Origin of the sequence: Pararhodobacter sp. (genome assembly GCF_036802785.1) — a bacterium.
GTDB lineage: Bacteria > Pseudomonadota > Alphaproteobacteria > Rhodobacterales > Rhodobacteraceae > Pararhodobacter.
On record NZ_DAIRVN010000032.1, the window covers coordinates 1 to 47,544 of the forward strand.

Below are 47,544 nucleotides of genomic sequence, written 5' to 3' on the forward strand. Positions count from 1 at the left end.
CGCGCCAGATGTGAATACGAGCCCGCCGCTGCCGCATTTCATGCAGCCGGCGTCTTGGCGGGGCGACATGCCCCCGCCAAGACGCCTGCTGCATGAAATGCGGCAGCTCCGATGCGCGGTTACTGACGAGTAACACCCGGACCGTAACCAGCACCACACAACGAGTCAATGCGCTTTTGCACCCCCTCAACCGCCGCCGCCGAGGTAGCGATTGCATGCCCCGGCGCAGCGGATAAGATTGCCACCCCGGACCACGCGCCCTTGCGCCGCATCCTGCCCGCTTCGTCTCAACGACACAGAACATGCAACCGACATGACCGACTCCGCCTCTCCGATCAGCGACGACCCCGCCAGCGCATGGCATGCGGCGCCCGAAGAACGCTCGGATCGCCACGATATCCGCCGTCTGTCGCTGATCCGGGCCGCCGGGCGGGCCTTTGGGCGCAAAGGCTTTCACCGCACAACACTGGACGAAATCGCCAGCGAACTGTCGGTTACCAAGCCGATGCTCTACCGCTACGTCCGCAGCAAACAGGAAATCCTGTACGAATGTCACCGCATGGCCGTCAGCATGGCCGAAGACGCGCTTGACGATGCCGAGGCCCGTGGCGGCTCACCCCTGGAGCAGATCGCGGATTTCGCTGAAGGCTATGTCGCCCGGACCACCACGGCGCTGGGAACCTGCGTTGTGCTGACCGAATATTATTCGATGACTCCCGAAGACACCGACCGCATTCAGGAACGTCGCCGCAAACTCGATACACGGCTGCGCGAGGTGCTCAGGCAGGCGATGGCGCAAGACGAAATCGCGCCTTGCGACCCGAAGCTGGCGGTATTCTTCTTCATGGGCGCGATCAATGGCGTCAGCCGCTGGTTTTCAGAAGGGGGCGCGCGCGACGGCCATGACATCGCCCGCGTCTTTTCAGATCATGTTGTCGCCAGTCTTTCACCGCGCAAACCCTGGCAGCGCTGACAGGCCCGGCAGGACGCGCCCAGCATGTGGCGAATGCCCTCGCCGGAAGCCGGGCAGAAACCCCCTTACAGCACAAGCCAGAGCCCGGTCAGCACGACCAGAAGCACCACAATGAAAAGAACCACGCCCGGTGCAAACCGGGTGGGTTGCCGGGAAAGTCCGGCGCGGTCCTCGCGTGAATGGCTGGCGCTGTCGTGGAGAGTGCCGACGGGGGTGGCCGCATCAAGCTGGTTCACCGAGGCGATCCGGTTGCGCGCACGCCGGCGCGCGCGTTCTTGCTTGTGCTCTGCCATTTCCCGTTTCCCCAGGCCTCTTCAGAACGCTTCAACCGGGGCGCGTGGCAAATGTTCCGGGCGCAACCGAAGATTTCCTGACACTGGACGCAAGGTAAAGCACCTGCCCGTCCCGCGCCCTCAGAGGAACAGCGCGACGGTTGCCAGTGTGATCAGCACAATGCCCAGCCCCAGATAACGGGTATTCTGATACCAGCGCTTCTTTGCCATCTCGCGGCTTTCCTCCTGCCAGGTCTTGCGGCTGAAGGTCATGCCCTGCTCCAGTTCCGGCGCCTCGGACCTGAGGGTGATGCCCAGAAAAATACCCAGCGACAACAGCAGCATAAGCCCGGTGCCATAGAGGAACTGCAGCTCGATCACCCCCATCACCTCGAACAGTGCGAAACTGGCCAGCCCTACCGGAATGCCGATTGCCATGGTCGGAAAGGCCGCGTGGCGCGGCGGGCGGGCCCAGAACAGGCCGCCCAGAAACACCACCACCACCGGCATGGTGATATAGCCCAGAAACGCCTGAAAATACTGCACGATCCCGTCGAAATTCTGGATCATCGGCGCCCAGAGCGCGGCGATGACCATGAACACACCCACCAGCATCCGGCTGATCAGCAGCAGCCGCGCCTCTTCAAGGTTCTTGTAGCGGCGCTTGACAAAATCATTGACCGCGATCGAGGCGCTGCCGTTGAGCACCGAGTCCATGGTCGACATCAGCGCCGCGATCAGCGCCGCCAGCGCCAGACCGCGCAGGCCCACCGGCAGGAATTCGAACACCAGCGCGGGCCAGATATGGTCGCTTTCCTCCAGATCAGGGAACAGCTCGCGCCCCATCAGCCCGGGCAGAATCAGGATAAACAGGAACGGCACCTGCAACCCGCCCGCCATCAGCGCCCCCCAGCGCCCGTGATCGAGCGATTTGGCCGCCAGCACCTTCTGCACCACCACATGATTGGTGGTCCAGTAATAGAAACTCAGCCAGATCACCCCGGTAAACAGGCCGGGCCAGGGCATGAAATCATCGTCCGCGGGTTTGGCGACCGACATGCCGCCCTCGGGTGCCGCCTCCTTTACCGCCTGCCATGAGGCGCCGAGTTCGATAAACACCAGCGTGAAGATCACCGAGCCGACGATCAGCAGCAAAATACCCTGCAGCGTGTCGGTGATCATCACCGCCTTCAGACCGCCGAAAATGACATAGACACCGCCCAGAAAGGCGATCGAGGCAATGAAGATCCACAGCGGATAGTCCGGAAACAGCAGCTTCAGCGTCAGCGCCCCGGCGAAAAGCGCGCCCGCGCTGTCGATAAAAATGGCGGTAAACACCGAAAAGCCCGCGAACAGGCTGCGCGCCTTGCCGTCATAGCGATGCTCCAGAAACTGCGGCATCGTGTTGACCTTGGAGCGCAGGTAGAACGGCAGGATGAAGATGGCGAAGAACACCAGAACCAGCGTTCCCATCCATTCATAATTCCACACGGCGATCCCGTCGCTGTAGCCCGAACCCGCCAGCCCCACATAGGAGGTGCCCGACAGGTTGGCTGACATCAGCGACAACCCCACAATCGGCCAGAGCGCCGAACGCCCGCCCAGCAAAAACCCCTCGCTGTCCTTGTGCGACCGGCTGAGCCAGAGCCCGATCCCCATGACAACCAGAATATACAGACCCGCAATGGTCAGGTCGATTGCACCTATTTCAAACTCAGGCATGGGACACCTCGGCGGGCTTCAGGCAAAACGGGAACCTTCACGCGGCAGGAAGGTTCCTTTCACAACCGCATTTTCCACCGCCTACACACAAAAGACCCCAGCCAAAGCAAAACGTGCCAAACCAGATCGAAGCCGCCCTTGTCTTCACCCTTGCCCTGCTCCTCTCCTGGGGGGCCGGCCTTTTGCTGTATCGCGCGGCGATGAAGGCATTGCAGCGGGTTGATATCTTCTGGCGTGAGCTGGTGGCGCGCACCCGTGGCCCCGTGCAGATGGCCCTGATCATCATGGCGCTGGCGGTTGCCACCAATGTGTCCGCGCTTTCCTGGCGCGGCGCGGCGCTCATGCAGCATGCGCTGATGATCGGCCTGATCGCCTGTATCGCCTGGGTTATCAAGACGGCGCTGGATATCTGGATCACCCTGCACCTCAAACGCTATCGTCTGGATGTGGCCGACAATCTTCTGGCGCGCAAGCATGTCACCCAGTCGCGCATCCTGCAGCGGGTGGGTACGATCCTGATTGTCGCAATCGGCTTTGGTGCCGCGCTGATGACCATCGAGGAGGTGCGCCAGTACGGCGTCAGCCTTCTGGCCTCGGCGGGGGCGGCGGGCATCATCATCGGTATTGCGCTGCAATCGGTGCTGCGCAACCTGCTGGCCGGTATCCAGATCGCCCTGACCCAGCCGATCCGCATTGATGATGCGGTGATTGTCGAGGGCGAATGGGGCAATATCGAGGAAATCACCGCGACCTATGTTGTCGTGCGGATCTGGGACATGCGCAGGTTGGTGGTGCCGCTGACCTATTTCATTGATGAGCCGTTTCAGAACTGGACACGCACGGATTCCACGCTGATCGGTTCGGTCATGCTGTATGTGGATCATGAGGTCTCCATCAGGGATCTGCGGCAAGAGGCTGAGCGCGTGGTGCATGCCTCCGAACTGTGGAACCAGCAGGTCTTCGTGCTGCAGGTCACCGATTTCACCGAGCGTCAGGTCGAGGTCCGGGTGCTGGCAAGCGCCCCTTCGGCGGGCAAGGCGTTTGATCTGCGGTGCGAGATCCGCGAGGCGCTGCTGGCCTATCTGCAGAATGAGCAGCCCCATGCCCTGCCGAAAACCCGCATTGACCGGCTGACGCGGCAGGAGGCGGCAGAAGCATCAGCGGCTTCCCGCCCTGACCCTGACTGGCGTGAGGAACAAACCGGCCCTGAGGCCGTTCTGTCGGCACTGACTGACACACCCCGTGACACCCGCCGTGACTCTCTCCTTGACGAGACCACACGACGGGGCATCGCACAAATGGAGGATTCCATGCCAGCCAAGGACAAGACCCTGGATGACCTGTTCATCGATACCCTGCGCGACATCTATTATGCCGAGCGCAAGATCCTGAAAGCGCTGCCGAAAATGCAGCGCGCGGCGCAGTCGGAAAAGCTGGCCGCCGCCTTTGAACATCACCGCGACGAAACCGAGACCCATATCGAGCGGTTGCAGCAAGTGTTCGAGCTGGTGGGCAAGGCCGCGCGCGGCAAGACCTGCGATGCGATCGAAGGGATCATCGCCGAGGGCGAAGAGATCATGGAGGATTTCAAGGGCTCACCGGCACTGGATGCCGGGCTCATCTCGGCGGCGCAGGCAGTCGAGCATTATGAGATCACCCGCTATGGCACCCTGCGCCGCTGGGCCACCGAACTGGGCATGAAAGAGGCCGCTCAGCTTTTCGGCGAGACATTGAGCGAAGAGTCGGCGACCGACGGCAAGCTGACGAAACTGGCTGAATCCAGCGTCAATGCGGCAGCGCACTGACGGCAAACAGTGTGACAACTGTAGGAGACCGTGTGATGCCTGCAAAATCCAAAGCCCAGCAGAAGGCCGCCGGAGCGGCGCTTTCCGCCAAACGCGGCGAGACCGATGCCGACGAGCTGAAAGGTGCCTCGCATGAGATGCACGACAGCATGAGCGAGGCTGAACTGGAGGATCTCGCCGCAACCAAGCGCAAGAACCTGCCCGAAAAGAAGAAAGACGGGTAGGGGCGGACGCTCTCTCACTCTGCGGCCCCGGCGACGATGATGACCCGGTCTGAACGACCGGCATCTCAACCGGGGCCGCACCCTGGAGGGCGTGGTGAAAGCCGCCTTTCTGAAGCGGCGAGAGAAACCTGCCTTGCGCAGGCGCTTTTTCCGGAACCCTCACCGGGCGGCCTCGTTCTTTTAGCGGGAGTGCATCGGAAAAGGGGGGAGCGGCGTGATGCCGACGGCAAAACGACCTGCGGAGAGGGGCTTGCGGATGCAGACAAGTGTCAGTGCACCGCTCGCGGCCCTGCTGCTGATCGGTACGGCATTCATGGCCACCGCCGACACCCACTTTGAGCAGATCGAGCGCGGCGCCTATGTTGCGCGGGCCTCGGGCTGCATGTCATGCCATCAGGAAGATCTGTCCGGCGGCTATCAGGTCGAAACCCCGATGGGCACGATCGTGGCCAGCAATATCAGCCCCTCGCAATCCCATGGCATCGGCGGCTACAGCCGCGATGATCTTGCCCGTGTGCTGCGCCGTGGCGTCGCCCCGGACCGCAGGCTCTATCCGGCCATGCCCTATGCCTCGTTCCGGGGAATGACCGACGCCGATATCGACGACCTCTATGCATGGCTGATGGATCAGCAGCCCGTCAACGCGCCCCCGCCGCAGGAAACCGACCTGCCCTTCCCGTTCAACATCCGCCCCGGGGTGATGGCGTGGAACTGGCTGTATCTGGATGAGCGCGATCTGCCGCAGTTTGATGATGCCGAGCTTGAGCGCGGCGCGTATCTGGTCAACCATCTGGGCCATTGCGGCGAATGCCACACCCCGCGCAATGACTTTTTCGCCATGCAGGATGACCGCTATCTGGCGGGCGAAGAGATGGATGGCTGGCTGGCCCCGAACCTGACACCGGACCCTGTCACGGGGATCGGGGCGTGGTCCGAGCGCGATATCATCGACTATCTGCGGCTGGGCCATGCAGGCAATGTCGTGCAGGCCGCCGGGCCGATGGCGGATGTCGTGCAGCACTCCACCCGCCATCTGGACGAGGATGACCTTGCGGCGATGGCGGCCTATCTGAAGGCCATCCCGGCGATTACTTCCGGCATACAGGACATTCCCGTCATTCCCGCCGGAGATGACCGCGCCGAACCTGAGCACCGCTATGGCCAGATCCGCGCAGAAATGACCGCCGCGCTGGCGCGCACCGATCTGGCCGAGCCGGAGCAGCTTTACCTCAGCCATTGCGCGGCCTGCCATGGGGTTACCGGGCAGGGCCAGCCGCAGGCCTGGTATCCGCCGCTGGTTCAGAATGCCGCCCTGCGCCGCGCGGAGCCGGGCAATCTGTTGCAGGTGCTGCTGCATGGCGTGCCCGCAGGCAAACTTGCGCGCGCCCCTGCCATGCCCGGCTTTGCCGATGAACTGAGCGCCGATCAGATCGCCACGCTGGCCAATTACACCCGCGCCACCTTTGGCGGGCGGCAGGACAGTGCGCTGACCGCGGCAGATGTGGAACGCATCCTTGCGCCGGATGAAGAGATGCCCGCGCCGCTGCGCGCCCTTCAGGTGGCGGCATGGGTGGGCGTGGCTGTGGGTCTGATGGCGCTGACCCTGATACTCTGGTGGTTGGCGCGGCGGCGCAGGCCCAAACGGCAGGAGGGCTGACAGCATGGCCAGAACACCTTTCAACCCAAGCCGCCGGCAGTTGCTGGCGATGATCGGGCAGGTCGCAGGCGCGGCCGCGATGTATCAGGCGATGACCAGCATGGGGTTCGCGCAGGAATCCGGCTATACCGGCCCGGTGGCGCTGCAAGGCCCCCGTCAGGGGCGGCGCGTGCTGGTCCTGGGCGCGGGCATCGCCGGGATGGCCGCCGCCTATGAGATGCGCCGCGCCGGGTATGAGGTGAAGATCCTCGAATATCAGAGCCGGCACGGCGGGCGCTGCCTGACCCTGCGCGGCGGCGACCGCTTCACCGAGATGGGCGGGCATGAGATAGCCTGCGATTTTCAGGGCGACAGCTATTTCAACCCCGGCCCCTGGCGGCTGCCAGTGCATCACCGCGCGGTGATGGATTACTGCCGCAGGCTGGGCGTGCCGATTCAGACCTTCATCAACAAGAACAACCGGGCATACCTGCATTCCGCCACGGCCTTTGACGGCCAGCCGCAGCGCATCGGCCATGTCGAGAAAGACATGCGCGGCCATGTGTCCGAGCTGCTGGCGAAATCGCTGCATCAGGGCGCGCTCGATCAGGCCGTCACCCCTGAAGACCGCGAAAAGCTGCTGGAGGGGCTGAAGGACTGGGGGGTGCTCGACCGCCATTACCGCTACCGGGCCAGCGATGATCTGGGCGGGGTGCGCGGATGGGATATCCCCCCCGGCGGCGGGCTGATGCCCGGGCAGGAACCCTCGGAACCGCTGGAACTGTCGCCCCTGCTGCAATCCGGTCTGTGGGACCAGCTGTTCAACTTCAACAGCTACACATTCGAGCCGCCGATGTTCGAGCCGGTGGGTGGGATGGATGCGATCACCGATGCTTTCGCGCGCGAAGTGGCAGATGTGATCCAGCTCAATGCCCGCGTCACCCGCATTGCGCAAAGCGACGACGGTGTGCGCGTCACCTATGCCGATGGAGCCAACGGCGGCGTGATGCGTGAGGAAAGCGCCGACTGGTGCATCTGCACCATCCCGCTGTCGGTGCTTGTCCAGCTTGATGTCGATTGCTCGGATGCGATGCGCCGGGCAATCGGTGCGGTGCCCTATGCCTCGGCCTTCAAGGTCGCGCTGGAATTCCGCCGCCGCTTCTGGGAGCAGGATGACGAAATTCTGGGCGGCATCACCTACACCGACCTGCCGCTGGTGCAGATCGCCTATCCCAGCTACGGTTTCCTGACCGAGGGTCCGGCGGTTCTGCAGGCGGCCTATGACACGGCAACGGCGGGGCGCACCTTCACCTATTCATGGTCGGCCATGACCCCGCAGGAACGCATTGACGCCGCCCTCGCACTGGGCCGCCAGATCCACCCGCAATATGATGCCGAGTTTCTCTCCGGCACCTCATGGGTCTGGCACCGGGTGGACTGGTCGCTGGGCTGCTACGGGCAATGGACCGATGATCTGCGCGATGCCCATTATGAAACCCTGTGCGAGATCGACAACCGGCTGGTGCTGGCGGGCGAACATTGCTCGCATATCCCGGCATGGCTGGAGGGGTCGCTGCTGTCGGCGCTGGATGCGATCAGGCGGCTGGATCAGAAGGAGAATGCGTGAGATGCTCAGGCAATCCCTTTACACCGCCATCACCCTGATCCTGCTGGCCCCGGGCGCGCTGGCGCAGCAGGCCCCTGCCCCGGCCGAGGGTAGCGATGAGGGCGCGAGCGATGCCATTGCGACACTGCTCGCGCGCTTCTCTGATGATCCTGACCAGTTCACCCATACCGACGGCGAGGCGCTCTATCGTACCACCTGTCAGGCTTGCCATATGGAAGACGGGCGCGGCGACAGCGGTGTGGGGGCGCATCCCCCTCTGACGGACAACCCGAAGATGAACTCCCGCCATTTCCTGGCAGGCGTCATTCTGACCGGCTATCACGGCATGCCGGGTTTCAGCACGATGATGTCGGACGAGCAGGTCGCGGCGGTGACAAACTATGTCCGCAGTCATTTCGGCAATGACTACCCCGACCTGATCACCCCCGCCGAGGTCGCCGACCTGCGCCCGCCTGAAGACGAGGGGTGAGTGTAAAATCCCTCCTCATGTTCCGAAAGCCACGGAAGCGAAGGATGTTTTGCACAGGCAGAAATTTTATTTGCGTCTTTGGTGGAACCGTTTAAGCCCGAAATTGTTCCGGTTTACTGGGAAGAACGGCTGGTCTGATGCGTCTTGATTTCGCCTGCGGTGAAACCCGATTCACAGCTCAGGCTGAAAGGGCTCAAAGACGCATGAAGAACCTTCGCTCTCCCGATCAGACGGTGCTCGACAAGCATGTCCCCCTCTGCGCCGTCGGTGCTTCTCAGGGCGATGTTAGCGCGCTTCGCGCGCTCCTTCAGCAGCTTCCTGATGATCTGGGGGTTGCCTTTCTGGTGGTCCTGCAACGCGCGCCTGAGCCTTCTTTCTCACCCGACCATCCCGCCGCGCTCGCCGAGAGCCTCTCTGCCGCCACGACCATGCCGGTGCAGCAGATTGACGGCGCGCCCCGCTTGCGGCCCAACTGTGTCTATGTGGTGCCGCCGGACAGAGAACTGGCCATCACCGGCGACACCATCATCGCGCGCGCCCGCACCGCTCCACGCGGGAAACAGGCGCCCATCGACATATTCTTCCGTTCCGCGGCACAGGCGCGCGCCGAAGGCAAGGCGGTGGTGCTGACAGGTGCCGGTCTCGGCACTGCCAGCGGGCTGCGGGCGATCCGCGAGGCCGCGGGCAAGGCGCAGTCGGACGATCAGGCGCTGATAATCTTCATCGACGCGGACGCCGCGCCCGCCGATACAACTGATCCGCGCACGCAACTGCACCCCGTCAAGGAGGCACACCGCGCAAACCCGGAAGAACCTTCGACCGCGAAGGACGACCTGCACGCCCAGAACGAAGCGCTGAAAGCGGCGAATGCCAGGCTGACAAGCAAGCTGGAAAGCATGACAAACGCGCATAGCGATCTGCGCACCCTGATCACCGCCATCGATATCGGCACATTGTTTCTGGACACGGATCTGCGCATCCGCATGTTCACCCCGCCGATCTCAGAACTGTTCACCATCACGGAAATGGACACAGGCCGCGCCATCACCGATGTCACCAGCCGCCTGGTGTATGACGGGCTGGAAGAAGACGCCCGCAAGGTTCTGCGCGATCTGGTGCCCGTCGAGACCGAGGTGCGGTGCCGCAATGGCAAATGGTACCTCATTCGCCTGCGGCCCTACCGGACGCTCGAAGACCGGATCGAAGGCGTGGTGCTCAGTTCCGTTGACATATCCTCGCGCCGGCGGATCGAGAGCGATTTGCGCGAAAGTCAGCACAACTATCAGATCCTGTTCGATTCCATTGATGAAGGCTTCGCCATCATTGAAATGGTGTTCAAGGACGGGGTTGCGGTGGATTACCGCTTCATCCGGGTCAACAGCGCCTTCGAGCGCCAGACCGGGCTTTCCGATGCCGCAGGCCAGATGGTGCGCACACTGGTGCCGGATCTGGAACCGCACTGGTACAAACGCTACGGCCGCGTCGCCAGCACCGGGCAGCCCGAACGGTTCGAGGCGCCCTCCGAGGTGCTGGGCCGGTATTTCGATGTCTACGCCTTTCCGGTGGGGCGAAGCAGGGGGAACAGGGTGGGCCTGCTGTTCCGCGATGTCAGCGAGCGCAAGGATGCCGAAAAGCAGCGCCAGTTGCTTACCGACGAGCTTAGTCACCGCGTAAAGAACACCCTCGCCGTGGTTCAGGCACTGGCCCGCCAGCCCGGCTCGTCGCAGATGACGGTCGAGCAGTACCGCGACCGTTTCGTCGGCCGCATCCAGGCCCTTGGCCACGCCCATGATCAGCTGCTTGAAACGCACTGGAAATCAGCCGATCTTGAGACCCTCGCCAGAAAATCGCTTTCAGCCTATGGCGGGCACGGGCGGCGCAAGCTGAAGATCGGTGGGCCGGAAGTGCTGCTGACCCCCAAACAGGGGCTCGGGCTGGCGCTGGTCCTGCATGAACTGGCGACCAACGCATCCAAATACGGCTCCCTCTCGGTAATGGATGGCGCGCTCAGCCTCACATGGTGGCTGGAGCGCGACAAGGACGGGTGCGACCTTCACCTGCTCTGGAAGGAAACGGGCGGCCCCGGGGTGAAATCGACATGCAAGGAAGGCTTCGGAACCCGGCTGATAAAGCAGGCGTGTTCCTATGAGCTTGATGGCACAGTGGAACTTTTCCCCTACCCCGAAGGTTACACTGCACAGATCAGCTTCGCGATTGGATAAAGCATGAATGAGACGACCCCGGCTGATCCGCCCCTCGCCGGCCGCAAAATACTCATCGTCGAAGATGAGATGCTGCTCGCCCTTGATCTGCAGATGTTCCTTGAAGATCAGGGTTGCGAAATTCTTGGCCCGGCACCCAACGCAAAGCGCGCGCTGAAACTGCTGGCAGAACAGCGGCCGGATGCGGCGACGCTGGACATGAACCTGAACGGCCAGTCCTCGGCCCCGATCGCGGTCGCCCTGCGCGAACAGAACATTCCTTATGTCATCATCAGCGGCTACAGCGTTCCGCCCGAGACAGACGCCGCTTTGCGCGGCGCGCCGCATCTGGTCAAACCGATTTCCACCGCCATGCTGCTGGAAGAATTGTCAGCCCTGCTGGACGACTCACCTGCATAAAAAACCCGGCCCGCATACGAGCCCGGCAGACCGCCCGGCGCCGCCCCGTTGAATAAGGCCAGCCCGCGCACCCCACGCGGCTGGCCTTTCCCCCGACGCCTCAGAATTACAGGATGGGCTGCCCGCCGGTCACCGCAATTGTCGCGCCTGAAATGTAGCTCGACATCGGCTCTGCCAGCATCACATAGCTTGACGCCAGCTCAACCGGCTGCGCCGGGCGCTTCATCGGATAATTCTGCCCGAAGCTTTCCACCGCATCCTGCGGCAGCGTCGCCGGAATGAGCGGGGTCCAGACCGGCCCCGGCGCCACGCAATTCACGCGGATGCCCTTTTCGGCCAGCATCTGCGCCAGCCCGGCGGTGAAATTCTGGATCGCGCCCTTGGTGGTCGCATAGGCCAGAAGCGACGGGTTCGGCTTGTCGGCATTGACCGAGGTGGTGTTGATGATCGCGCTGCCGGGCGGCATATGCGGCACCGCGGCCTTGGTCAGATAGAACATCGCATCAATATTGACCGCGAATGTCTTGCGCCATTCGTCATCACTGATCTCGTCAAGGTCATCAAAGCTCATCTGATGGGCGGCGTTGTTGACCAGAATATCCAGCCCGCCCAGTTCAGCGACACAGCGCTCCACCATCTGGCGGCACCAGCCCGGGTCGGCGATATCACCCTCCAGCACCAGACACCGCCGCCCGGCCTCACGCACCAGCCGGGCAGTGTCGGCGGCATCCTCGCTCTCGCTCAGGTATGAGAGCGCAACATCGGCCCCCTCCCGCGCATAGGCAATCGCCACCGCCCGCCCGATACCGCTGTCACCGCCGGTGATCAGCGCAATCCTTCCCTCCAGCCGGTTCGCGCCTATCCAGCTTTCCTCGCCATGATCGGGGCGCGGGTTCATCAGGGCGGTGCTACCCGGCAGTTCCTGTTTCGGGCTGGAGAAGGGCGGGTGCGGATACCGCACCGGCGTCGGCATACGGGACATGGCGAAACTCCTTTTTTCCCCGCCTCAACGCGGCGTCGGCGCAAATGTTCCAGCCCCGGCATATTCGCGGCCCCTTCGCCAACTTCGCCGCGCAAGGGAACAAACAGGCCGCCAAGCCGTTAGTTTTGAGCAACAAGGAAAGGGGCGCCTGTGACAGACGGCGGCAATGAACCGAATGAAGGCATACGCAAGCCCGGATCACGGGCTGATTCATGGGCCGATTCACGGGCAAAGTCGCCGGGGGCCAAAGCTTCCCTGTCCGGGCAGAAACCATTGACAGATCAACCGCAAGCCCCCGACGGGCTGCTTTCACTGGCCGCAGACCGGCTGGTGATCGAGGGTATCTCGCACGCGGTTGACGGCGGGCGCTTCGCCGCCAAGCTGGTTTCCGGCCAGCCTGAGGTGATCGAGGCCGATATCTTCGCCGATGGCCATGACGTCATCGCCGCCGCCCTTGCCCACCGCAAGCGCGGCGAACAGGCGTTTTCCGAGGTGCCGGTGCGCTTTCTGGTCAACGACCGCTGGCGCGCCACCCTGACAGTGGATGAACCGGGTGATCATGAATTCCAGCTTCTCGCCTGGCGCGATCTCTATGCCACCTGGCGCAAGGAGAGTGCCGCAAAACTGGCCGCCGGGCAGGACATCGCGCTTGAGCTGGAAGAAGGACGCCACCTGCTGGTGGCCGCCACCGGCCCCGCAGGGCGCGCGGAGCGTGCCGACAAGGCCAGCATCAAGGCGCTTCTGAAAGACGACAAGGCCCGCGCCCGCAATGAGAGCAACGCGGCGCGGCTGGCGTATCTGACATCCGAGGCGGTCATCGAACTGATGCAGCGCGCCGGCCCGCGCACCGACCTGACGCGCTCACCCCTGCTGCCGCTGCATGTCGACCGCCCCGCCGCCGCCTTCAGCGCGTGGTATGAACTGATGCCGCGCTCCATGTCCGGTGATGCCGGGCGCCATGGCACCTTCGACGATGTGATTGCGCGCCTGCCCTATGTCCGCGATCTGGGCTTTGACGTGCTGTATTTCCCGCCCATTCACCCCATCGGCCGCACCAACCGCAAGGGCCCCAACAACAGCCTGACCGCTGGCCCCGATGACCCCGGCAGCCCCTACGCCATCGGCGCCGCAGAGGGGGGGCATGATGCGATCCATCCCGAACTGGGCAGCTTCGATGATTTCCATCGCCTGATCCGCGCCGCGCGCGACCACGGGCTGGAAATTGCGCTGGATTTCGCCATCCAGTGCTCGCCCGATCATCCATGGATCCGCGAACACCCGGAATGGTTTGACTGGCGCCCCGACGGCACCATCAAATTCGCCGAGAACCCGCCGAAGAAATACGAGGACATCGTGAATGTCCATTTCTACCGCGATGCCCTGCCCGGCCTCTGGTATGCCCTGCGCGATATCGTGCTGTTCTGGGTGGACCACGGTGTACGCATCTTCCGCGTCGATAACCCGCACACCAAGCCTTTCCCCTTCTGGGAATGGATGATCGCCGAGGTACGCGCCCGCGACCCCGGGGTGATCTTTCTGGCCGAGGCCTTCACCCGGCCCAAGGTGATGAAACGGCTGGCAAAGGTAGGATTCTCGCAATCCTATTCCTATTTCACCTGGCGCAATGAGAAGCAGGAAATCACCGATTACCTGACCGAGCTGACAACCACCGACAGCCGCCACGTTATGCGGCCCAACTTTTTCGTCAACACCCCCGATATCAACCCGCGTTTTCTGCAAACCAGCGGCAGGCCCGGCTTCCGCACCCGTCTGGTGCTGGCCGCCACGCTGGGGGGGAATTACGGCATCTATAACGGCTATGAGATCTGCGATGCGGCACCCGTGCCGGGCAAGGAAGAATACCTCAATTCCGAAAAATATCAGATCCGCGTCTGGGACATGGACCAGCCGGGCAATATTCAGGACGATATCCGCCTGATGAACCGCCTCAGGCGTGAACATCCCGCGTTGCAGGGCTTCACCAACCTGAATTTCTACCATGCAGACAGCGATCAGGTGCTGGCTTACGGCAAGCATGCGGGCGATGATTTCGTGCTCATCCATGTGAACCTTGATCCGCGCAACACGCAGGGTTTCAGCTTCGAGGTTCCACTGTGGGAGTTCGGACTGCCTGATGATGCCTCGGTCGAGGTGCGTGATCTGATCAACGGCAACCGTTTTACATGGCATGGCAAGGTGCAATGGCTGGAGCTTGATCCCCAGACCCGCCCCTATGCCATCTGGCAAATTCTGGCACCGGGGGTGCCGCGCTCATGAACATTTCCAATACAAAAAATGATAACGCCAGCTTCGCCGTGCGCGGCGGCATAAACCGTGATCAGGCGGACTGGTACAAGGATGCCGTCATCTACCAGTTGCACATCAAGGCGTTCATGGATTCGAACGGCGATGGCATCGGCGATTTTGCGGGCCTGATGAAGCGGCTGGATTATGTGCAGGAGCTGGGCGTCACCGCCATCTGGCTGCTGCCATTCTACCCCTCGCCGCTGCGCGATGACGGCTATGACATCGCTGATTACAAGTCGATCAACCCCTCCTACGGCTCGATGAAAGATTTCAAGGCTTTCGTCACCGAAGCCCACAAGCGCGGCATCCGGGTGATTACCGAACTGGTGATCAACCACACCTCCGATCAGCACCCATGGTTCCAGCGCGCGCGCCACGCCAAACCCGGGTCAGCGGCGCGGGACTGGTATGTGTGGTCGGACACCGACGAGAAATGGCCCGAAACGCGGATCATCTTTCTGGATACCGAAAAATCGAACTGGTCATGGGACCCTGTTGCAGGCGCCTATTACTGGCATCGCTTCTACAGCCATCAACCCGACCTTAACTTTGACAACCCGCGCGTGCTTCAGGAAATCCTCAAGGTCATGCGCATGTGGCTGGCCATGGGCGTGGACGGGCTGCGGCTGGATGCCATCCCCTATCTGGTGGAGCGTGACGGCACCAACAACGAAAACCTGCCGGAAACGCATGATGTCCTCAAGGCAATCCGCGCCGATCTGGACACGCATTTCCCCGACCGCATGCTTCTGGCGGAGGCCAACCAGTGGCCCGAGGATACGCGCCCCTATTTCGGCGACGGCGATGAATGCCACATGGGCTTTCACTTCCCGCTGATGCCGCGCATGTATATGGCGCTCGCGCAGTCTGACCGCCATCCGATCACCGACATCATCCGCCAGACGCCGGAGATACCGGAAAACTGCCAGTGGGGCATCTTCCTGCGCAACCATGACGAGCTGACGCTGGAAATGGTCACGTCAGAGGAGCGCGATTATCTGTGGCAGACCTATGCCGCCGACACCCGCGCGCGGATCAATCTGGGCATCCGCCGCCGCCTTGCGCCGCTGATGCAGAATGACCGCCGCAAGATCGAACTGCTGAACTCGCTCCTGCTGTCGATGCCGGGCACGCCGATCATCTATTACGGCGACGAGATCGGCATGGGCGACAACTATTATCTGGGTGACCGTGACGGGGTGCGCACGCCGATGCAATGGTCGGGCGACCGCAACGCCGGCTTCTCCACCGCCAAGCCACAACAGCTTTATCTGCCCACGATCATTGATGCGGTCTATGGCCATCAGGTGATCAACGTCGAGGCGCAGGCCGATGACCCCTCGTCGCTGCTGAACTGGATGCGCCGCATGATCACGGTGCGCAAGCAGCATCCGGCCTTCGGGCGCGGCACCATGACGCTGCTTTATCCGCGCAACCGCAAGATCCTTGCCTATCTGCGCGAGCATGAGGGGCGGGCCTATCTCTGCGTCGCAAACCTGTCGGACAGTGCGCAGGCGGTTGAGCTGGACCTGGCAACGCATCGCGGCCTCGTGCCGGTGGAGCTGACAGGCCGCTCGGCCTTTCCGCCGGTGGGCGATCTGCCTTATATGCTGACCTTGCCCGCCTATGGATTCTTCTGGTTCGCCCTCTCGGGCGAAGAGGAGATGCCCTCATGGCATGATCACCTGCCCGATATCCTGCCCGAATTCATCACCCTCACCAGCCGCAACGGCCGGGTCAGCACCGCGCTGACCGGGCGCGAAGGCACGCAGTTCCAGAACGAGGTGCTGCCGCAATGGCTGCCGCTGCAACGCTGGTTCGCCGCCAAGGATACCGCGCTGCGCGATGTGAAACTGACGCAACTGGGCGATCTGGGCGAGGGCGAGCATGCGCTGGTATCCGTCGAGGTGTCACCCGGCGAGGGTGAGCGGCAAAGCTACTTCCTGCCGATCTCGGCCCGGTGGGGCGATGAAAACCTGCGCCCCGGCGCGCCCAAGCTTTCCTGGACGCTGGCCAAGATCCGGCACACCGCCCGTGTCGGCGCGCTGATTGACGGTGCCTTTGACGAACGCCTGCCCCAGCTTTTGCTTGACGGGCTGACCAGCGACACAATGCAAGGCGCGCTGCAGTTCCACGGCACCGAGGCACTGCGCGCCATCGAAGACCCCGGCGCACCGCGCCAGCTTGGCGTGGACCAGTCGAACCTGTCGATCGCGTTCTCAGACAAGATCATCCTCAAGCTTTACCGCCGCCTGCGCGAGGGTGAGCAGCCGGATGTCGAGATCGCGCGCTTCCTGACCGAGGTCGCGGAATTTGAACATACCCCGCGCTATCTGGGCCATATCACCCATCTGGCCGACGGACCGACCACGCTGGCCGTGGCCTTTGCCTTCGTGCCCAACCGGGGCGATGCCTGGGCCGGGATCATTGACGCCCTGATGCTCGATCTGAATGAGCATGAAACCTGGACATCCGCCGGCGACGGGCTGCCAGAGCCGGTTGGCTTCGATTTCCCGCTGGCGATCGGCGCGCTGCTGGGGCAACGCACGGCTGAGCTGCACAGCGCGCTGGCTACCGAAACCACCGATCCCGCCTTCGGGACCGAGCCGCTGACCCGCGATCATCTGCGCCACTGGGCGCAGGACGCCGTGTCAGACGCCGAGGCCCTGCTGGACCGGCTGGAAACGGCGCAACTGCCCGAAGAGGCCGCCCCCCTTGCCAAGGCGGTGCTTGCCCAGCGTGACACGCTTCTGGCGCGGCTGCGCTCGGTGGGTGATCTGGAACCCTCGGGCCATCTGTCGCGCATCCATGGCGATTTCCATCTGGGTCAGGTTCTTCTGGCACAAAATGACCTCGCCATCATCGACTTTGAGGGTGAGCCCGCGCGCAGCCTGGAAGAACGCCGCGCAAAGTCCTCGCCGCTGCGCGACGTGGCGGGGATGCTGCGCTCGTTCGATTATGCGGCGCTGACCGTGATCGCGCGTCACCGCGCCAGCTTCGGCAGCACTGCCGAACAGGCGCTGGAACGGGTCAGGGAATGGCACCAGTCGGCGATTTCGGACTTCCTTGAAAACTACTGGAAGCATGCCGGGGATGCGCCCTATCTGCCCGCCGACGAGGCCGCAAGGCGCAGCCTTCTTGACCTCTTTCTGCTGCAGAAAGCGGTCTACGAGGCCGGATACGAATTTGGCAACCGACCAGCCTGGATCGGGATTCCGCTCAGAGGCATCCTTGCTCTGCTGGCAGGGGAGACTTCATGACCAACGCTGCCTCTTTCTCAGATACGCTGCCCGAGGGCCTTCAGGCTGCTGATATCGAAGCGATCCTGCGGGGCAATCACCATGACCCCTTCGCGGTTCTGGGCCCGCACAACGGTCAGGTGCGGGTTTTTGCCCCGAACGCGGCCGAGGTCTCGGTCCTCTCGAAACGCAGCAGCAAACCACTGACCCGCCTGCACGCTGAGGGGTTTTTCTGCGGCCCGGCGCCCAAGGGCGCTTACCGGCTGTCGATGAAAGCCGGTGATCACACCTGGGAGGTGGAAGACCCCTATCGCTTCCCCCCCGTGCTGGGTGAGATGGATGAATACCTGCTGGCCGAAGGCAGCCACCGCAGGCTTTATGACAAGCTGGGCGCGCATCCGCTGACCCATGACGGCGTCGCCGGTGTGGCCTTTGCCGTCTGGGCACCCAATGCCCGCCGCGTCAGCGTGGTAGGCCATTTCAACGCATGGGACGGGCGCCGCCATCCGATGCGCAAGCGTCTGGGCGCTGGCCTGTGGGAGCTGTTCATTCCCGGCCTCGCCCCCGGCGAGATCTATAAATACGAGATTGTCAGCGCCTATGGCGAGCGCCTGCCGCTCAAGGCCGATCCCTTCGGTTTTGCCCATGAACAACCGCCTGAAACCGCCTCTGTGATCCACGGCCTGCCGGAACATGACTGGCAGGACCAGAAATGGATGTCTGCCCGCGCCGCACTGCAGGACCGGCAGGCGCCCATCTCGGTCTATGAGGTGCATCTGGGTTCGTGGCGGCGCGGCGGCGAGGGTGAGATCCTTGATTATGACACCATGGCTGACCTTCTGGTGCCCTATCTTGAACGCATGGGCTTCACGCATGTCGAGTTTCTGCCGGTATCGGAACATCCCTTCACCGGCTCATGGGGCTATCAGCCGATCGGCCTGTTCGCACCGACCAGCCGCTTCGGCCCGCCTGAGGGCTTTGCCCGGCTGGTGGACCGGCTGCATCAGGCCGGCATCGGCGTCATTCTTGACTGGGTACCCGCGCATTTCCCTTCAGATGCGCATGGTCTGGCCCGGTTCGACGGCACCGCGCTTTATGAGCATGAAGACCCGCGACAGGGCTTTCATCAGGACTGGAACACCCTGATCTACAATTTCGGCCGCCGTGAGGTTGCGAACTTCCTGCAAGCCAGCGCGCTGTACTGGGTGGACCGCTTCCATGTCGATGCGCTGCGCGTCGATGCCGTCGCCTCGATGCTCTATCTGGATTACTCGCGCCAGCCCGGTGAATGGGTGCCCAACCGCTTTGGCGGCAACGAGAATCTTGAAGCCATCGCCTTTCTGCGCGAGGTGAATGAGCGCGTAGTCACCGATCACCCCGGCGCGATCACCATCGCCGAGGAATCCACGGCATTTCCAAAGGTCAGCCGCCCGGTGGGCGATGGCGGTCTGGGCTTTGGCTTCAAATGGAACATGGGCTGGATGCATGACACGCTGGGCTATTTCCGCCGTGACCCCATCCACCGCCGCCACCACCAGCACGACCTGACCTTCGGTCTGGTCTATGCCTTTTCCGAGGATTTTGTCCTGCCGCTCAGCCATGACGAGGTGGTGCATGGCAAGGGTTCGCTGATCCGGCAGATGTCCGGGGACCGCTGGCAGAAATTCGCCAACCTGCGCGCCTATTTCGGCTTCATGTGGACCCATCCGGGCAAGAAGCTTTTGTTCATGGGCTGTGAATTCGCGCAGGAAAAGGAATGGAACCATGACCAGTCGCTGGACTGGCACCTGCTGGACGATCCGCTGCATCAGGGCGTGCAGACGCTGGTGGGCGATCTGAACCGCCTTTACCGGGAGCACCCCGCGCTGCACCGGCTGGATTGTGACCCCGAGGGTTTTGAATGGATTGACGCCAGCGATACCGAGCAAAGCGTGCTGATCTTCATGCGCAAATCCGACGACGACGCGCCGCCGATGGTGGTGATCTGCAATCTGGTGCCCGTCGTGCGCGAGGAATACCGCGTGGGCGTTCCCCTGCCGGGCAGTTGGCGCGAGGTGATCAACACAGACTCCGCGCGCTACGGCGGCTCGGATGTCGGCAACCCCGAACGGGTTGAGGCCGAGGCCGCGCCCTGGCACGGGCGTGAATACTCCCTGCGACTGACACTGCCACCCCTGGCCATGATTGTGATGACCCCCGCATGAAAAAACATGATGTCATCGTGCGCGAAGGCAGCCCGGCCACACTGGGCGCCACCTGGGACGGATCAGGCACGAATTTCGCGATCTTCTCGGCCAATGCCACCAAGGTGGAGCTGTGCCTTTTCGACAGTCGCGGCAGGCGCGAGACCGCGCGCATCCCGCTGCCCGAATACACCGATGAAATCTGGCACGGCTATCTGCCACAGGTCCGCCCCGGCCAGCTTTACGGCTACCGGGTGCATGGCCCCTATGACCCCGCCAATGGCCACCGCTTCAACCCCAACAAGCTGCTGCTGGACCCCTACGCGCTTGAACTGCACGGCAATAACCGCTGGCATGACGCCACCTTCGGCTACAAGATCGGCCATCCCCGCGAAGACCTGTCCTTTGACCGGCGCGACAGCGCTTTCGTGATGCCCAAATGCGTGGTCGTTGACCCGGCGGTGACATGGGGGCCTGACCTGCGCCCCAATATCCCATGGGCCGAAACCATCATCTATGAGGCGCATGTGAAGGGCATGACCGCGCTTGCGCCTGATCTGCCCGAACACCTGCGCGGCACTTTCGGCGGGCTGGCAGACCCGCGTGTCATCGAGCACCTTCAGAAGCTGGGCGTGACCGCGATCGAACTGCTGCCGACGCAGGCCTTCTTCGATGACCGCTACCTGATCGAAAAGGGGCTGACCAACTATTGGGGCTACAACACCATCGGATTTTTCTCACCCGCCATGCGCTATGTCTCGTCGGGCTCGAACCTGCATGAATTCAAGCTGATGGTCCGCCGTCTGCACGAAGCCGGGATCGAGGTGATCCTTGATGTGGTCTATAACCACACCGCCGAGGGCAACCAGCTTGGCCCCACCATGTCTTTCCGTGGCATCGACAATGCCAGCTACTACATCCTTGCCGATGATCCGCGCTATTACTTCGATACCACCGGCTGCGGCAATGCGCTGGACCTGACACATCCGCGCGTGTTGCAGATGGTCATGGACAGCCTGCGCTACTGGGTCGAGGCCTGCCATGTCGATGGTTTCCGCTTTGACCTTGCCTCCACCCTGGGCCGTGAGCGTGAGCAGTTCAACCCCGCCGCAACCTTCCTTGACGCCATGCGCCAGGACCCGGTCCTGTCCCATGTCAAACTGATCGCCGAGCCATGGGATACCGGCGCCAACGGCTATCAGCTGGGCAATTTTCCGCCCGGCTGGGCCGAATGGAATGATCATTACCGCGATACCGTGCGCTCATACTGGAAGGGCGATCAGTCGATGCTGCCCGCGCTGGCCGCCAGCCTCACCGGCTCGTCCGAGCAGTTCGACAAGCGCGGGCGCAGGCCATGGTCCAGCGTGAATTTCGTCACCGCGCATGACGGTTTCACCCTGATGGATACCGTCAGCTACAACGACAAGCACAACGAGGCCAATCACGAAGACAACCGCGACGGTCATTCCGACAACCGCAGCTGGAACTGCGGCGTCGAGGGGGAAACCGACGATACGGAGGTGCTGGACCTGCGCGACAAGCTGCGCCGGGCCATGATGACCACCCTTCTGCTGTCGCAGGGCACCCCGATGATCCTGATGGGGGATGAGGTCGGGCGCTCGCAGAAGGGCAACAACAACACCTATTGCCAGGACAACGCGCTGAACTGGCTTGACCTGTCTGACCCCGCGCCCCGCGATGCCGCGTTCTCTGACTTCCTGCGCGACCTGATCGCGTTGCGCCGCACCCGCCCGCTGCTGTCGCTGCCCTCGTTCCTGCACAACAGGAAACTGCAGGTCGATGTCGCATGGCTGCGCCCCGATGGCGCGGAGATGGAAGATTGCGACTGGCATGATGCCGATGCCCGCACATTGGGGATGCGGCTGCAGAACAACACACAGGGCCTGCTGGTGCTTTTCAACAGCCATTTTGAAGGCGTGGATTTTCAGCTTCCGGCACCCGCTTTCAGTGAGAACTGGGTGTGCCTGCTCGACAGCGATGCGGGCACCCTGCATCTGAGCAAGGCACCACGGGTCGCGCCGGGGATGATCAACCTTTCCTCACGCAGCATCATGGTTCTGGAGGATATCGCCGAATGAAGCGGATGTTCCGCAAAAGCTGGGGCGCCGAGCCGGGCGAGGGCGGCACCCGTTTCCGCCTCTGGGCGCCGGGGCAGAAGCGCCTGACGCTGCGCTGCGACGGCAATGATCACCCGATGACACCCACCGACGGGGGCTGGTTTGAGCTGACGCTGCCGGGCGTCGGCGCGGGCGCCGCCTATGCCTTCATGCTGGACACCGGCCAGGTGGTGCCTGACCCCGCCGCGCGCGCGCAGACCGGCGATGTTCACGGCCCCTCGCGCGTCATGGACCCGGGCGCGTTCGACTGGTCGCCATGGGCGGGCCGGCCATGGGAAGAGGCCGTGATCCATGAGGTTCACATCGGCACCTTTACCCCTGAAGGCACCTTCCGCGCCGCCATCGAAAAGCTACCGCATCTCGCCCAAACCGGCGTCACCGCGCTGGAAATCATGCCGGTCGCGCAGTTCGCGGGCAACCGGGGCTGGGGCTATGACGGTGTGCTGCCCTACGCGCCGCACCCGGCCTATGGCACCCCCGATGATCTGAAAGCGCTGATTGACGCCGCCCACCGGCATGGCCTGATGGTGCTGCTGGATGTGGTCTATAACCATTTCGGTCCCGAAGGGAATTATCTGGCCGCCTATGCGCCCGAGTTCTTCGATCCTGACCGCCAGACCCCATGGGGCGATGCCATCGCCTATGACCGTGACCCGGTGCGCCGCTTCTTCATTGAGAACGCGCTTTACTGGATCGACGAATTTCACCTCGACGGGCTGCGCCTTGATGCCATCGACCATGTCCGCGACACTACCGAGCCTGATATCCTGACCGAGATCGCACTGCGCATCCGCGAGCGCTTCCCCCATGCGCATCTGACCACCGAAGACAACCGCAACATCACCCACCTGCACGCGCGCGACGAAAGCGGGCAGCCGCGCCTCTATTCGGGCGAGTGGAATGATGATTTCCACAACGTCGCCCATGTCATCGCCACCCGTGAAAGCGAAGGGTATTACGCCGATTTCACCGATGACCCCATTGCCCGCTTCGCCCGCGCACTGGCCGAAGGGTTCATCTGGCAAGGAGAGCATTCGCCCTCAGCAAACGCCCCGCGTGGCGCACCCTCGGCGCATCTGCCACCGACCGCCTTTGTCGATTTCCTGCAAAACCATGATCAGACCGGCAACCGCGCCTTTGGTGAACGGCTTCTGACCCTGTCCACACCCGGCATGGTGCGGGCGCTGATGACCATTCATCTTCTGTCACCGCATATCCCGCTTCTGTTCATGGGTGAGGAATGGGGTGAAACCCGCCCCTTCGCCTTCTTCACCGATTTCGAGGGCGATCTGGCCCGCGCCGTGCGCGAGGGGCGGCGGCGGGAGTTTGCGGGTTTCGCGGCCTTCAAGGACGCCGGATTGCGCGACACCATCCCTGACCCCAACGCCCCCGAAACATTCGAGGCGTCGCGCATCGACTGGGCGCGCCCGGCCACCGACGAGGGGGGCGCATGGCTGGCCTTCACCAGCGGGTTGCTGGCGCTGCGCCACGCAAAGATCGTGCCCCATCTCAAGGGCGCGGGCGGGGACAGCGGAAAGGTGCTTCTGGCGCAGGACGGGCTGATCGCGGTTGACTGGCGGCTGAACGGCGCAACGCTCGGGCTGCGCGCCAACCTGTCAGACAACACCGCCGCGCTGCCCGGTGCATCGGGCGACTGTATCCTTGGCACACCCGGCCCGCTTGCGCCGCATCAGGTCACCTTCTGGCTGGAGGTCACGGCATGAACCTGTCCGACCGCGCCCGCGCCTACGGCATCCAGCCCGACTATGAGGTGGTCGGCGGCACCATCCGCACCCCCCCGCCCGAGACGCTGGAAAAGCTGCTGCGCGCTTTCGGCGCCGACCAGCTTGCCCCCCCGGCCAGCGAACCGCGCCTTGAGGCACCGGAGGGCGCGCAATGCTTCCTGCCCGGTGAGCACCGCCATTGGGGCATCGCGCTTCAGCTCTATCAGCTTCGCAGCGCGCGCAACTGGGGCATCGGCGATTTCGCCGATCTGGAACATCTGGCACGGGTGGCCGCGCCCGCCGGGGCTGATTTTCTGGGCCTCAACCCCCTGCATGCGTTGTTTCTGGCCGACCCTGCCCGCTGCAGCCCCTTCTCCCCCTCCAACCGGCGCTTTCTGAACCCGCTCTATCTGGCGATCGACCATGTGCCGGGCTTCACGCCCGATATGGCCGATGAGGCAACGCTGGATGGCCTGCGCCAAACCCCGCTGGTTGACTACCCGGGCGTTGCCGCCGCCAAGCTGAGCACCCTGCGCGCCATCTGGGCACAAGGCGCGCAGCTTCCCGATGATTTCGTGCAGGAGGGCGGCAAGGCCCTGCACCGTCATGCGCTTTTTGAGGCACTCTCCGCCGAGATGGTGGCGCGCGGGCATGGCGCTGGCTGGCTGGCATGGCCTGAGGAATGGCGCGATGCCGAAGGGCCTGCGGTGCAGGATTTCGCCCAGACCCACGAAGACCAGATCCGCTTTCACCTCTGGCTGCAATATCTTTGCGCGCAGCAGCTTCAGGCCCTGCGCAGGCTCTGTGACGATCTGGGCATGCAGATCGGCCTCTACCTCGATTTCGCGGTGGGTGAGGCGGCGGATGGGTCAGGAAGCTGGGGAAGCCGCAATGTGCTGCCCGATGTGCGCATCGGCGCCCCGCCCGATTATTTCAACGAACAGGGGCAGGACTGGGGCCTTGCGCCCCTGTCGCCGCTGGCCATGGCCAGCGAACACGCCGCACCCTTCCGCAGCCTGATCGGGGCGGCCACCCGTCAGGCCGGGGCGCTCAGGATTGATCACGCGATGGGGCTGTGGCAGCTTTTCCTGATGCCCGAAGGGGCAAGCGCGGCTGAAGGCACCTATGCCCGCTATCCGCTGGGCGACATGCTGACCGCGCTGGCAGAGGCCTCACGCAGAAACCGCACGGTCATCATCGGCGAGGATCTGGGCAATGTCCCGCCCGGCTTTCAGGCGGTGATGGCCGCCTGCAACATCCTGTCCTACCGCATCTTTTTCTTTGAGCGCACGGAAGCGGGCTTCATCCCCCCCGCTGACTACCCCCGCAATGCGCTTGCCTGCCTGTCCACCCATGACCTGCCGACCTTTCGCGGCTGGTGGCGCGGCGATGACATCGCCTTGCGCCGCCGCTTCGGTTTCATCAGCGACACGGCCGCGCTGGAGCAGGAAACATCCCGGCGGAGCGAGCGGGCAGACCTGCTGGCCGATCTGCGCGCGGCGGGCCTGCTGAGCGCGGCTGACGCAAAGCAGGCCACGCCGGGCGATGCCCCCCCTGCCCTGATCACGGCGGTGCATGCCCATCTGTCGCGCGCCCCCTCGCGCCTGTTCGCCGTGCGGCTGGAAGATCTCGCGGCAGAGCTGAACCCCGTCAACGTCCCCTCCACGGTCGATGATTACCCCAACTGGCGGCACAAGCTGGGCCTTTCCCTGGATGCGCTGACCGCAACACCGCTCTTTCATGACATCATCACCGCCGTCTCTGCTGCGCGGCCGGGGGCGCGCGCATGACCCTGCTCCGCGCCACCTACCGGCTCCAGTTCAACGCCGGTTTCCGCTTTGCCGATGCCGCCGCGCTTGCGCCCTATCTTGCCGCGCTGGGGGTCAGCCATGTCTATGCCTCACCCGTCTTTGCCGCGCGCACGGGCAGCACGCATGGCTATGACATCACCGATTACAACCGCCTGAACCCCGCGCTTGGCACTGACGATGACTTCCGCGCCATGGTTCAGGCCCTGCGCGTGCAGGGTCTGGGCCTGATCCTTGATTTCGTGCCCAACCACATGGGCATCGGTGGCGCAGACAATGCCTATTGGGAAAGCGTGCTGGAATGGGGGCCTGACAGCCCCTATGCGCATTGGTTCGATATCGACTGGCAAGCGCCCGGCCTTGACGGCAAGCTGTTGTTCCCTTTCCTTGGCAAGGCCTACGCCGAGGTGCTTTCTGAGGGTGGTCTGGCCCTGCGACTGGATGAACGCGGGCGGCTGGCGGTCTGGGCGCATGACACGCACCGCCTGCCCGTCTGCCCCCGCGATTATGCGATGGTGCTTCGCGAAGCATCCTCGCCCCTTGCCGACGACTTCGCAACGATGTCCGACGCCGCGCCGGATGATCCCCGCTGGCCAGCGCTCTACGCGAGCCTTGCCAGCGAGGGCGCCACGCTGGCCGCCTTTGATGACCCCGCGTGCCTGCACAGCCTGATCGCCCGCCAGCACTGGCGCGCCGCCCGGTTCAACCTTGACGCCGACGCCATCAACTACCGCCGTTTCTTTACCATCAGCGATCTGGCGGGTGTGCGCGTCGAATGCCCGCGCGTCTTTGACGAAACCCATGCGCTGGTCCTGTCGCTGCTGCGCGACGGGCTGGTGGACGGGCTGCGCATTGACCATATCGACGGGCTGCGCGACCCGAAAGCCTATTGCCTGCGCCTGCGCGAAGCGGTGGGCAGGCCCTTTCCCCTCTATGTCGAAAAGATCCTTGGCCCGGATGAGAGGCTGCCCGCTGACTGGCAGACCGACGGCACCACCGGCTATGAATTCGCCAATGAGGTGGTGACCCTTCTTGCCGATCCCGCAGGCACCGATGCGCTCAGCGCGCTCTGGCGCGAGGTAACCGGGCGCGATGACCCGCCGCAGCGCGTGGTGCATGAGGGCAAGCTGGCGGTCCTCTCCGGCCCCATGCGGGCTGAGCTGGAGGCGCTGCTGGGGCGTGTTGTGGCGCTGGCGGCCAGCGTGCCCGAATGGGCCGATCTGGGGCGCGGGGCGATCCGCGAAGGGCTGGCGCAGACCCTCGCCGCGCTGGATATCTATCGCCCCTATGCCGACGCTGACGGCATCGCGCCCGAGGGGCGCGCGCGCATCGCGGCAGCGCTAGACCGGGCGCGCGCCAAGGCGCCAGAGCTTGACCCGGCGATCTGGAAAATGCTGTCGGACATCCTCACGCTCGATCTGCCCGCGCGCCTGCCCGCACTGTCTGAGGCAACCCTTGAAGCCGTCATGCGCTTTCAGCAGCTTTCCGGCCCGGTGATGGCCAAGGGGCTGGAGGACCGCGCGCTTTATCGCTTCAACCGGCTGATCGCGCTCAATGAGGTGGGCTCGCACCCCGGGCACTTCACATCCACCATTGCCGGTTTCCATGCCGCCCAGAAAGCCCGCCTGCAACAGGCGCCGCAGAACATGCTCGGCACCGCCTCGCATGATACCAAACGGGGCGAGGATGCGCGCATGCGGATCGTCACCATCGCCAGCCATACCGGCCTGTGGCAGCAAAAGCTTGCCGAATGGCGCGCGCAGCTTGCGGCGCCCGATGCGCCCGTTGACCCCGCTGAGGAGTATTTCTTCTATCAGCTTCTCACCGGCGTCTGGCCTGAGGGCACGCCGGATATGGCAGGGCTGATAGAGCGCGTGACTGAGGCCATGCTCAAATCGGTGCGCGAGGCCGGAGTGAACACGCGCTGGGTCTTTGGCGATGAAGGCTATGAAAATGCCATCCGCGCGCTGGTGCAAAGGGCGCTTGGGTCGCAGGCGTTCGTCTCCTCCTTCACCGATTTCCTGCGCCGCATCCAGCCGCAGGCCGAAGCCGGCAGCCTGATCCAGACCGCCCTCAAACTGACGGTGCCGGGCGTGCCTGACATCTATCAGGGCGCCGAGATGTGGGACCACAGCCTTGTTGACCCCGACAACCGCCGCCCGGTTGATTTCGCCCGCCGCGCCGCGTTGCTGCCTGATCTTGCCCAAGGCCCCATCCATGCCAAAGACCGCCCGGCAGAACAGGTCAAACTGGCGCTGGTGGCCCGCCTGTTGTGGTTGCGCGCCGACCAGCCGGGGTTGTTCGCCCAAGGCAGCTATGAGCCGCTGAAGGCCGAAGGCCCGGCGGCAGCGGGCTTTCTGGGCTTCATCCGCCGCGCCGGCGACCAGCGCCTGATGGTCGCCGCTGCGCTGCACCCGGCCTCGCATGACGCGCGCGCATGGTCTGACACCCGCATCCTGCTGCCGGGCATCCTGCTGCCCGGGAACGCGGGCGGCACCTGGCACAACCTGATCGACGCCATGCCGGTGGATGCGCGCAGCCCCTCCGCCCTCTTCCGCCATTTGCCGCTGGCGATCCTGCGCGCCGGGTGATGCGCGCCCTGCCACCCCCGCCGAATCGCGCGGGGTTGGCCCTTCCGGGAACAATCCGCACGCGGACAGGTTCCTTGACAGATGAACCGCAGGAGAATGACATGACGCAGGACAAACACGGCACGCCGCCCGCCGCAGGGCTGGGCGATGATCTTGACCGTGGCCGGGGGCGCGACAAGAACCCCTACCCCGACCCCTCCGCCGCACCGCTGGGCACCGATGACGAAGCCGCAGGCACACCCATCAGCCCCGAACAGTTGCGCATGGCGCGTGAACACGAGCTTCGCAAGGACGCCACAACAGACAGTGCCGCCCCGGCGGTGCTGCATGGCCACGAAACCCGCGAATTTGACTCAGACGCCACCTTGCAGCCTCCGCGCGGGCCGGTGAACAGCGGCCCTGTCCCCTCGCGGCCCTGGATGACCTACGCGGTGGGCGCCATCATCGCGCTTGTCGTGCTCTGGTTCCTGCTGGGGCGCTGACACCCGCGCCGCGCGCCACGGCGGCGAAGGCGACACCCTTTGCAACCAACGCCCTGCACAGGGGTTGAAAGATGAGTGCCCCGGCAAACCCGCGAAAGCCACCAGCCGCCGGGGCATGCAACCCAAAGGAATGCCGATGTCTCTTGACGCCCCTGCCCCTGAGACCCGCGCTGACGCCCCCGCCGCAACCGGCCCGGAACCCCGCCCCGCAGCCGAGGTCGCCGGTTACGGGACACCCGTGTTTTCCCCCGCCCCCGATGCGCCGCGCCTTCTGGTCATCCTCGGCCACCCGCGCCCCGGCAGCCTGTGTTCTGCCCTTGCCGGCGCCTATGTCGAGGGCGCGCGCGAGGCGGGCTGCGTGGTCGAGGTGGTTGATCTGGCCACGATGACCTTTGACGCCGATGTCACCGCCAGTTCCCCCGCCCACCAGCCGCTTGAGCCTGATCTGGAGCGCGCGCGCGACCTTGTGGACTGGGCGCAGCATCTGGTTTTCGTCTTTCCCAACTGGTGGGGCACAATGCCCGCCCGCCTCAAGGGTTTTCTGGACCGGGTGCTGTATCCCGGTTTCGCCTTCCGCGAGGAGGGCGGGCATTACTATGGAATGCTGGCCCCACGCACGGCCGAGCTGCTGATCACCATGGATGTGCCGCCCGCGGTCTATCGCTGGATTCAGGGCGCGCCCGGGGCAAAGTCGCTGTCGCGCGCCACGCTGGGCCTGTGCGGTATCACGACAGTCGCGGTAAACACCTTTGCCGCGCCCAGCCATTCCGATCAGCCCACGCGTGAGGGCTGGATAAGAGAGGCGCATGCGCTGGGGGCGAGCCGCGCCGACGGCCCGCGCGGGCCGGTGCAGGGCCAGTTGCACGCGGTAGGGCGCTGGCTGAAGGCTGTGCGCCCGCAATTCTACCCGATGAGCGCGCTGGCCTATACGCTTGGCGCCCTTCTGATGCCTGCCCCGCTCAACCTCTGGGCATTCTTCCTTGGCCTTGTGGCGATGGTCGCGCTGAAGGTGGCAACCGTTCTGACCAACGATCTCCATGATTATGAAAGCGACGCCCGCAACCGCTTCTGGAGCCCGTTCAACGGCGGCGGGCGCAGCCTGCACGAAGGCGGCTTTTCGCGCGCCGAGATGTGGCGCGGCACAGGCGTGGCGCTGGGGGTGAGCGCGGCGGCAACGGCGGCACTGCTGCTGGTCACCCCTGCCCCGCTTGTGGTGCTGGCGGTGCTGATGGTGCTGGCCGTGCTGGCACTCGGGTACACGATCCCGCCGCTGAAACTGTCGCACCGGGGGCTGGGTGAGCTGGATGTGGCGCTGACCCATGGGCCGGGTGTGCTGCTGCTGGGCTATGTCGCACAGGGCGGCGCATTGTCCGCCGGGCAACCCTGGCTTCTGGCGGGGGTAATCGCGCTGGCCGTGCTGCCCGCCATCATCCTGTCCGGGGTGCCGGACTACAGCGCCGACATTGAGGGCGACAAGTCCACGCTGGTGGTCAAGCTGGGTATTGTGCCCAGTGTTCGGCTGGCGATGGTGTTTCTGGCGCTGTCGGCCATCGGGGCGCTGGTGCTGGCCTTCAGCCCGGTGCCGGTGGGTCTGGCGCTGCCGCTCATCGCCCTGCCCCACGCCGCCCTTCTGCTCTGGCTGATGCGCCGCTATCTGGATGAGGGCGCGCCCGAGCGGCGGATTGATCTGCTGATGGGGCTGGGCCTGCTTTACATCGCGTGGTTCGTCATCGTCCCCTTCATCGCGATGATCTGAGCGGCGCGCGCCTCAGTCATGCCAGCTTGCGCCGCCCAGATTGTCCGGGCTCGCGCGCAACCATTCCCTGATCCCTTCCAACGTCGGGGTGTCAGGCAGCGCTCCGCTGCCGCCGCCAGCCAGCCGCACCGCACCCTCGCCGAGGTCAGCCGTCAGGGTGGCCAGAAACCCCTCAAGCCAGCCGCGCGCCGTCGCGGTGGTGACATGCGCCAGCAGCGCGGCATGGCGCGTGCGGCGTTCATCAAGCGACATGGTCAGCGCGCGGTGAAGCTGTTGCGCCATGGCATCCACGTCATAAGGATTGACGATCAGCGCCTCCCGCATCTCCTCCGCCGCGCCCGCGAATTGCGACAGGATCAGCACGCCCGGATCATCCGGGTCCTGCGCCGCGACATATTCCTTGGCCACAAGGTTCATCCCGTCGCGCAGCGGCGTCACAAAGCCGACCTTGCTCAGCCGCAGCAGCGGCGCCAGGGTGTTGCGGGGAACCGGGCGGTGGATGTAATGCAGCGGCGTCCAGTCGAAACTGGCAAACCGCCCGTTGACCGAGCCTGCCAGCCGCTCCAGCTCATCGCGGATATCGGCATAGGCCCCCACCCCTTCGCGCGTCGGCGGGGCGATCTGCAGAAACGTGACTGCCCCGGCCAGCTCAGGGTGCTGCGACAGCAGCGCCTCAAACGCCTTGAAGCGCCCGGGCAGGCCCTTGGAATAATCCAGCCGGTCCACCCCGATGATCTGCTGCCGTCCGCCCAGACGGCGGCGCATCCGGGTGATGGCCGGGTCGGTATCCTCCCTTCGGGCCAGTTCGGCAAAACCGCGCGCGTCAATACCAATCGGAAACCGTCTGATCTGCACATTCCGTGCGCCCAGCCTGAACCGCCCCCCCGGCAGCTCCTGCGCGGAGGTCCGGGTGCGCAGATAGGTCTTCAGGTTGCTGACATCGGTATGGGTCTGAAACCCTGCCAGATCATAATCCACCAGCGCATCGACAAGCTGCGGATGATCCGGCGAGGCGGTCAGCAGGTCCGGCGGCGGGAACGGAATGTGCAGGAAAAACCCGATCCGCTGGCGGCACCCCAGCTTGCGCAGGCAGGCCGCCAGCGGGATCAGGTGGTAATCATGCACCCAGATCACGTCATCGGGCTTCAGAAAGGGCATCAGCTGCCGCGCGAAGGCCTCGTTAACCCGCAGATAGGCCTCAAAGCTGGCGGCGCTGTAATCCACCAGATCAAGGCGGTAATGCAACAGCGGCCAGAGGACGGAATTGGCATAGCCCAGATAATAGGCCGAAAAATCTTCCGGTGAAACCGGCGCGCCGAGCGTGGTGACATTGCCGGTCTGGCGCGCTTCGACCGGGCCGCCGGTCTCTCCCTCGCGCGCGCCGTTCCAGCCAAACCAGATTCCCCCGCGTTTGCGCAACGCATCCGCCAGCCCCACGGCCAGCCCCCCCGTCTGCTGGGAAGAGCGCAGATCGGCAACCCGGTTCGACACAATGACCAGCCGCCGCTGGCCCGCCTCGGCGGTGCGTACGGAAAACGGGTCAGGCTGCGGCAGCGCTTCAACGGACGGCCCGGCATGAAGCCCGGATACGGCAGAAACAGGAGGGGTCTGGACAAGCATGATGTTCCCTTGACCTGGCATTCAGTTTCGATCGGAAACCCCCTCAGCCCGGGGTTTGTTCCCCGCCTCACGCCGCCCGGGCGATCACATTTTCGCCCCGGCCAACCAGCGCGCCGCTTCCCGCTTTGCCCGGAACAGCCGTTTCAGTCGTCGCAGGCAGAGGGATGCTGAATCATCAGCGCAAAGAGTCCCGTTTTTACATGCGCAAAATATTGCCGTTCTGCGCACTACCCGGATATTGCGAAAAATCAGGGCCTGCTGCGCCCCCTCGCCGCCCGCCATCAGCAGCCGTATCGCACGCAGAAGCAGTAAACCTGAGGCGCAGGGCAACGCGGCCCCGGTCGCACCCGCTTACAAACGACCGTTTATTAGCAACATCCAATTTTGCAAACCGGCAGGAACCGCTTGCACCACCCTGCCCCATCAGCCATTATTCACGGAAAAAACCGGCCAAACGCCAATAACCGTGAACACGAAGCAAAGATGTGAGCGCAAATGAGCAGAACCACCCCCGAAGACCTCAACGCGGTCATCCGCCAGCATTCCGAATGGCTGGCCGCGCAACTCCATGCGCAGCGCGAAAACCTTTTCCCGCCTGATGCCTCCAAAACCATGCGCAAATTCACCTCCGGTGAGGCCGCAGCCCTGCTGGGCGTCAATGACTCCTACCTGCGCAAGCTGCATCTGGATGGCAAAGGCCCCTCGCCTGATACCACCCCGGGCAACCGCCGCCTCTATTCCGCCGAGGATATCCACGCGCTGCGCGTTCTGCTGGAAAAGACCGCCCGCAAACCCGGTGATTACCTGCCGGGGCGCCGCGCGGGCGATCACCTGCAAATCATCGGCGTGATGAATTTCAAGGGCGGCTCCGGCAAGACCACCACCTCGGCCCACCTGGCGCAGCGCCTCGCGCTCATGGGCTACCGCGTTCTGGCGATCGACCTTGACCCGCAGGCATCGCTCACCGCGCTGCACGGCGTCCAGCCGGAATTTGATCTGCCCGATGGCGGCACCCTTTATGACGCCATCCGCTATGACAACCCGGTGCCCATCGCCAACGTGATCCGCAAAACCTATATCCCCAACCTTGATCTGGTCCCCGGCAACCTTGAGCTGATGGAATTTGAGCATGACACCCCGCGCGCCCTGTCGCAGGGCAATGCCGGGCTGTTCTTCTTCCGCGTCAAAGAGGCCCTTGCGCAGGTCGATGAAAACTATGACGTGGTGGTCATCGACTGCCCGCCGCAGCTTGGCTTCCTCACCATGTCGGCGCTTTCCGCCGCCACCGGCGTGCTGGTCACCATCCACCCCGAAATGCTTGATGTCATGTCAATGAGCCAGTTTCTGCGCATGACCGCCGATCTGATGGATGTCATCGCTGACAGCGGCGCCGACATGTCGCATGACTGGATGCGCTATCTGCTGACCCGCGTTGAACCCACCGACGCCCCGCAAAACCGCATCACCGCCTTTCTGCGCACCATGTATGGCGACAAGGTGCTCAACGCGCCGATGCTCAAATCCACCGCCATTTCCGATGCGGGGCTGACCAAGCAAACCCTCTATGAGGTTGAGCGCAGCGCCTTTACCCGCACCACCTATGACCGCGCGCTTGAAAGCCTGAACGCGGTGAATGACGAAATTTCGCAACTTATCCAGCAGACATGGGGGCGCTGATGACCGACAACAAGAAAAAGCGGCTTTCGATGCTCGACAGCATTGCCGCCGCAGGGGCAGGTGCAGGGGCAGGGACGCCCGCCACCAGCATGATGTCTTCCAACCGCGCTTTGCGTTCCGCCCGCGATGCCGTCGATGCCCATCATGTCTGGGAGATTGACCCCACTGACGTAGAGGATGACCGCCTGTCAGACCGGCTGGACCCCAGCGATGTCGCCGATCTGCGCGCCTCCATCGAGGCCAATGGCCAGACCGTCCCCATCCTTGTGCGCCGCCATCCTGATCAGCCGAACCGCTACCTGCTGGTCTATGGCCGCCGCCGGCTTGAGGCGATCCGCAGCTCTGACAAGCTGTCCAAGGTCCGCGCGCTGATCGCCCATCTGGATGACAGCGCCGCGCTCCGCGCTCAGGTCTCCGAGAATACCGCGCGGCGTGACCTCAGCTATATCGAGCGCGCGCTTTTCGCGCAGGAGCTGCTGGAAACCGGCTTTGGCACCCAGGCCCAGGTGGCCGAGGTGCTGAACGCCACCCGCTCCGCCGTCTCGATGGCGCTTTCCGTCGCCCGCGCTGTGGGCAGCGATCTGGCGCAGGCCATCGGCCCCGCCCATGGCATCGGCCGCCCCCGGTGGGAGGCGCTGGTCAAAGATCTGACCGAGGGCACGCCTGACCGCCCCCGCCTCATCGCCACCGCCCAACAGGCCCGCGACAAGGCGCCTGAGGGCACCGATCCCTCCACGGCGGCGTTCGAGGCCGTCGCCCGCGCCCTCAAACGCCCCAACAGCACCCCCCGCACCCCTGCCACGCCCCTGCAACTGGGCGGCCAGCCCGCAGGCACCCTGCGCAAATCGGCGAAAGGCCTCCAGCTTGACCTGACGCTGGACCCGGCCTTTGCCGACTGGCTGGAAGTCAATGCGCAGGATGTGCTGGATGAGATCCACCAGCGCTGGCAGGAACACGGCTGAGGCATGTTCACAGCTGTGAACCTCAGAGCGAGACACGCTCCAGTATCTCCTCGCGCGTGACGGAACCCGCCGCGCGCGAAAGCACCACTTCCCCCCGGTTCAGCACGCAGAACTGATCCGCCAGATCATGCGCAAAGTCGAAATACTGCTCCACCAGCACCACCGCAATCTCGCCCTCTTCGCGCAACAGCTCAATCACCTTGCCGATCTGCTTGATGATGTTCGGCTGAATCCCCTCGGTCGGCTCATCCAGCAGCAACACCCGTGGCCGCATGATCAGCGCCCGCGCAATCGCCAGTTGCTGCTGCTGCCCGCCTGACAGATCGCCGCCGCGCCGCTCACCCATCTGCTTCAGCACCGGGAACAGCTCATAAATCCGCTCCGGCACCCTGCGCTCACCCCTCGGCAAACACGCAAACCCGGTCTGCAAATTCTCGGTCACGCTGAGCAGCGGAAAAATCTCCCGCCCCTGCGGCACATAGGCAATCCCCGCCCGCGCCGCCTGCACCGCCGACAGATGCCCCAGCGCCTGCCCGTCCAGCGTGATCGACCCGCCCGAATACGGGTGCCGCCCGGCAATCGCCCGCAACAGACTGGTCTTGCCCACCCCGTTCGTCCCCATCACCGCCGTCACCGCGCCCGGACGCGCCACCAGCGAGACCCCGTGCAATATCTGCGACGCCCCGTAATGCAGCGTCAGATCCTTCACCTCTAACATGCTCTAACGCCCCAGATAGACATCAATCACCTGTTGATTCTTCGTCACATGGTCCAGACTGCCCTCCGCCAGAACCGCGCCCTCATGCAGCACCGTCACCCGGCAATCCAGCCGCCGGATGAACTCCATATCATGCTCAATTACCATCACCGCCCGTGTCTGCGCCGCCCGTTTCAGCAGGTCGGTGGTGTGCTCCCGCTCCGCCGGCGTCATCCCCGCCGCAGGCTCATCCACCAGCAGCAACCGCGGGTCCTGCGCCAGCAGCATGCCAATCTCCAGCCATTGCTTCTGCCCATGGCTCAGATCGCCCGCCCGGTCCTCCAGCCGCAACAGCAAACCAATCTCCTCGGCCAGCGCCTCAATCCGCGCGCGGTCCGCCGCACCCGCCTTCCACATCAGCACCGACAAAGGCCCGCGCCGGTTCTTCAACGCCATCGCCAGATTGTCGCGCACGCTTTGCTCGTCGAACACCGTCGGTTTCTGAAACTTCCGCCCAATCCCGGCGCGCGCAATCTGGCTCTCGCTCATCTTCAGCAAGTCCATCTGCCGCTCACCAAACACCACCCGCCCGCTGTCAGGCCGCGTCTTGCCGGTGACGATATCCATGAACGTGGTCTTCCCGGCACCATTCGGGCCGATAACGGCGCGCAATTCCGGCTCCCCCACCGCAATCGACAGGTTGTTGATGGCGCGAAAGCCGTCAAACGTGACCGAGACACCGGACATCTCCAAAAGTGTCTGCATCAGCGTTTCCTCACCAGATAGTCAAACAACCCGCCAATGCCTTTCGGCGCGAACAGCGTCACCATGACAAACCCCAGCCCCAGCAACACCTGCCACCATTCCGTCCACAATATGCGGTAAAACCCCAGGTCGATGTTCGGTGCGCCGCCCCCGGTCAGCCAGCTTGACAGCAGCGACACGCCCGCCGCGCCGATCACCGCGCCATAAAGCCGCCCACGCCCGCCTATCGCCACCCAGACGGCAAGGTAGATACTGGCGATGGGTGCCAGCTCGGCGGGGTTGATGATGCCCGCCTGCGGGTAATACAGCGCCCCTGCGATACCAGAGACGATTGCGGTGAGGGTAAACACGAACAGCTTGTAGCCCTCCACGTTGTAGCCCAGAAACCGCACCCGCGCCTCGTTGTCCCTGATCGCCCGGATGACAGAGCCGAATTTGCCTGAAACCACCCATGCGAACATGAGATACCCCGCCCCCAAAGCGAATGCCGAGGCCCAGAGGAACCACACCGACAACACCGCCTGCGGCACATGCAAAAGGCCCGGAATATTCTGCAACCCTGACAGCCCGTTGTTGCCGCGCAGGCCGGTATCGTTCTGAAACAGGTAGAGCGCCAGCGCGAGCGTCATCGCCTGCGTCAGGATCGACAGGTAAACCCCTGTCACCCGGCTGCGGAACGCCAGCCAGCCGAACACCAGCGCCAGAAGGCCCGGCACCAGCACCACCATGGCAAGCTGGAATGGCAATGACCCTGCGAATGTCCAGATCAGGGGCAGCTCTGACGTGCCGACAACGCCGAATATCTGCGCCGCCACGGCCTCCGACAGTTCGGCCTCGGTCGGTGGAATCGTCCCTCGTGCCAGTGAATCGCTGATCACAATCTCGGTGCGCGCATACATCAGCCACATGCCGATGGCATACCCGCCCAGCCCGAAAAACGCGAAATGGCCAAGGCTGAGGATGCCGCAATAGCCCCAGACCACGTCCATAGCGACCGCAATCAGGCACAAACACAGCGTCATCCCCAGGATCTTGACCATCGAGGTAGACACGAGGCCAACGCCCACGCCTTCCGATAGAACGCTGATCACCAGCGTAAACACCCCCAGCGCCAGCATGAACCACGTCACCGACGGGTTTTCACGCAGCAAACGGCGGCGGGCGTGCATTAAAACAGTGTCTGACATGGCTTAATCCCCCGCTGCACGGCCTTTGAGAGCGATGATGCCCTTGGGCCGGAACTGGATGAACAGAATGATGAACAGAACCATATAGGTTTGGGCTGCGAGCGTGTTCGAGGGGTTGAACCACTCGATCCCCTTTTGCAGGAAACCGATCAGCCCTGCCCCGGCCAGCGTCCCCCAGACATTGCCGACACCGCCCACAACCACGGTCATGAAGCTCTGCACGATATAGGCCGAGCCCATCTCGGACGTGACCTGCGCATAAAGGCCAATCGCCACGCCAGCGACCCCGGCAATGCCCGAACCAAGGCCAAAGGTCAGCATGTTGATCTTGTCCGGGTTGATCCCCACACTCGCCGCCATCCCGGGGTTCTGCGTCACCGCCCGCACCTCCAGCCCCAGCCTTGTGCGCAGCAGGATGAACAGCAGCATCGCCAGAAACATCAGCGCCAGCACGAAAATGGCCACCCTTATGGTGCTGATGGACACGATATCATTGATGCTGATTGCGCCTGCCAGCCAGTCCGGCGCGGTGAGGGGCCGGGCCTGCGTGCCAAAGATGTTCTTGGCCAGTTGTTGCAGCGCAATCGAGATGCCGAAGGTGGCCAGAAGCGTCTCTAACGGGCGGGTATAGAGATGTCTGATCACCAGCCGCTCCATCGCCACCCCCGCGCCGAACGTCACTGCAAAGGCCAAAGGCAGCGCCACGATCAGGCTGGCGGTGTAATCCGGGATGAAGGTCTGCACCACATAGCCGGTATAGGCCCCCATCATGATGAACTCACCATGCGCCATGTTGATCACCCGCATCACGCCAAAGGTGATCGCCAGGCCGATGGCGGCCAGAAAGAAGATCGACGCAAGCGAAAGCGCATCCAGCGTGATGCCCAGAAACTGGAACGCCCTGATCCGCGTGCCGGTGCTGTCCAGCGCTGCGCGCGCGGCGTCGGTAACGGCCTGATCAGGCTCTGTATAGGCGTCAAAGAACACATGCGCCTCCACCACCGCAAGGATCTCCGCCTCGGTAACCAGCGGCGGCACCAGCCCGGCGGCCTCCAGCGCCGTATAGGCCTCCTCCCGCGCCACGGTCTCATTGAGCCGGTGCAGCGGCACACCGCCCACCGCACCGTCACTGACATGGCCCCGCAGCGCATCGCGGATCGCATTGCGCCCCTGACGCACCGGCACCAGCCCTGCCCCGGCCAGCTCGTCATAGGCTGCGTTGACCGACATATGGGTGCCGGGAATGCGCACACGGGCGATGTTAGAGCCTTCCGGCAGCGCCGTGCCCACCCCGGGCGTGGTCTGCAATATCTGGTTCAGCGCGCGCCGCGCCTCCGTGCTGATATCGCCCGCCAACCCCTCGATCGCATCCACCCGCGCCGCCGTATCCGTGGCAAACCGCGCGTTCAGCAGGTCCAGCACCCGCTCCTTGCGCAGCCGTATCCGCGCGTCAGGCTCCTCCTCAATCGACTCCGCCAACAGCGGTATCTGCTCCGCATCCGGGCTGCGGCCAATCGCCTCCAGCGCCGCCAGCCTGCGCGCGGGGTCATCCGCCGTCAGCTCAAACCGCACCAGCGCCGCCCCGATATCGCGCCGGACCCCGGCATTCGGGCGTATCTGGTTCACCTCGCGCGTGCTCACCTGCGGCCCCTCAGCGCCGGTGTCGATATCCACCAGCACCAGCGCCCGCCCCTCGGCCCGCGCAAAGTAAAACAGTCCCGAACCCGGCTCTTCATACACTTCCCGCTCCTGCCAGAGGCGCAGAAACTCGGCCGTGCCGGGTGGCTCCGCCTCCCGCAGCGCGGACAGCACCTGCTCCACCGTCCCGCGTGAGGGGTTGGCAACGGCTGCCTGATGGGCCTGCAACACGTCCTGCAAAGGGGTCTGCGCGGCCAGAGGCGTGACCAGCACAAAGGCCAGACACACCGCGCGAAAGATCATCCGCATGGGCTTTCCCGTTCAATGGGGTGCGCAGCCAAAGCCGCGCACCCGTCACCACTCAGTAGTTCGAGGTCAGCTGCACACAGGTGTCCGTCGCCGTGTCGAACATGCCGCATTCCAGCTCCTGCCAGTCACTGACCAGCGTGGCGCTTTCCGGCAGGAACGGGGTCCAGGCCGCGCCCGGCACTTCCTCGGTCTGGCTGATGATGTCGAACTGGCCATCGGCACGGATCTCGCCGATCAGCACAGGCTTCGTCAGATGGTGGTTGGGCAGCATCACCGCCGTCCCCCCGGTCAGGTTCGGAAACTCCTGCCCCCACATCGCCTCACGCACGGCATCCACATCGGTGGTCCCGGCCTCGGTCACCGCATTCACCCACATGTTGAAGCCGATGTAATGCGCCTCCATCGGGTCATTGGTCACGCGGGCCTCATCGCCAATGAACGCATGCCATGCCTCGATGAAGGCCTCATTCTCGGGCGTATCGGCCGACATGAAGTAATTCCACGCCGCCAGATGCCCCACCAGCCGCGAGGTATCCAACCCCGAAAGCTCCTCTTCGCCCACAGAGAACGCCACCACCGGAATGTCATCCGCGCTTACACCCTGCGCCGCCAGCTCGGTATAAAACCCGATATTCGCGTCACCATTGATGGTGGAGATAATCCCCACCTGCTGCCCGCCAGCCCCCAGCGCCACCACATCCGACACAATCGTTGACCAGTCGGAATGCCCGAACGGCGTGTAGTTGACGAAGATATTCTCCGCCGGAATCCCCTGCTCGGCCAGATAAGCGGCCAGAATGTTGTTCGTGGTGCGCGGGTAAACATAGTCGGTACCCAGAAGCGCAAAGCTCTCCACGCCCAGTTCCTCGATGAAATAATCCACCGCCGGAATCGCCTGCTGGTTCGGCGCCGCACCCGTATAGAACACGTTGCGCGAGCTTTCCTGCCCCTCATACTGCACCGGGTAGAACATCAGCCCGTTGAGTTCCTCCAGCACCGGCAGCACCGATTTCCGGCTGACCGAGGTCCAGGCGCCAAAGATCACATCCACCTCGTTGACCGTCAGCAACTCCCGCGCCCGTTCGGCAAACAGCGGCCAGTCCGAGGCCGGGTCAACCACCACCGCCTCAATCTCGCAACCCAGCAGCCCGCCCGCGGCGTTCTGCTCGGAAATCAGCATCAGCATGACATCGCGCAGCGTGGTCTCTGAGATCGCCATGCTGCCGGAAAGTGAGTGCAGCACACCCACCTTGATGGGGCAGTCGGCGGCGGCGGGGGCGGCAGCGGCAATCAGCGCCGAGGCGGCCACCGTCGCAAACAAAGTTTTCCTGTTCATTAAGCACTCTCCCTGTGAGCGTGCCGCGATGCGTCCCGGTGCTTGCATTGTGTTGCAAATGACACCATCTGACGTTTCGCAGCATCCGTTGTTGTCGCTGCCCGGCTGTCGGTTCCGGCCAGATCAGGCGGCCGGGCAGTGTTTACGCAAGGGCATCCCTGCCCCCGGATGCTGCGGAAATTCCCGGCGTTTTGACAAGCGCGGCCTGCGCAAGCATTCTGCGGCGCAGAATTTCGGCCGCCGCGCCGCCCAAATGTTAGGCATTTCGCCCGCTTCACCGGCAGATCCGAATCGTTGAAGCTGGAAATAATTAAGAACATTACGTGAACATTAGCGCTGCGCGCGCCGAGAGGGGATGGAGGTTTCGCATGCGAAACCTGTTTACCACGCCGTCAACCGCAATGCCGCGATAGGAAAGAAGAGGTTTCGCATGCGAAACCTCTCAGCAAGCACCCTGCCACCGGCACAAAAAAAGAGGGAGGTTTCGCATGCGAAACCTCCCCCTCTGTCACCGCCCCGCCCGGCAGGTTTCGCATGCGAAACCTAAGCCCTTCTCACTCCGGCCCCAGCAGCCGCTGAATTTCCAGCATCACCGTATTCACCAGCTCCGCATCCACCTGCGCACCCTTGAACCGGATCAGATAGTTCTTGCCGTCATGCTCGCGGATGATGCTCATGCCATTGGCCAGCGGCACCGTATCCTCGCGGACCGCGCGCTTCACCGGCGCCGACCGGGGCCGCCCGCCGCGCGCCGGGTCGCTGCCCTCGGCCTCGGCGGCCAGAATGAGCGGCTCCAGCAGCGCCCATTCCTGCTCGGCGCTCACCCCCTGCCCGCTGGCCAGCGCGCCGCGCATCTCGGCCCCGTATCCGGCCCGCAGCGCCTGCGCCAGCCGCAGCCCGGCGCGCTCAGACAGGGCGGGCGCAAAGCTCAGCAGGTCACCCAGTTCCTCATGGATCAGCGCGAAGCTGCGCACCTTGGAGCGTTTCGCGCGCGAACCGGCGTGGAACAGCGCCTCCACCGCCGTCTCAACATTGGCAAACGCCCCCTCGCCCGCCGCCAGCACCGCCACCCGGCCCCGCTCATATTGTGACAGCTCAGCCCTGATCTCGTTCTCCTCGACCATCGCCACATAGGCCGCCTGCGCATTCTCAGGCCTGCGGACAAAGGCGCGTACCCGGCCATAAGCCGCCTCGCCCGTCTCGGCATGCAGCCCGCGCAACGCCGACAACCGCCGCCAGCCCGAGATGAGGCCATAGCGCCGCCCGTCGCGCGGCTCCGCCAGCTCAAACACCTCAATCGGCAGCCGCAGCCCATGCGCCCGGATCGAGGCGCGCAGCTCATCCATCTGCGCGCCGTCAATGCGCATCCGGTCGCGGGCCAGTTCCTCGGCATGAACATCGTCGATGCCGATCTCGGTAATCAGCAGCCCCTCGGCCTCGGCCCGGCGCAGGCGCGCGGCATCCGTTGCATCGCGCGCGGCCTGTGCGCGCAAGGGCGCGGGCAGGGGTGCTGACAGCGCAGCGGCTTCGCCCGCAACATGCGCAATCGGCGGCCGCACCCCCGATCCGTCGCGGGAGGTTTCGCGTGCGAAACCTTCCTCGATCTTCTTCAGCTCATCGGCTGACGGAACCTCAAGCCTCCTGCGTGCCATCCTCTGCCTCCTTCGCCATCTGTTGGTCGCGCCACCATGCGCCGATCAGAAGTTCCTTGAACTCGGCATAGGTCCGGTCAAAGGTCTCCCGCCCCCGGACATAGGTCTCGCGGTTGAAGTCGCGGTAATCAGCCTCATAGATCCCGCTGACCCGTTCGCCTGCCTGGCCGACAAGGGCGGTATAGTCCTGCCGGTAGGCATTCATGAAATCGCCGAAATAGGCCTGAATGACATTGGCAAGGTCGGTCTGCTGGCTGGCGTCAAAGCGGGTGATGACGGCGCGCACCACGTCCCATTCAAAGCTGATATCCCCCAGCCCCGCCGCCCGCCGCGCGGTATTCTCACCCTCCTCTATACTGGCGAAGGTGGAATAGAGCATGTCAAAGAACCGGCCCGTGCTGTCAAACTCCAGGAACGAGGCGCCCAGCGGGACCAGCAGGATATCGGCAGCGGCCAGCGCGTTGATGGTCAGGTAGCCCAGGGCAGGGGGGGTATCGAGGAAGATGATATCGTATTGCTCCAGTATCCCCTCGCGCTCAAGAAAGGCGTTGAGGGCATCCCAGAGCGGCCAGCGCCGCAGCCCGATCCGCCAGACGGGGATCTGAAACTCGGCCCAGTAAAGGTTAAGCTGGGCGCCGATCAGGTCGATATTGGGCCAGTGGGTTTTCTGGATGACATCGGCGGCGGTGATCTTCAGCGCCTCTTCCAGCGTCTCGTCCATCGGCAGGGGAGGGTGGCCGGCGGCGGCGCGGACGGTGTTTTCCTCCTGCAGGTGGAGGGCGTAATCCTTGGCCATCAGGGGGAAGACGGTGGACCATTCATCCGCCACCTGCCCCCCCATGATCGAGGTCATGGAGCCCTGGCTGTCAAGGTCGATCACCAGCACCTTGTAGCCGTCCAGCGCCGCCGACATGGCCAGATGCGCGGCGGTGGAGGTCTTGCCGACGCCGCCCTTGAAGTTGGCCACGGCGGTGATCTTGGCGGGCAGTCCGGCGGGGCGCCAGGGGCGGTATTCCTTGCTGCTCGCCCCTTCCTCGGCAAAGAAGTTTCGCAGCGAAAGCACCTCTTCCAGGGTGAACCACTTGGCGCCGCCCTCACCCTCGCCCTGGGGCAAGTCAGCGTTGTTGCGCAGCACCCGGCGGAGGTGCGATGCTGCGACGGGAATCAGGTAGCGGCAGATTTCCCAGGTGGAGAACTTGCGCAGCCGTTTGCGGCCATCGGGGGCATAGCCCTTGCGGGCCAGATCATCGCGGCCCCGGGCGCAGAAAGCCGCGGCCTTGGCGAAGCGGGCGGTATCGACGGGCTGGCCGAGTTTCGCTGCGCTACGGGCCGGGTCGAGGTTGAAATAGGGGGGAAGGGGCGTATCGCTGCCGCGTGTCATGCTCGGTGTCCCTTGTCCATGTCACAGGTTTTCTTTGTTATACGCCGGAATATGGCACATCTGCGCCGATGAGTGAATCGGAAACGCCAGACGCGCATGAGTAGCCCCGGGGGGAGGTTTCGCATGCGAAACCTCGGTTGATGCGGAAGGGTGCAGGCAAAAAGAAGAAGAATATATGAAGAAGCAGCACGCAAATGTTGTATGAATCTTTAAGAATAATTTAGACTCTTTACGCTCATAAAACCATTATATATCAATTAATTACACTAGTTCAGGAACCCGCTTACAGGCTCAGAGGAACCCGTTTGCAGGGCCTTAGGGACCCGTTTGCGGGATGCCGGGAACCCGCCTGCGGGGCGAGGGGGACCAGCCTGCGGGAGCGGTTATCTGGCCCGGGAAGCCCCTTAAATACCCCTCAGTCCCCCGCGATTCGTCTCCGATTCGGGCGATTCGGGGTTTTGGGGAATCGCGGAACCCGCCGGGAGCCTGCCGCCAGCGGGGTGTTGCGTGGCTGGGGGACCTGCGTACGGTGGGACAATACAACAGGAACCTGTTTACGGGATGAGTGTTCAACGCCGCCCATCCTGTATATGGGCACCTAAAGAATTCTTGAGCATGGGTGCCTGTTCTGGCACAATCACCCTGTGCCGGAAAGACCTCAACGGGCAGCGGCGCCGAGGCAGAGCAGGGCAAAAAGGCAGGCAACATGGCCAGAAAAGCGATACAGGAAGATATCCCGCAACGGGCGCTGACCGGCGCGCTGCGGCGTGGATCGGTCAAGAAGAATGTCGCCGCGATTCATGTGTCGGGCAAACTGACGCTGTTGCAGCGCAAGCTGTCGAATGTGCTGCTGCTCAATGCCTATGACCATCTGATCACCCGGCAGAAACATGCGATTGATGCGCGCACCCTGTGCCTGATGATCGGCTACAATTCAAACGACATGGACACGCTGAAGGATTCGCTGCGCTCGCTGGCGGAGACGGTGGCGGAATGGGACATGCTCAATGAGAAGGGGCAGCAGGAATGGGGGGTTTCGGCGCTGCTGTCTTATGCCAAGCTGTCAGGCGGGGTATGCGAATATGCCTATTCGCCCGCGCTGGCCGAAAAGCTGCATGACCCCAAGATTTTCGCGCTGATCAACCTGAACATCCAGCGCCGGTTTACCAGCGGGCATGCGCTGGCGCTGTATGAGAACTGCTTCCGCTTTGTGCGCACCGGATCAACCGGCTGGTGGCCGCTGGACCTGTTCCGCCGCCTGATGGGGGTGGAGGACAGTGCGTATTACGAGAATTTCAAGCAACTCAATGCCAAGATCATCAAGCCCGCGGTGGCGGAGGTGAACAAGTCATCGAACATCGTGCTGACGCCGGAGTTCCGCAAGCAGGGCAGGGTGGTGACGGACCTGCGCTTTCTGATCCGCGAGAACCCGCAACTGGCGATGTTCGATATCGACGATGGCGCAGGGCTGCGCAGCTCGCTCACCTATAACCGGCTGCTGGCAATGGGGGTCAGCGACCGGCTGGCGCGGCAATGGATTTCGGAGCATGGCGAGGCGCATGTGCGCGGCAAGCTGGAATATGTGGCGGGGCAGGGGGGTGTGAAAAGCCCGGTGCGCTATCTGGCTGCCGCCTTGCGCGATGATTATGCGGGGCCTGACGGGGCAGGGGGGGCGGAGGAAGCGCCCAGCCCTGAGGCCGTCGCCGCCGCCGAGCGCCGCGCGCAGGAGGCGGAACGCGCGCGCATTGATGAGGCCGCGCGCGAGGCGGAGCTGGCGCGCGCCCGGCGGGAGCGGGCCGCCAAGCTGGCGCGGGTGCGCGAACTGGCGGAGGGGCGCAACCCCACGCAGCGCAGCAGCGACAAGCGGTTGTTTCTGTCACGTCTTGAGGGGGAACTGGAGCGCGCCGACTTTGCCAGACATGGCTGGGCCAGCGCGCTCAATGCCCGCGCGATCTGCGCCTTCTGGGAAGAGCTGCAGCCGGGGCTGTTTGAGGGCCTTGAGGAGGCCGGTTAAGGTTTTGAGGGCGGATCAGTCGCGGTGTTCGGGCAGATCCTTGAGCGCCTCTTTCGACCATGAGGTCACGGCGTGAACGGTGCCGCTTTCATCGCGCATCGCGTCCAGCTCGGACAGCGGAATGCGGACGGGTTTGGCGCCGATGCCCAGAAAGCCGCCGACATCAATGATCACCTGGGCCGAGGGGCCGGCGCCGTGAAGATGGTCGATATGGCCGATCTTCTGGTCGCCGGGGCCGTAAACGGTAGCACCGGCAAGAATGTCCTGGGTCAGTTCGGCATCGGTCAGGCGCGGATGGGCAGAATGGTCCATGGTGATATCCTCTCCATTGTTGCGTTGTGCAAAATGAACGCCGGGGGCGGAGGGATGTTCCGTCACGATATCGGGTAGGGAAATAGGGCAGGGCGGCGGGAACCTTGTGCGCGTTGGGCGGTTGAGGGGGCCAGAAGGGTGGTCTGCCCGCGCCTCATGCTCAGAGGAAGAGCCATAGCCCAAGGAACAGGGCCAGCAGGACCACCAGAAAGATGACGACGCCCGGCGCGACGCGCGAGGGCACAGAGGGCGGCGATGCGCCACCTTCTTCCCCCGCCAGGGTTTCTGCCGGGCCGGGGGGCGTGGGAGTGTTCGCTGCTGCGCGCCGATTGAGAGCGCGCCGGCGCGCAAGTCTGTGCTCAGGGGTGGTCATCTGCTCGCTTCCGATTCTTTCACAATCGCTTCAACTTCGATGGAACGCAAATGTTCCATGCGAAACCGGCGATTTTTTGCTGGTCACCGGGGGCGCGGGGAACGGGCGCGCAGCCCCTGCATTGATCTGCATGCACAAGCCATCCCCGGGGCGCGGGTTCCGCCGGTACCCCTTCCTCTGAAGCCGAAGCGAGAGATCATGTCCGACGATATCCTGTCATATTTGCCCGCGATGAGGGCCTTTGCGCGCTCATTGGCCCGCAATGCGACGGATGCGGACGATCTGGTGCAGGAAACCCTGCTGCGCGCGCTGGAGAATATCCACCGCTACACGCCCGGCACCAATCTGCGGGCCTGGCTGTTCACCATCATGCGCAACCGCTTTTATACCAACGTGGCCCGGCGGGCGCGGGAGCGGACGGGTGTGAGCGATTGTGTATCGGATACGCTGATCGAGGAGCCGAAGCAGGAATGGACGCTGCGCATCCGCGAACTGGCGGAGGCGATGGCCGAACTGCCGGTGCATTACCGCGAAACCATCATGCTGGTGGTGGTGCTGGAGGAAAGCTATCAGACTGCGGCAGAGATCCTGGAATGCGACATCGGCACGGTGAAAAGCCGGGTGTCGCGGGCGCGGCAGATGCTGAAACAGCGGCTGGGCGACGAGATCTGAGCCGCGCGGTTCACGGCAGCTTCTCCGGGGGCGGCAGTTTTCCGGCGGCTTTGAGGGCGTTCTGCAGGTCAAGGGCGGTGGCGGTCAGCGCGGCGGGCACCGGCTCTTGCGCGAGCCGGGGGAGGAGGGCGTTCAGTTGCTGATCCAGCGTGTCGGCTGGTTTCGGTCCGGTTTTCGGGTCTTCCATCACTGCTCCGCCCTGCCTGAATGCGCTTTACGTGAACGTCGCCTTGTCAGAGATGCCGGACATTCTATGCTAAGTTCCGTCCGAACCGGACCATTTTCTGCTCTGATCACGCAGGGATGAGCGAAGGCTTGCCGGACAGGTGGGCGGGCGTCAGTGCGCGGATTGCGCCCGGCAGACACGCGACCGCGCCCCGGGAGGGGGGC

At 63.9% G+C, this 47,544-nt stretch carries 34 protein-coding genes and 1 pseudogene; 22 read left to right on the forward strand and 13 right to left on the reverse strand.

Annotated features, from left to right (window positions below; genetic code table 11):
• Window positions 1-313: 313 nt before the first annotated feature.
• On the forward strand, window positions 314-973 hold the full coding sequence (locus V7Q53_RS12170) for a TetR/AcrR family transcriptional regulator (RefSeq protein ID WP_333828826.1): 660 nt from the start codon (window positions 314-316) through the stop codon (window positions 971-973).
• A 65-nt stretch (window positions 974-1,038) separates the two neighbouring features.
• Here the strand turns inward: V7Q53_RS12170 and V7Q53_RS12175 are convergent, their stop codons facing one another.
• Window positions 1,039-1,266: a hypothetical protein gene (locus V7Q53_RS12175; RefSeq protein ID WP_333828827.1), complete on the reverse strand. Its 228-nt coding sequence runs from the start codon at window positions 1,264-1,266 to the stop codon at window positions 1,039-1,041.
• A gap of 120 nt (window positions 1,267-1,386) precedes the next feature.
• A complete protein-coding gene (locus V7Q53_RS12180) occupies window positions 1,387-2,967 on the reverse strand; it encodes a sodium:solute symporter family transporter (RefSeq protein WP_333828828.1) in 1,581 nt (526 codons plus the stop codon).
• A 548-nt stretch (window positions 2,968-3,515) separates the two neighbouring features.
• On the opposite strand from V7Q53_RS12180, the pseudogene V7Q53_RS12185 reads away from it, so the two are divergent.
• The 8 genes and pseudogenes from V7Q53_RS12185 to V7Q53_RS12220 all read left to right on the forward strand — a co-directional run.
• A pseudogene (locus tag V7Q53_RS12185) lies at window positions 3,516-3,746 on the forward strand (mechanosensitive ion channel domain-containing protein); the annotation flags it as partial.
• A gap of 519 nt (window positions 3,747-4,265) precedes the next feature.
• Window positions 4,266-4,772, forward strand: coding sequence for a YciE/YciF ferroxidase family protein (locus V7Q53_RS12190; RefSeq protein WP_333828861.1), 507 nt, complete (start codon window positions 4,266-4,268; stop codon window positions 4,770-4,772).
• A 35-nt stretch (window positions 4,773-4,807) separates the two neighbouring features.
• Window positions 4,808-4,996 (forward strand): DUF3008 family protein, encoded by a 189-nt coding sequence (locus V7Q53_RS12195; protein WP_333828829.1) that lies wholly within the window; start codon window positions 4,808-4,810, stop codon window positions 4,994-4,996.
• A gap of 256 nt (window positions 4,997-5,252) precedes the next feature.
• A complete protein-coding gene (locus V7Q53_RS12200; RefSeq protein WP_333828830.1) occupies window positions 5,253-6,653 on the forward strand; it encodes a cytochrome c in 1,401 nt (466 codons plus the stop codon).
• Window positions 6,654-6,657: 4 nt separating this feature from the next.
• The gene (locus tag V7Q53_RS12205) at window positions 6,658-8,259 is read left to right on the forward strand and encodes a flavin monoamine oxidase family protein (protein ID WP_333828831.1); all 1,602 of its coding nucleotides are present in this window, start codon (window positions 6,658-6,660) and stop codon (window positions 8,257-8,259) included.
• Window position 8,260: 1 nt separating this feature from the next.
• Entirely contained in the window at window positions 8,261-8,728 is a 468-nt protein-coding gene (locus tag V7Q53_RS12210; RefSeq protein ID WP_333828832.1) for a c-type cytochrome, read from the forward strand.
• A gap of 203 nt (window positions 8,729-8,931) precedes the next feature.
• Window positions 8,932-10,950, forward strand: a complete 2,019-nt coding sequence (locus V7Q53_RS12215; RefSeq protein WP_333828833.1) for a chemotaxis protein CheB — start codon at window positions 8,932-8,934, stop codon at window positions 10,948-10,950.
• Window positions 10,951-10,953: 3 nt separating this feature from the next.
• Window positions 10,954-11,349: a response regulator gene (locus V7Q53_RS12220; RefSeq protein ID WP_333828834.1), complete on the forward strand. Its 396-nt coding sequence runs from the start codon at window positions 10,954-10,956 to the stop codon at window positions 11,347-11,349.
• Window positions 11,350-11,455: 106 nt separating this feature from the next.
• Here the strand turns inward: V7Q53_RS12220 and V7Q53_RS12225 are convergent, their stop codons facing one another.
• The gene (locus V7Q53_RS12225; RefSeq protein WP_333828835.1) at window positions 11,456-12,331 is read right to left on the reverse strand and encodes an SDR family oxidoreductase; all 876 of its coding nucleotides are present in this window, start codon (window positions 12,329-12,331) and stop codon (window positions 11,456-11,458) included.
• Window positions 12,332-12,604: 273 nt separating this feature from the next.
• Here V7Q53_RS12225 and V7Q53_RS12230 point away from each other — a divergent pair, with 273 nt between their 5' ends.
• From V7Q53_RS12230 to V7Q53_RS12270, 9 genes are all read left to right on the forward strand, one after another.
• Window positions 12,605-14,608: an alpha-1,4-glucan--maltose-1-phosphate maltosyltransferase gene (locus V7Q53_RS12230; RefSeq protein ID WP_333828836.1), complete on the forward strand. Its 2,004-nt coding sequence runs from the start codon at window positions 12,605-12,607 to the stop codon at window positions 14,606-14,608.
• Window positions 14,605-17,898 carry a maltose alpha-D-glucosyltransferase gene (gene treS, locus V7Q53_RS12235; protein ID WP_333828837.1) on the forward strand — a complete coding sequence of 1,098 codons (3,294 nt, stop codon included), beginning with the start codon at window positions 14,605-14,607 and terminating at the stop codon, window positions 17,896-17,898. Before V7Q53_RS12230 ends, treS begins: the two co-directional genes overlap by 4 nt.
• Window positions 17,895-20,081: a 1,4-alpha-glucan branching protein GlgB gene (gene glgB / locus V7Q53_RS12240; RefSeq protein WP_333828838.1), complete on the forward strand. Its 2,187-nt coding sequence runs from the start codon at window positions 17,895-17,897 to the stop codon at window positions 20,079-20,081. The genes treS and glgB overlap by 4 nt, the downstream gene beginning before the upstream one ends.
• Window positions 20,078-22,159, forward strand: coding sequence for a glycogen debranching protein GlgX (gene glgX / locus V7Q53_RS12245; protein ID WP_333828839.1), 2,082 nt, complete (start codon window positions 20,078-20,080; stop codon window positions 22,157-22,159). Before glgB ends, glgX begins: the two co-directional genes overlap by 4 nt.
• The gene (treZ, locus tag V7Q53_RS12250) at window positions 22,156-23,922 is read left to right on the forward strand and encodes a malto-oligosyltrehalose trehalohydrolase (protein WP_333828840.1); all 1,767 of its coding nucleotides are present in this window, start codon (window positions 22,156-22,158) and stop codon (window positions 23,920-23,922) included. Before glgX ends, treZ begins: the two co-directional genes overlap by 4 nt.
• Entirely contained in the window at window positions 23,919-25,712 is a 1,794-nt protein-coding gene (gene malQ / locus V7Q53_RS12255) for a 4-alpha-glucanotransferase (protein WP_333828841.1), read from the forward strand. Before treZ ends, malQ begins: the two co-directional genes overlap by 4 nt.
• Window positions 25,709-28,321 carry a malto-oligosyltrehalose synthase gene (gene treY / locus V7Q53_RS12260; RefSeq protein WP_333828842.1) on the forward strand — a complete coding sequence of 871 codons (2,613 nt, stop codon included), beginning with the start codon at window positions 25,709-25,711 and terminating at the stop codon, window positions 28,319-28,321. The genes malQ and treY overlap by 4 nt, the downstream gene beginning before the upstream one ends.
• 101 nt (window positions 28,322-28,422) lie before the next feature.
• Window positions 28,423-28,803: a hypothetical protein gene (locus tag V7Q53_RS12265; RefSeq protein ID WP_333828843.1), complete on the forward strand. Its 381-nt coding sequence runs from the start codon at window positions 28,423-28,425 to the stop codon at window positions 28,801-28,803.
• Between the two features lie 136 nt (window positions 28,804-28,939).
• On the forward strand, window positions 28,940-30,559 hold the full coding sequence (locus V7Q53_RS12270) for an NAD(P)H-dependent oxidoreductase (protein ID WP_333828844.1): 1,620 nt from the start codon (window positions 28,940-28,942) through the stop codon (window positions 30,557-30,559).
• Window positions 30,560-30,571: 12 nt separating this feature from the next.
• Here the strand turns inward: V7Q53_RS12270 and V7Q53_RS12275 are convergent, their stop codons facing one another.
• Window positions 30,572-32,179, reverse strand: coding sequence for an alpha,alpha-trehalose-phosphate synthase (UDP-forming) (locus V7Q53_RS12275; protein ID WP_333828845.1), 1,608 nt, complete (start codon window positions 32,177-32,179; stop codon window positions 30,572-30,574).
• Window positions 32,180-32,674: 495 nt separating this feature from the next.
• On the opposite strand from V7Q53_RS12275, the gene repA reads away from it, so the two are divergent.
• Together repA and repB are read left to right on the forward strand one after the other, a co-directional pair.
• A complete protein-coding gene (gene repA / locus V7Q53_RS12280; RefSeq protein ID WP_333828846.1) occupies window positions 32,675-33,856 on the forward strand; it encodes a plasmid partitioning protein RepA in 1,182 nt (393 codons plus the stop codon).
• Window positions 33,856-34,818, forward strand: coding sequence for a plasmid partitioning protein RepB (gene repB, locus V7Q53_RS12285; RefSeq protein ID WP_333828847.1), 963 nt, complete (start codon window positions 33,856-33,858; stop codon window positions 34,816-34,818). Before repA ends, repB begins: the two co-directional genes overlap by 1 nt.
• A 22-nt stretch (window positions 34,819-34,840) precedes the next feature.
• On the opposite strand, the gene urtE is transcribed toward repB, so the two are convergent.
• The 7 genes from urtE to V7Q53_RS12320 all read right to left on the reverse strand — a co-directional run bounded on the left by urtE (window position 34,841) and on the right by V7Q53_RS12320 (window position 43,783).
• Complete coding sequence (gene urtE / locus V7Q53_RS12290) at window positions 34,841-35,536, reverse strand: urea ABC transporter ATP-binding subunit UrtE (protein ID WP_333828849.1); 696 nt, start codon at window positions 35,534-35,536, stop codon at window positions 34,841-34,843.
• A gap of 3 nt (window positions 35,537-35,539) precedes the next feature.
• Window positions 35,540-36,280, reverse strand: a complete 741-nt coding sequence (gene urtD, locus V7Q53_RS12295; RefSeq protein WP_333828850.1) for an urea ABC transporter ATP-binding protein UrtD — start codon at window positions 36,278-36,280, stop codon at window positions 35,540-35,542.
• A complete protein-coding gene (locus V7Q53_RS12300) occupies window positions 36,280-37,467 on the reverse strand; it encodes an ABC transporter permease subunit (RefSeq protein WP_333828851.1) in 1,188 nt (395 codons plus the stop codon). The genes urtD and V7Q53_RS12300 overlap by 1 nt, the downstream gene beginning before the upstream one ends.
• Before the next feature lie 3 nt (window positions 37,468-37,470).
• Window positions 37,471-39,414, reverse strand: a complete 1,944-nt coding sequence (urtB, locus tag V7Q53_RS12305) for an urea ABC transporter permease subunit UrtB (RefSeq protein WP_333828852.1) — start codon at window positions 39,412-39,414, stop codon at window positions 37,471-37,473.
• Between the two features lie 52 nt (window positions 39,415-39,466).
• Window positions 39,467-40,750 (reverse strand): urea ABC transporter substrate-binding protein, encoded by a 1,284-nt coding sequence (urtA, locus tag V7Q53_RS12310; protein WP_333828853.1) that lies wholly within the window; start codon window positions 40,748-40,750, stop codon window positions 39,467-39,469.
• A gap of 554 nt (window positions 40,751-41,304) precedes the next feature.
• Window positions 41,305-42,402: a ParB N-terminal domain-containing protein gene (locus V7Q53_RS12315; protein WP_333828854.1), complete on the reverse strand. Its 1,098-nt coding sequence runs from the start codon at window positions 42,400-42,402 to the stop codon at window positions 41,305-41,307.
• Window positions 42,383-43,783, reverse strand: a complete 1,401-nt coding sequence (locus V7Q53_RS12320; protein WP_333828855.1) for an AAA family ATPase — start codon at window positions 43,781-43,783, stop codon at window positions 42,383-42,385. The genes V7Q53_RS12315 and V7Q53_RS12320 overlap by 20 nt, the downstream gene beginning before the upstream one ends.
• Before the next feature lie 706 nt (window positions 43,784-44,489).
• Between V7Q53_RS12320 and V7Q53_RS12325 the strand changes: the two genes are divergently transcribed.
• On the forward strand, window positions 44,490-45,797 hold the full coding sequence (locus V7Q53_RS12325) for a replication initiation protein (protein WP_333828857.1): 1,308 nt from the start codon (window positions 44,490-44,492) through the stop codon (window positions 45,795-45,797).
• Between the two features lie 15 nt (window positions 45,798-45,812).
• Here V7Q53_RS12325 and V7Q53_RS12330 read toward each other — a convergent pair whose 3' ends face one another.
• Window positions 45,813-46,109, reverse strand: a complete 297-nt coding sequence (locus tag V7Q53_RS12330; RefSeq protein WP_333828858.1) for a PRC-barrel domain containing protein — start codon at window positions 46,107-46,109, stop codon at window positions 45,813-45,815.
• A gap of 571 nt (window positions 46,110-46,680) precedes the next feature.
• Here V7Q53_RS12330 and V7Q53_RS12335 point away from each other — a divergent pair.
• Window positions 46,681-47,154 (forward strand): sigma-70 family RNA polymerase sigma factor, encoded by a 474-nt coding sequence (locus V7Q53_RS12335; protein WP_333828859.1) that lies wholly within the window; start codon window positions 46,681-46,683, stop codon window positions 47,152-47,154.
• A 10-nt stretch (window positions 47,155-47,164) separates the two neighbouring features.
• On the opposite strand, the gene V7Q53_RS12340 is transcribed toward V7Q53_RS12335, so the two are convergent.
• Window positions 47,165-47,341, reverse strand: a complete 177-nt coding sequence (locus V7Q53_RS12340) for a hypothetical protein (RefSeq protein ID WP_333828860.1) — start codon at window positions 47,339-47,341, stop codon at window positions 47,165-47,167.
• Between the last annotated feature and the right edge of the window lie 203 nt (window positions 47,342-47,544).

Bases quoted from the DNA above. Each gene is read 5' to 3' on its own strand.
- V7Q53_RS12180 (WP_333828828.1), bottom strand. From the start codon at position 2,967: ATGCCTGAGTTTGAAATAGGTGCAATCGACCTGACCATTGCGGGTCTG.
- V7Q53_RS12330 (WP_333828858.1), bottom strand. From the start codon at position 46,109: ATGGACCATTCTGCCCATCCGCGCCTGACCGATGCCGAACTGACCCAG.
- V7Q53_RS12170 (WP_333828826.1), top strand. From the start codon at position 314: ATGACCGACTCCGCCTCTCCGATCAGCGACGACCCCGCCAGCGCATGG.
- malQ (WP_333828841.1), top strand. From the start codon at position 23,919: ATGAACCTGTCCGACCGCGCCCGCGCCTACGGCATCCAGCCCGACTAT.
- repB (WP_333828847.1), top strand. From the start codon at position 33,856: ATGACCGACAACAAGAAAAAGCGGCTTTCGATGCTCGACAGCATTGCC.
- urtA (WP_333828853.1), bottom strand. From the start codon at position 40,750: ATGAACAGGAAAACTTTGTTTGCGACGGTGGCCGCCTCGGCGCTGATT.
- V7Q53_RS12225 (WP_333828835.1), bottom strand. From the start codon at position 12,331: ATGTCCCGTATGCCGACGCCGGTGCGGTATCCGCACCCGCCCTTCTCC.
- glgX (WP_333828839.1), top strand. From the start codon at position 20,078: ATGAAAAAACATGATGTCATCGTGCGCGAAGGCAGCCCGGCCACACTG.
- V7Q53_RS12270 (WP_333828844.1), top strand. From the start codon at position 28,940: ATGTCTCTTGACGCCCCTGCCCCTGAGACCCGCGCTGACGCCCCCGCC.
- urtB (WP_333828852.1), bottom strand. From the start codon at position 39,414: ATGCGGATGATCTTTCGCGCGGTGTGTCTGGCCTTTGTGCTGGTCACG.
- V7Q53_RS12200 (WP_333828830.1), top strand. From the start codon at position 5,253: ATGCAGACAAGTGTCAGTGCACCGCTCGCGGCCCTGCTGCTGATCGGT.
- V7Q53_RS12335 (WP_333828859.1), top strand. From the start codon at position 46,681: ATGTCCGACGATATCCTGTCATATTTGCCCGCGATGAGGGCCTTTGCG.
- treS (WP_333828837.1), top strand. From the start codon at position 14,605: ATGAACATTTCCAATACAAAAAATGATAACGCCAGCTTCGCCGTGCGC.
- treZ (WP_333828840.1), top strand. From the start codon at position 22,156: ATGAAGCGGATGTTCCGCAAAAGCTGGGGCGCCGAGCCGGGCGAGGGC.
- repA (WP_333828846.1), top strand. From the start codon at position 32,675: ATGAGCAGAACCACCCCCGAAGACCTCAACGCGGTCATCCGCCAGCAT.
- V7Q53_RS12320 (WP_333828855.1), bottom strand. From the start codon at position 43,783: ATGACACGCGGCAGCGATACGCCCCTTCCCCCCTATTTCAACCTCGAC.
- V7Q53_RS12275 (WP_333828845.1), bottom strand. From the start codon at position 32,179: ATGCTTGTCCAGACCCCTCCTGTTTCTGCCGTATCCGGGCTTCATGCC.
- V7Q53_RS12215 (WP_333828833.1), top strand. From the start codon at position 8,932: ATGAAGAACCTTCGCTCTCCCGATCAGACGGTGCTCGACAAGCATGTC.
- V7Q53_RS12205 (WP_333828831.1), top strand. From the start codon at position 6,658: ATGGCCAGAACACCTTTCAACCCAAGCCGCCGGCAGTTGCTGGCGATG.
- treY (WP_333828842.1), top strand. From the start codon at position 25,709: ATGACCCTGCTCCGCGCCACCTACCGGCTCCAGTTCAACGCCGGTTTC.
- V7Q53_RS12300 (WP_333828851.1), bottom strand. From the start codon at position 37,467: ATGTCAGACACTGTTTTAATGCACGCCCGCCGCCGTTTGCTGCGTGAA.
- V7Q53_RS12265 (WP_333828843.1), top strand. From the start codon at position 28,423: ATGACGCAGGACAAACACGGCACGCCGCCCGCCGCAGGGCTGGGCGAT.
- urtE (WP_333828849.1), bottom strand. From the start codon at position 35,536: ATGTTAGAGGTGAAGGATCTGACGCTGCATTACGGGGCGTCGCAGATA.
- V7Q53_RS12175 (WP_333828827.1), bottom strand. From the start codon at position 1,266: ATGGCAGAGCACAAGCAAGAACGCGCGCGCCGGCGTGCGCGCAACCGG.
- V7Q53_RS12315 (WP_333828854.1), bottom strand. From the start codon at position 42,402: ATGGCACGCAGGAGGCTTGAGGTTCCGTCAGCCGATGAGCTGAAGAAG.
- V7Q53_RS12210 (WP_333828832.1), top strand. From the start codon at position 8,261: ATGCTCAGGCAATCCCTTTACACCGCCATCACCCTGATCCTGCTGGCC.
- glgB (WP_333828838.1), top strand. From the start codon at position 17,895: ATGACCAACGCTGCCTCTTTCTCAGATACGCTGCCCGAGGGCCTTCAG.
- urtD (WP_333828850.1), bottom strand. From the start codon at position 36,280: ATGCAGACACTTTTGGAGATGTCCGGTGTCTCGGTCACGTTTGACGGC.
- V7Q53_RS12340 (WP_333828860.1), bottom strand. From the start codon at position 47,341: ATGGAAGACCCGAAAACCGGACCGAAACCAGCCGACACGCTGGATCAG.
- V7Q53_RS12220 (WP_333828834.1), top strand. From the start codon at position 10,954: ATGAATGAGACGACCCCGGCTGATCCGCCCCTCGCCGGCCGCAAAATA.
- V7Q53_RS12325 (WP_333828857.1), top strand. From the start codon at position 44,490: ATGGCCAGAAAAGCGATACAGGAAGATATCCCGCAACGGGCGCTGACC.
- V7Q53_RS12195 (WP_333828829.1), top strand. From the start codon at position 4,808: ATGCCTGCAAAATCCAAAGCCCAGCAGAAGGCCGCCGGAGCGGCGCTT.
- V7Q53_RS12190 (WP_333828861.1), top strand. From the start codon at position 4,266: ATGGAGGATTCCATGCCAGCCAAGGACAAGACCCTGGATGACCTGTTC.